The 41,837-nt window shown below is 50.1% G+C and carries 41 protein-coding genes and 2 pseudogenes (1 of these 43 cut by a window edge); 29 read left to right on the forward strand and 14 right to left on the reverse strand.

Annotated features, from left to right (window positions below; genetic code table 11):
* The 14 genes from FRY98_RS25690 to FRY98_RS25755 form a co-directional block, all read left to right on the forward strand.
* Nucleotides 1-141, forward strand: the 3' portion of a protein-coding gene (locus tag FRY98_RS25690) for a VOC family protein (protein WP_148457573.1). The gene continues 273 nt to the left of window position 1, outside the view; 141 of the gene's 414 nt are visible here — the last part of the coding sequence; its start codon lies beyond the left edge, outside the window; the stop codon is at nucleotides 139-141.
* Nucleotides 142-658: 517 nt separating this feature from the next.
* Nucleotides 659-1,144: a DinB family protein gene (locus FRY98_RS25695; RefSeq protein WP_148457574.1), complete on the forward strand. Its 486-nt coding sequence runs from the start codon at nucleotides 659-661 to the stop codon at nucleotides 1,142-1,144.
* Between the two features lie 74 nt (nucleotides 1,145-1,218).
* A complete protein-coding gene (locus FRY98_RS25700; RefSeq protein ID WP_148457575.1) occupies nucleotides 1,219-3,048 on the forward strand; it encodes a UbiD family decarboxylase in 1,830 nt (609 codons plus the stop codon).
* Between the two features lie 49 nt (nucleotides 3,049-3,097).
* Nucleotides 3,098-3,400 (forward strand): ArsR/SmtB family transcription factor, encoded by a 303-nt coding sequence (locus tag FRY98_RS25705; protein WP_148457576.1) that lies wholly within the window; start codon nucleotides 3,098-3,100, stop codon nucleotides 3,398-3,400.
* A 160-nt stretch (nucleotides 3,401-3,560) separates the two neighbouring features.
* A complete protein-coding gene (locus tag FRY98_RS25710; RefSeq protein WP_148457577.1) occupies nucleotides 3,561-4,739 on the forward strand; it encodes an MFS transporter in 1,179 nt (392 codons plus the stop codon).
* 322 nt (nucleotides 4,740-5,061) lie between these two features.
* On the forward strand, nucleotides 5,062-6,015 hold the full coding sequence (locus FRY98_RS25715) for a macrolide 2'-phosphotransferase (RefSeq protein ID WP_148457578.1): 954 nt from the start codon (nucleotides 5,062-5,064) through the stop codon (nucleotides 6,013-6,015).
* 34 nt (nucleotides 6,016-6,049) lie between these two features.
* Entirely contained in the window at nucleotides 6,050-6,580 is a 531-nt protein-coding gene (locus tag FRY98_RS25720; RefSeq protein WP_246565385.1) for a DinB family protein, read from the forward strand.
* A 129-nt stretch (nucleotides 6,581-6,709) separates the two neighbouring features.
* The gene (locus FRY98_RS25725) at nucleotides 6,710-7,726 is read left to right on the forward strand and encodes a UDP-N-acetylmuramate dehydrogenase (protein ID WP_148457579.1); all 1,017 of its coding nucleotides are present in this window, start codon (nucleotides 6,710-6,712) and stop codon (nucleotides 7,724-7,726) included.
* Nucleotides 7,727-8,177: 451 nt separating this feature from the next.
* A complete protein-coding gene (locus FRY98_RS25730; RefSeq protein ID WP_148457580.1) occupies nucleotides 8,178-9,350 on the forward strand; it encodes a bis-aminopropyl spermidine synthase family protein in 1,173 nt (390 codons plus the stop codon).
* 96 nt (nucleotides 9,351-9,446) lie between these two features.
* On the forward strand, nucleotides 9,447-9,872 hold the full coding sequence (locus tag FRY98_RS25735) for a DMT family transporter (protein WP_148457581.1): 426 nt from the start codon (nucleotides 9,447-9,449) through the stop codon (nucleotides 9,870-9,872).
* A gap of 24 nt (nucleotides 9,873-9,896) precedes the next feature.
* Nucleotides 9,897-10,601 carry a Crp/Fnr family transcriptional regulator gene (locus tag FRY98_RS25740; protein ID WP_148457582.1) on the forward strand — a complete coding sequence of 235 codons (705 nt, stop codon included), beginning with the start codon at nucleotides 9,897-9,899 and terminating at the stop codon, nucleotides 10,599-10,601.
* Between the two features lie 13 nt (nucleotides 10,602-10,614).
* Entirely contained in the window at nucleotides 10,615-11,091 is a 477-nt protein-coding gene (locus tag FRY98_RS25745; protein ID WP_148457583.1) for a DMT family transporter, read from the forward strand.
* Between the two features lie 101 nt (nucleotides 11,092-11,192).
* Nucleotides 11,193-11,741 carry a GNAT family N-acetyltransferase gene (locus FRY98_RS25750; protein WP_148457584.1) on the forward strand — a complete coding sequence of 183 codons (549 nt, stop codon included), beginning with the start codon at nucleotides 11,193-11,195 and terminating at the stop codon, nucleotides 11,739-11,741.
* Nucleotides 11,742-11,809: 68 nt separating this feature from the next.
* Nucleotides 11,810-12,274 carry a DMT family transporter gene (locus tag FRY98_RS25755; protein ID WP_170287193.1) on the forward strand — a complete coding sequence of 155 codons (465 nt, stop codon included), beginning with the start codon at nucleotides 11,810-11,812 and terminating at the stop codon, nucleotides 12,272-12,274.
* A gap of 133 nt (nucleotides 12,275-12,407) precedes the next feature.
* Here FRY98_RS25755 and nudK read toward each other — a convergent pair whose 3' ends face one another.
* Nucleotides 12,408-13,379 (reverse strand): GDP-mannose pyrophosphatase NudK, encoded by a 972-nt coding sequence (gene nudK, locus FRY98_RS25760; protein WP_148457586.1) that lies wholly within the window; start codon nucleotides 13,377-13,379, stop codon nucleotides 12,408-12,410.
* 132 nt (nucleotides 13,380-13,511) lie between these two features.
* On the opposite strand from nudK, the gene FRY98_RS25765 reads away from it, so the two are divergent.
* Together FRY98_RS25765 and FRY98_RS25770 are read left to right on the forward strand one after the other, a co-directional pair.
* The gene (locus tag FRY98_RS25765; protein WP_148457587.1) at nucleotides 13,512-14,393 is read left to right on the forward strand and encodes an AraC family transcriptional regulator; all 882 of its coding nucleotides are present in this window, start codon (nucleotides 13,512-13,514) and stop codon (nucleotides 14,391-14,393) included.
* Nucleotides 14,394-14,694: 301 nt separating this feature from the next.
* Nucleotides 14,695-15,957: an Nramp family divalent metal transporter gene (locus FRY98_RS25770; protein ID WP_148457970.1), complete on the forward strand. Its 1,263-nt coding sequence runs from the start codon at nucleotides 14,695-14,697 to the stop codon at nucleotides 15,955-15,957.
* A 329-nt stretch (nucleotides 15,958-16,286) separates the two neighbouring features.
* On the opposite strand, the gene FRY98_RS25775 is transcribed toward FRY98_RS25770, so the two are convergent.
* The 6 genes from FRY98_RS25775 to FRY98_RS25800 form a co-directional block, all read right to left on the reverse strand.
* Complete coding sequence (locus FRY98_RS25775) at nucleotides 16,287-17,738, reverse strand: 4-hydroxyphenylacetate 3-hydroxylase family protein (RefSeq protein ID WP_148457588.1); 1,452 nt, start codon at nucleotides 17,736-17,738, stop codon at nucleotides 16,287-16,289.
* Nucleotides 17,739-17,883: 145 nt separating this feature from the next.
* A complete protein-coding gene (locus tag FRY98_RS25780) occupies nucleotides 17,884-19,077 on the reverse strand; it encodes an MFS transporter (RefSeq protein ID WP_148457589.1) in 1,194 nt (397 codons plus the stop codon).
* Between the two features lie 88 nt (nucleotides 19,078-19,165).
* Nucleotides 19,166-19,456 (reverse strand): ArsR/SmtB family transcription factor, encoded by a 291-nt coding sequence (locus tag FRY98_RS25785; protein WP_148457590.1) that lies wholly within the window; start codon nucleotides 19,454-19,456, stop codon nucleotides 19,166-19,168.
* A 119-nt stretch (nucleotides 19,457-19,575) separates the two neighbouring features.
* Nucleotides 19,576-20,016, reverse strand: a complete 441-nt coding sequence (locus FRY98_RS25790; protein ID WP_148457591.1) for a MarR family winged helix-turn-helix transcriptional regulator — start codon at nucleotides 20,014-20,016, stop codon at nucleotides 19,576-19,578.
* A 122-nt stretch (nucleotides 20,017-20,138) separates the two neighbouring features.
* Complete coding sequence (gene comA, locus FRY98_RS25795; RefSeq protein WP_148457592.1) at nucleotides 20,139-21,005, reverse strand: phosphosulfolactate synthase; 867 nt, start codon at nucleotides 21,003-21,005, stop codon at nucleotides 20,139-20,141.
* A 105-nt stretch (nucleotides 21,006-21,110) separates the two neighbouring features.
* Nucleotides 21,111-22,415, reverse strand: a complete 1,305-nt coding sequence (locus FRY98_RS25800; protein ID WP_148457593.1) for an MFS transporter — start codon at nucleotides 22,413-22,415, stop codon at nucleotides 21,111-21,113.
* Nucleotides 22,416-22,591: 176 nt separating this feature from the next.
* On the opposite strand from FRY98_RS25800, the gene FRY98_RS25805 reads away from it, so the two are divergent.
* On the forward strand, nucleotides 22,592-23,293 hold the full coding sequence (locus FRY98_RS25805) for a 2-phosphosulfolactate phosphatase (RefSeq protein WP_148457594.1): 702 nt from the start codon (nucleotides 22,592-22,594) through the stop codon (nucleotides 23,291-23,293).
* Nucleotides 23,294-23,354: 61 nt separating this feature from the next.
* On the forward strand, nucleotides 23,355-23,846 hold the full coding sequence (locus FRY98_RS25810; protein ID WP_148457595.1) for a GNAT family N-acetyltransferase: 492 nt from the start codon (nucleotides 23,355-23,357) through the stop codon (nucleotides 23,844-23,846).
* Between the two features lie 25 nt (nucleotides 23,847-23,871).
* On the opposite strand, the gene FRY98_RS25815 is transcribed toward FRY98_RS25810, so the two are convergent.
* The 3 genes from FRY98_RS25815 to FRY98_RS25825 all read right to left on the reverse strand — a co-directional run bounded on the left by FRY98_RS25815 (nucleotide 23,872) and on the right by FRY98_RS25825 (nucleotide 26,109).
* Entirely contained in the window at nucleotides 23,872-24,360 is a 489-nt protein-coding gene (locus tag FRY98_RS25815; protein WP_148457596.1) for a serine/threonine protein phosphatase, read from the reverse strand.
* Nucleotide 24,361: 1 nt separating this feature from the next.
* Nucleotides 24,362-25,201: an alpha/beta fold hydrolase gene (locus FRY98_RS25820; protein WP_249043537.1), complete on the reverse strand. Its 840-nt coding sequence runs from the start codon at nucleotides 25,199-25,201 to the stop codon at nucleotides 24,362-24,364.
* A 119-nt stretch (nucleotides 25,202-25,320) separates the two neighbouring features.
* A complete protein-coding gene (locus FRY98_RS25825; RefSeq protein WP_148457598.1) occupies nucleotides 25,321-26,109 on the reverse strand; it encodes a glycine-rich domain-containing protein in 789 nt (262 codons plus the stop codon).
* A gap of 335 nt (nucleotides 26,110-26,444) precedes the next feature.
* Here FRY98_RS25825 and FRY98_RS25830 point away from each other — a divergent pair, with 335 nt between their 5' ends.
* The 5 genes and pseudogenes from FRY98_RS25830 to FRY98_RS25850 all read left to right on the forward strand — a co-directional run bounded on the left by FRY98_RS25830 (nucleotide 26,445) and on the right by FRY98_RS25850 (nucleotide 30,028).
* Complete coding sequence (locus FRY98_RS25830; protein WP_276508731.1) at nucleotides 26,445-26,987, forward strand: P-loop nucleotide/nucleoside kinase family protein; 543 nt, start codon at nucleotides 26,445-26,447, stop codon at nucleotides 26,985-26,987.
* Nucleotides 26,988-27,137: 150 nt separating this feature from the next.
* Nucleotides 27,138-27,992 (forward strand): annotated as a pseudogene (locus FRY98_RS25835) (aminoglycoside 6-adenylyltransferase); the annotation flags it as partial.
* A gap of 21 nt (nucleotides 27,993-28,013) precedes the next feature.
* On the forward strand, nucleotides 28,014-28,799 hold the full coding sequence (locus tag FRY98_RS25840) for an ANT(4')-I family aminoglycoside nucleotidyltransferase (RefSeq protein ID WP_276508734.1): 786 nt from the start codon (nucleotides 28,014-28,016) through the stop codon (nucleotides 28,797-28,799).
* A 1-nt stretch (nucleotide 28,800) separates the two neighbouring features.
* Complete coding sequence (locus FRY98_RS25845; protein WP_148457599.1) at nucleotides 28,801-29,343, forward strand: GNAT family N-acetyltransferase; 543 nt, start codon at nucleotides 28,801-28,803, stop codon at nucleotides 29,341-29,343.
* A 289-nt stretch (nucleotides 29,344-29,632) separates the two neighbouring features.
* A complete protein-coding gene (locus FRY98_RS25850; RefSeq protein ID WP_148457600.1) occupies nucleotides 29,633-30,028 on the forward strand; it encodes a class I SAM-dependent methyltransferase in 396 nt (131 codons plus the stop codon).
* 303 nt (nucleotides 30,029-30,331) lie between these two features.
* Here the strand turns inward: FRY98_RS25850 and FRY98_RS25855 are convergent, their stop codons facing one another.
* Nucleotides 30,332-31,030, reverse strand: a complete 699-nt coding sequence (locus FRY98_RS25855; protein WP_148457601.1) for a peptidylprolyl isomerase — start codon at nucleotides 31,028-31,030, stop codon at nucleotides 30,332-30,334.
* Nucleotides 31,031-31,286: 256 nt separating this feature from the next.
* On the opposite strand from FRY98_RS25855, the gene FRY98_RS25860 reads away from it, so the two are divergent.
* Both FRY98_RS25860 and FRY98_RS25865 read left to right on the forward strand, forming a co-directional pair.
* A complete protein-coding gene (locus FRY98_RS25860) occupies nucleotides 31,287-32,783 on the forward strand; it encodes an alkaline phosphatase family protein (protein ID WP_338114625.1) in 1,497 nt (498 codons plus the stop codon).
* A 192-nt stretch (nucleotides 32,784-32,975) separates the two neighbouring features.
* Nucleotides 32,976-33,449, forward strand: coding sequence for a DUF6376 family protein (locus FRY98_RS25865; protein ID WP_148457603.1), 474 nt, complete (start codon nucleotides 32,976-32,978; stop codon nucleotides 33,447-33,449).
* Nucleotides 33,450-33,516: 67 nt separating this feature from the next.
* Here FRY98_RS25865 and FRY98_RS25870 read toward each other — a convergent pair whose 3' ends face one another.
* Together FRY98_RS25870 and FRY98_RS25875 are read right to left on the reverse strand one after the other, a co-directional pair.
* On the reverse strand, nucleotides 33,517-34,887 hold the full coding sequence (locus FRY98_RS25870; RefSeq protein ID WP_148457604.1) for a sugar phosphate nucleotidyltransferase: 1,371 nt from the start codon (nucleotides 34,885-34,887) through the stop codon (nucleotides 33,517-33,519).
* A 14-nt stretch (nucleotides 34,888-34,901) separates the two neighbouring features.
* The gene (locus tag FRY98_RS25875) at nucleotides 34,902-35,717 is read right to left on the reverse strand and encodes a DUF6492 family protein (RefSeq protein WP_148457605.1); all 816 of its coding nucleotides are present in this window, start codon (nucleotides 35,715-35,717) and stop codon (nucleotides 34,902-34,904) included.
* A gap of 204 nt (nucleotides 35,718-35,921) precedes the next feature.
* Here FRY98_RS25875 and FRY98_RS25880 point away from each other — a divergent pair, with 204 nt between their 5' ends.
* The 4 genes from FRY98_RS25880 (at nucleotide 35,922) to FRY98_RS25895 (ending at nucleotide 40,561) form a co-directional block, all read left to right on the forward strand.
* Nucleotides 35,922-36,683: a YheC/YheD family protein gene (locus tag FRY98_RS25880; protein WP_148457606.1), complete on the forward strand. Its 762-nt coding sequence runs from the start codon at nucleotides 35,922-35,924 to the stop codon at nucleotides 36,681-36,683.
* A gap of 301 nt (nucleotides 36,684-36,984) precedes the next feature.
* Nucleotides 36,985-37,620 carry a TetR/AcrR family transcriptional regulator gene (locus tag FRY98_RS25885; protein ID WP_148457607.1) on the forward strand — a complete coding sequence of 212 codons (636 nt, stop codon included), beginning with the start codon at nucleotides 36,985-36,987 and terminating at the stop codon, nucleotides 37,618-37,620.
* Nucleotides 37,621-37,622: 2 nt separating this feature from the next.
* On the forward strand, nucleotides 37,623-38,321 hold the full coding sequence (locus FRY98_RS25890; protein WP_148457608.1) for an ABC transporter ATP-binding protein: 699 nt from the start codon (nucleotides 37,623-37,625) through the stop codon (nucleotides 38,319-38,321).
* On the forward strand, nucleotides 38,321-40,561 hold the full coding sequence (locus FRY98_RS25895; RefSeq protein WP_148457609.1) for an ABC transporter permease: 2,241 nt from the start codon (nucleotides 38,321-38,323) through the stop codon (nucleotides 40,559-40,561). The genes FRY98_RS25890 and FRY98_RS25895 overlap by 1 nt, the downstream gene beginning before the upstream one ends.
* Nucleotides 40,562-41,187: 626 nt before the next feature.
* On the opposite strand, the pseudogene tnpA reads toward FRY98_RS25895, so the two are convergent.
* Nucleotides 41,188-41,660, reverse strand: a pseudogene (gene tnpA, locus FRY98_RS25900) (IS200/IS605 family transposase).
* Between the last annotated feature and the right edge of the window lie 177 nt (nucleotides 41,661-41,837).

Raw genomic sequence — 41,837 nt, forward strand, 5'->3', positions numbered from 1 at the left:
GTCAACCGCGCCATGGCGGCAGGTGCTTCCAAATATAACGACCCGCAGGACCACGGTTTTATGTATGGCTGGAGTTTTCAGGATTTGGACGGGCATCTTTGGGAAGTTTTGTATATGGATCCGAGCAACCTTGAGCAGTAGTTTATTATTAACATCATGTATTGTTAATGTCATGAATTATTGATATACGATAAATTAAACAGGGACTATTTAGGTTGAACTATTGATTTGCACATTAGACAGCGGTGTAGAGCGTTCTTTACACTCTTGGATGTGGAACTAAATGTTTGGTTTGAATTAAAGGGATTTCTTCCCGTTAATTTGGCACATATGCGTCTGCAGAGGCGAATTAACTGGAAAACCTCCCGTTAATTCGCCTGAAATTGTGTATTTCGGCAATAGGGCCGCGAAATAGATGGAGTTTTTCCTGCTAAATCCGATCGAGGGGGCCAAGAGGGGTACATTAACAGGATATTTTCCCGTTAATGGTGTAGACTCCGACGGCGGGACCTTATATCCACATTTGTGGATGTTGGCAACGCTTTTTCCGAAACCCTGTCACATCCTTGCCTAACGACAATTTTATTTAATTCAACTTATTATAGACAGAATTTTGTCTTTCAGCGCGTTATATTTCTTGAGATGAGGGACTCTACCTATGAGTGATTATATTTTTAGCCAGTTGAATTTTGTGCGGAACAATACGCTCCAGCTGGCGAGTACGGTGGATGAACGGAAATCGGAGATTCTCCTGGACGGTTTTGGCAACCATATTAAATGGAACCTTGGCCATATTTACTTTGTACAGGAGAAATTCGCCTTCCATTTCAATGGGGAGGGGATGCATCTTCCGCCTGGCTTCGGGGAGTTATACGCCTCCGGCACTCGTCCAGAACATGGAGCTGACGGGGGATTCGCGCTTGCGGAAATCCTCGGTTTGCTGGGCGGGCAAATGACGCGGATCGAATCCGCGTTGTCCGCTCGGCTCCAAGAAGAAGTTAAACAGCCTTACACGACTTCCAAAGGTCTTCATTTATCCAAGGTGAATGAGTTCTTGAGCTTTTGTTTGTACCATGAAGGCATGCATTTCGAAAAAATCAAAATCATCCTCCGTCTGATCGAACGGGAAGACAGCCGAAACTAGTAAACGGCGGTTGAACCTTGCGGGATTCTCGATTATGCTGATAGTAACATCGACTAGAATGGAGTAATCCCGTTATGTATCGCAATATGGAAGAGTGTATCTTGGATTTGGAGAAGCATGGACATTTAATTCGGGTTCGCGAGGAAGTGGACCCTTACCTTGAGATGGCGGCAATCCACCTGCGGGTTTATGAGGCAGGCGGACCCGCCTTGTTGTTTGAGCGCGTTAAAGGCACAAAGTTCCGGGCCGTTTCCAATCTTTTCGGCACCTTGGAGCGCAGCAAATTCATTTTCCGCAAAACCTGGACTAATACGCAGAATATTATCGCTCTGAAGAGCAACCCACTGGCAGCGTTGAAAACGCCGTTTAAAAGTATCGGCACCGGTTGGGCGGCACTTAAAGCCTTGCCCATGAAGGGGGGAAGCCGTCCGGTAACCGCGCAAGAAATCCGGATTTCGGACCTGCCGCTCATTCATCATTGGCCGATGGACGGCGGAGCCTTCGTAACCCTGCCACAGGTGTTTACGGAAGATCCCTCCAAACCGGGGATCATGAATTCGAATTTGGGGATGTACCGGGTCCAGCTTAGCGGGAACTCGTACGAGCCGGACCGCGAAGTGGGAGTTCACTACCAAATTCACCGGGGAATCGGCATCCATCAAGATAAAGCGAACAAACTTGGGCAACCGCTTAAAGTGAGCATTTTCGTCGGAGGCCCTCCCGCACACACGCTATCGGCCGTCATGCCATTGCCGGAAGGGCTAAGCGAGCTTACGGTAGCTGGGATGTTAAGCGGGCGCCGATTCCGCTACAGCTACGTGGACGGCTATTGCATCAGCAATGAGGCCGATTTCGTGATCACCGGCGAGATCCACCCCGGCGAAACCAAGCCGGAGGGACCGTTCGGCGATCACTTGGGGTATTATAGCCTGGTCCATCCGTTTCCGGTGATGAAGGTGCATAAAGTATACGCCAGAACCAACGCGATTTGGCCGTTCACCGTAGTCGGCCGTCCGCCGCAGGAGGATACCGCTTTCGGCGAGTTGATCCACGAGTTGACCGGAGATGCGGTACGTCAGGAAATCCCGGGCGTCAAAGAAGTACACGCCGTGGATGCGGCGGGGGTCCATCCGCTGCTGTTTGCCATAGGAAGCGAGCGGTACACGCCTTATCAAAATATTAAACGTCCGGCCGAACTGCTTACGATCGCCAACCGGATTCTGGGTACCGGCCAGTTGAGCCTGGCGAAGTATTTGTTTATTACCGCCGAAGACGGGATGCCGCTCGACACCCACCGGGAAGTGGAGTTTCTGACCTACATCCTGGAGCGAATCGATTTGCATCGGGACATTCATTTCCAGACCCAGACAACGATCGACACGCTCGACTATTCCGGAACCGGCCTGAATAGCGGCAGCAAAGTGGTATTTGCGGCTTACGGAGACAAGAAGCGGGAACTGTGCAGGGAAGTGCCGGATTCGCTGAAACGGGTCAGGGGCTTTGAAAATCCCCGGCTTATTATGCCGGGAGTTGTGGCGATTCAAGGCCCGCAATTCGGGAGTTACCCCGAGGCCCAGAAACAGCTGGAGGCATTGACGAAGGCGGTATCCGAGCAGGGAGCGCTACCTGCTTGTCCGATGATCATCCTATGTGATGACAGTTCTATCGTAAGCGCCGATCTGAGAAACTTCCTTTGGGTGACTTTTACGCGAAGCAACCCGTCCCATGATATTTATGGCGTCAACAGCTACTATGACAACAAGCATTGGGGCTGCGACAACGTCATTATTGACGCGCGCTCCAAACCGCACCAAGCCCCGCCGCTTGTACAGGATGCCGACGTGGACAAGAATATTGACCGGTTGTTTGCAAAAGGCGGAAGCCTTAGCGGGATTAAAATTTAATTGCTGATTGAATATTGACATATCGCAAATCATCGATATAATGATAATCATGAAACCAATTGAAGTATTTAAAGCGTTGTCGAATGAGTCGAGACTGCAAATTCTGCACTGGCTGAAACAACCCGATCTTCACTTTACACCTCATGAAGGCATTGACATGAACAAAATTGGTGTTTGCGTATCTCAAATCACCGACAAATTGAATATGACGCAATCCACGGCATCCCAGTATCTGACGATTTTGCAGCGAGCCGGGCTGATCAAGACACAAAGGATCGGCAAGTTCACTTATTATCGGAGGGACGAGGCTGCGATCGCGGAAATTGCGGAATATTTAAAGCAGGAAATCTAAAATCACGGATCCTGAGCTGAGAGTAAGGGCTCGGGATTCGTTTCGTCAGATAATTCGACAATTCGCGATATGACTGTTTAATATTCAACATATCGATATATCGCGAATTGTTTTAATATAGATGAATTACGAGCAAAGTAGCGGAATAGGAGTGAACATCTTGCAAAATACTTGGAAAATTTATGTGCTCGCTATCGTTAGTTTCTTGGTCGGGACTTCGGAATATGTCATTTCCGGGATACTGGATAAAATCGCCGAGGATCTGGGAATTACTATTGCGGCGACCGGCCAGCTTATCACGATTTTTTCGCTGGTCTATGGGCTGGGGACCCCCATCGTCATGGGTTTAACCTCTCGAATGGACCGCAAGAAGTTAATTCTCTACGGATTAGGTTTGTTCGTTGCGGCGAACGCTCTGGCTTTTTTGCTTCCAGGCTATGGTTTGTTTGTGCTGGCCCGTGTAATCATGGCGCTAGGAGCTGGGACCGTGGTCGTCACCGCTCTCAATATCGCGGCCAAAATAGCGCCGGCCGGAAAGCAGGGGAGCGCTATCGCTACCGTCATCATGGGCTTTACGGCTTCGCTTATCGTCGGAGTGCCTTTGGGCCGGATTGTTACCGGCATGTGGGGGTGGAAGGCTGTTTTCGGCGGGATTGCCGTGATGGGCGTCCTCGCCATGATCGTACTCTTTCGAACCTTGAAACCGATTGAGGGGGATAAACCGGTCCCCCTGATGCAGCAGTTATCTCTCTTGAAGAAACGACATGTCGCGCTGGGACTGTCGATCACCTTTTTATGGCTGGGCGGGTACTCCATCGCTTATACCTATCTCTCTCCTTATTTGCTCGAGGTTTCGGGAATGGGGGAAAAGCTGCTAAGTCCTTTGCTGCTTGCTTTCGGCCTGGCCAGCCTGGCGGGATCCAAATTCGGAGGATACAGCACGGACCGTTGGGGCGTTAAGGTCACTTTGACCGGCGGGATGCTGCTGCATATTCTGATGTTGGTCCTTTTGTCGGTGGTAGCCGGGACCATAACCGGTATATTCCTCTTACTGATTCTTTGGTCTTTTTCGGCCTGGTCAACCGGTCCGACCCAGCAATATCATATGGCGACGATGGAGCCGGAATCCTCCGGGGTCCTCCTCGGCTTAAACCAGTCGATGATGCAACTGGCTATGGCTGCCGGAGCCGGAATCGGCGGTTTGGCGATCAAGTATATTTCTCTGGCATCGGTAACGTGGATCGGCGCACTTAGCGTTCTTTTCGCCATTATAGTCGGCTTGGGGAGCTTTCGGGCGATTTCCAAATCCAAAGCAAACATGAATACGGCGAAAGGATAAATTTGGATTGCTTCGGGCTCTAAGGTGTGATATGATTACGCCACTTGATATAAAGGAGGCTTTCGTGTGATAGATTATTCCCGATTGAGACGGCCATGATTTTGTTGTGGAGCTGTTTTCGTTCTGCCTGTGCGCAGGAAATCGGGAGAGGTATGTCTATCCGCGGGTGTCTTCATCAACTTGTGTTGTTAAGGTGCATGTGATCGAGTGTGTCTGTTTGCCCTTAACCAACTTGGTTTTGCGAAGCCATTCCTTTTTCGATATCCGCACAGGCAGACGACTGCCTGTGTTTTTTATTTTGAAGATGAGGAGTGGCGGAGTTATGACACAATCAAACTTGAATGGTAACGGAAATGAGCACGGCAATAAGCTTGTGGAGAATCAATTGATTTCGGATGCTCGGCGGTTTGGATTAAATCTGGACCCGAAGAGTCTGGAGCTCAATGAAACGGGAATGGACTTCCTGGTCGGTTTTGTCAAAGACGCGAATGATAACCAAACTTGGGTGCTTCGCAAGCCCAGAAGGAAGGATGTCTGGGAGAGGGCGGTAAACGAACGAAACGTGTTAGGCCTGCTTCATAACCAGCTGTCTGTGGCAGTCCCCGACTGGCGGATTTTCGATCCGGAGTTGATCGCCTATCCGCTGCTTCCGGGATTCCCCGTCGCGGTCGTTGATGCCGCCGCCGGTGGGTATTCCTGGGCTTTTGAACAGGATCGGCTGGAGGATGCATTTTTCGATTCCCTTGCCGCTGCGCTTGCCGACCTTCACGGGACGGATCGGGACGCCGCGGCAGCAGCCGGTTTACGGGTAAAGTCCCCGCAGGAAGCGAGACAAGGCTATGCCGATCACATCCGGGAAATCTCCGAACACTTTACTATTCCCGAATCCCTGAGTACCCGATGGAATCGTTGGTTGGCCACGGATCATTATTGGCCGGACTTCTCGGTCCTGATCCATGGTGACTTGCATCCGCCTCATATTTTGGTCGATGACAAACAGCGAGTCACCGGCCTGATTGACTGGACCGAAGCGGAAGTAGCCGATCCGGGAAAGGATTTCACCATTTATTATGCGCTGTTCGGGCGCGAAGGACTTGAGGATTTACTGGAGCGTTATGAACGCTCCGGGGGCCGGACTTGGCCTCGCATGTCTGAACATATCGCCGAGCAGTGGGCGGCGTACCCCGCATTGGTCGCGAAATTTGCGCTAACGACGGGGAAGGAGCAGGATATGGAAATGGCCAGAGGGATGCTGGCAACCTGGAAAGCCGATTAAACCAAATTCAAAGAAATCAGGAGGAATTCCTATATTGAATCAAGAGCGCAAGTCATTGGTGATTACCCCCGTTCCGGTCATCGAGCCGGAAATCGGCCGTTGGTTGTGGGGAATGGAGGATGTAAGAAGAACGATAAAGACGAGGCTGGCGGAAGCAAGCCAGGCGGTCCTGGATACCCGGCTGGAAGGGGCTGCTTCGATCGGTTCCCTCCTGTATCATATCGCTCTCATCGAAGCGGATTGGCTTTATGAAGAAGTGCTTTGTTCCCCTTGGAATCCCGACATCAAAGCTTTGTTTCCGGTCGACTGCCGGGAAGACAACGACGATTTGTCTCATGTGGAAGGCGAAAGCATCGAAAGGCATTTTGAAAGGCTCGACCGCGTGCGTAACGCTTTTTTGGCGGTGTTTCGGGAAATGAGTCTGGAAGACTGGCGGCGCCCCCGAGTCTTGGAACCGTATGATGTCACCCCCGAGTGGGTGGTCTACCATTTGATTGAACATGAAGCTCATCACCGCGGGCAGATCTTTTCGCTGCACGGCAGATTGCTGAAGTCGCTCTCCTGAGGCTGGAAAATAGGTACCCCCCGTTTGTTGCATCTTTCTATAAGAGCACACATAATATACATAAACGTATATGATGTGTGCTTTTTGTTTGACACCGACAGCATGAGCATGAGGAAGGAGCTTACATACATGTCTACCCTGGACCTGGCCTCTCTTCTCAAGGACCAGCCTTTATCCCGATATTCCACGTATGAAATCGGAGGAACCGCCGCATTTTTGGCTCTGCCGCAGACCGACGACGACATCCGCGCCGTTTTGGAGGCGGCGCAATCCCATGGTTTGAACCCCGTTTTCTTCGGGATGGGGTCCAACTTGTTGTTTCCCGATAGACCGAGCCAGGAAACTTTATTTATCTCGACGAGATCCCACCGTGAACTTTCGATGAGCGGAGAGCGCATATACGTCTCGGCGGGGACGCCGATGTCCTTGCTGGCGCTTGTCGGCGCCGAAATCGGAACCGAAGATTTCGATTTCTGCTATCTGCTACCGGGGACATTGGGGGGCGGAATCTACATGAACGCGAAGTATTTCGAACACCATATCAGCGATTTTTTGGATACCGTTTACTATGTGGATTTGGATGACCTGCGCCAAGGGATTCAATCGATTGCCGCGGAGCAATGTGAATTCAGTTACAAACGTTCGATTTTTCAGCAGAAGAATTGGTTCATTACCGGAGCGCATTTAAAGTTTAAGCGCTGCCCGGCCAACCCGGATGCTTTAGAGCCCTTTTTGGTCCATATGGATCGGGAAAAGACGGCCATTTCCAGCCTGCCGGAATTTTATGATTTTTACGCTGGTGCGCTGGATCGTCTGGAGGCCCGGCTAGGGCGGACGCTAAGCAAGATGCGGGGAGTCATTGAAGACCGCACGGGAAAACATCATTTTGACTACCCTTCCTGCGGTTCCGTGTTCAAAAACAATTATGATATCGGCGAACCGATCGGCAGGCTGGCGGACCGTCTCCAACTCAAGGGATTGCAGTACGGGAACGCCATGATCTCTCCCGTTCACGGCAATGTGATTCAGAATAGGGGAGGCGCCAAAGCGGAAGAAATCCTGTATCTGATTCATAAAGTGCAGGATGCCTTTAGCAAGCATTACGGATTTGTGCCGGAGCCCGAGGTGGTGGTTGTGCCGTCGTGATCCGTTTGAAGGCCTTCATGCCTTGTGGTTGACAGGGCAGATCGGCTATATTATCATGTAACTATCTTCCAATAAGGAGAAGTTTTTATGTCCGGAGTCGTTCTTAACTAAGATAATTCCATAAATAAGCTTCATTTGTCCCGTCTTTCTGACGACTGATCAGAAGGGTTTGTTTTCATGCGGGCAATGACGGCTTATGGATTTAGTTAAGAACAGCGGATACCCTCCGAATTTGGAGTCGTCTTGATATGCCTAACACATATCCGTGCTGAGTTCAGCGCGGATTTTTTGTTTAGGGGCTATTGGGGCAGCGCAAAAAAGAGCGGGAGTGAACGTGTGTTCATGGACCGCTCTTTTTTATATTTTGAACCGGGAGTGATCGGAATGAAACAAATTGTACGCCAAATAAAACCGGAAGTTGAAGGAGGATATAGAAAAAGGGAGCGATGGGATGAAAAACTTAATTGAACATGTATATGAGCAAATTCAGCTTCAGGAAGGGACGGCCGCGTTGGAGAGGGTTCTGGTGGAATGCTACTTAACCCCGGGGATATCGACTAAAGCCTTAGCGGTAAAATGCGGCTTGCCCGTCCCTTTAACGGCGGCAGTCAAAAGAGAATTTATCCGGGCCGGCGCTTTGACGCAGGATCGCGGTGTCCGCTGCACCCCGGAGGGAGAAGCCTGGGTTGATAGGCAATGGGGATATAGCGGGATCGATAAAGCCCTTTACCATCAACTTATTGCCGAAGATTCTTCAGAATGGAAAAAAGAGGTTCAAAGCCTGCTTACCGAGCTAGAGCATGGCTATGCATTAAGGCCACAGGCAAACGTCCAACTGGACCAGGCCAAATGTACGCCGGAAACCAGTTTGAAGAGAGCGGTCCTGTCTCTCCGGGAGCAAGCTCTTATCGGTAAAAAAATTCTCTGTGTTGGCGATGACGATTTGGTCAGCGTTTCGGCCGGTTTTTTGTTGAAACGGCTTTTTCCGGATTCCGACCACCGGGCCACCGAAATCGAGGTCGTGGATATCGATTCAAGATTTTTAAGCTATATCGAGGAGTTGGCGGCTGCTTATCATTTACCCATACGCTGCAGACTGTGGGATTTGCGCGAACCTCTGCCTGACGATATGCTGGGCGAGTATCATAGTATATTTACGGATCCGCCCTATACCCTGCAGGGAATGTCATTGTTTCTTTCCCGGGGACTTAGCGCCCTTCGTCAAGAAAGCGGGCTGTCGATCTTTTTGTCCTTCGCCCATAAACCACCCGGCTTTACCTTGTCGATGCAGCGGGCGTTTGTAAACATGGGGCTGACCGTCTGTGCGAACTATCCCCATTTCAATATCTATGAAGGGGCCGGGTCGATCGCCAACCGAAGCCAGATGTTCGTGCTGCGCACAACCGATCAGAGTGCGCCGGAAATAACGGGCAGCTTCCAGGAGGAGATGTATACCGGGGAAGTGAACCGAACCCTGCGCATTTATCAATGCAAGCGCTGCAAGACACAGGTGAGGGTTGGGCAGCGAGGGGAGGCAGCCACGATCGAACAGCTCAAACATAGGGGATGTCCGCGATGCACCGGCTTTACCTTCGAGCTCATCCGCAAGGTGAAACAGAGCTGAAAACGGTCCTTGCATTTGAGGACATATGTCCTTCCCAAATACTTAAAGATCCCTTTTAATAGGGAATATCAATAAGGATTGGGGAGAGAAATGAAGATGAAAGGACTGTTGTTTGCTTTTATGGCCGGGTTCTTCATAACCTTGCAGGGGGTGGCCAATTCCCGGATCAGCGAAGGGATCGGCACCTGGCAGGCGGCGACGATCACGCAATTTACCGGCTTTGCGGCGGCGTTGTTGATTCTTCTGTTTGTGAAGGAGAAGAGATGGCGGGGATTCAAAGAGGTCAAGCCCATTTATTTAACCAGCGGCGCTTTGGCCGCGATCATCATCTCGAGCAACATGACGGCGATCCACCATGTGGGGGTTACGCTGACCGTCGCGGCTGTTTTGATCGCCCAGCTTAGCTTGACTTTTTTAGTCGATATTAACGGCTGGTTCGGCGTGATTAAGCAGAAAATGCGTCTCCCGCAGTTTATCGGGATCGCCTTGATGGTGATCGGCATTATCATATTGAAATTTTAAGCAGAACGCCGGGAGTGGTGAGCCATGAAAGAAATCAAAGATCCGATCCTATTGGAAACTTATCTTCGGGAATACGGACTGGAACCTGTTTTGTACGAAAAAATCAGACCTTACTGCGCTTTGTACGAATATAACCGCGGGGATCTGATCTGTTCCCAGGGCGAAAGTCCGGAAATTTTATATATTCTCGTCAAGGGCAAGCTTAAAGTGTTTACGACCAATGCCGAAGGGAAAACGTTGGTGATCTCTTTTAAAACCGCGCTTGAGCTCGTCGGGGATATTGAATACGTTCAAGAGACGGATATATTGAACACGGTGGAGGCGGTGACCGGAGTTCATATGATCGCCGTGCCTTACCGGATCCTTAGGAGGTACGGTCAGGAGCATGCGCCTTTGCTGCAGTTTTTGCTGAAAGTGATCACGAGGAAATTTTACCTCAAATCCAACTCCATCAGCCTTAACATGATGTATCCCGTAGATGTGCGTTTGGCCAGCTACCTGGTCGCCGCTTTTTCCGACGAGTCACATAATCCTGTTTCCGGACTGCTCAGCACGGCGGAACTAAAAGATGTGGCTAATTTGATCGGGGTCAGCTACCGGCATTTGAATCGCATTATTTTGCAATTTTGCTCCAACGGGCTCCTTGAGCGGAAAAAGGGCGGGCTCTTGGTGAAAAACCTGGATGGCTTGGGCAAAATGGCGATCCGGAATATCTACGAATATCAATAAGGGAGGCTTCTTTATGTTGATTGGATTGTTGCTAGCGCTTCTGGCCGGCTCTTTGGTCGGTCTGCAAAATATATTTAACAGCAGGGTCAATGAACGGGCGGGTACTTGGCCGACCACCACTTTGGTGTTGGGACTCGGATTCCTGGCCTCTTTCCTGATCGGACTGGCGATTGAGGGAAAAAGGCTGTTCCATCTGGAGCATATGGAGCCCTGGTTCTGGTTCAGCGGCATTGTTGGAGTCGGTGTCGTGGTATGTATGGTCAACGGCATGAAATGGCTCGGTCCCACTTATACCATCTCGATCGTGATGTGCTCCCAACTTTTTTTCGCCTTGTTATGGGATTCTTTCGGATTTCTGGGTCTGGAAGTCGTCCCTTTTACGATGAAGCAGCTCGTGGGCGTGCTGGTCATCGGAAGCGGGATCCTGCTGTTCAAGTTTGGAGGAGCACGAGAGATACGGGCGGCGGTAGCTTCGAGAGAAGAAGCTTAAATAAGACGGAACCAAAAGTATCCGAAAGGATACTATACGACGGGAGTTGCGATTTGCTAAGCTAGTTAAGATAACCGCAGTTATGGAATTGGGGGAGTAGTATGAGCGTTTATCTACGTGAGTTTTTTGTGGAAACCGAGGCGGAGGAGCTGGTTTCTTTTCTAGCGGGGAAAACCTGGCCGTTTCACGGGGCGGCCACGATGGCGGAAGCGACCGTGCGGGAGCAGATCGCGCGAGGCCGGTATCACTCCGATGAAGAGAAAAAGACGTTTTGGGCGATGGATGAGCAGGAACAACGAGTCGGTTTGGTCCGGGTCTTTGATCTCGGGGATCCCACGCCCATGTTCGACCTCCGCATTGCCGAGAGCCACAGGGGCCGCGGAATCGGCCTGCAGGCTTTGCGTAAACTGGTGGAATTCGTCTTCACCACTTACGAGGACAAACTCCGGCTGGAAGGACATACACGGGTCGACAATTTGGCCATGCGCAAGGTTTTTCATAAGGCCGGTTTTGTGAAAGAAGCGGTTCACCGCCAGTCGTGGCCGTCCGAGGACGGCGCCATTTATGATTCCATTGGCTACGCCATCCTCCGTGAGGATTGGCTAAACAACAAGACTACGCCAATTTGTTGGGACGACTTCCCATACTAAGAAGACCAGGAGGAGGGATCCTTCATGAACGATCGGCAATCGGCGGGATGGCTTTCTGGGGGGACCTATTGGCTCTGACCAGCGCCTTCATGGGAACGGTCTATTACTTTATCGGTCAGCACAGCCGACAATCCCTTTCTTCCATGACTTATACGCTGGCGTTATATGCGTTCTGTACGGGCTTCAGCGCCCTATATGTCCTGAGTAAAGGTTATGCCTTGACCGGATACCCGGCTGCGGATTGGTTGAGATTTATCGGAACCGCCATCATCCCGACTTTGCTGGGACAGTCGGTCGTCAATTGGCTACTGAAATGGCTGAAAGCTACGACCGTCTCGGTCGGGATGCTATCCGAAACCTTTGCGGCTGTCGTATTCGGATACCTGCTCTTTGATGAGAAGGTCTCGATCTTCCAGCTTGCCGGCGGCGGGTTCATTATTTTTGGAATCGTGATCTATCTGCGAAACGAACGCAAAGAAACCGAGAAGCAGTTATCCCGCAAGCCGGATTCTTTCAGGGAAGTCGCCGAATAGGAGAGGGATGGAGGACGAAGCCGGTGGTGAACCGACTTCGTTCTCCCGAATGATCGCCGGCAAATGCAATGGACCATGCTTCCCGGGGAAATCTTCATGGTTAGCGGATGGGTTAGACTCAACAAAGGCCGTTTTAACGAGCCGGAGGGATATCTTTCAGCTCGTAATAGACGGCCTTCCCTTTGCGTCTGGCCGTGTTGACCATTTCATCGGCACCTAGCGACGGACCGCCGACCCGCAAAACGGCATCAATATGATCGAGCAGGCGAACCGCCGAGGGATGAAATATTCGATTAAACACTTCGTCACCGATGCGGGCCGATCCCGCCGTTTCTATGAGCGGCAGCGCGTACCACTCGCCGAGGACGGGCAAATGCCCCATTTCATAAATTTTGGAGGCGAACGCCTGCATTAAACGGACGTTGCGCTGAATGAGCGCGGGGTCGTCATTCGTCCCTGAGCGGTAAGGGCCCGCGATCAAAATATGCAATGAAGGCTTGGGGAATTCCGGTTCCGAAAACTTCGGCTGAATCAACCCCTTCGCTTCGGCATATTGCAGAAGCATGATCGTCTTGGCATCCCGTATGTCTCCGGACGCCACCATGTCCAGCGCTTCGCCGAAGGGTAATTCAAGCACTTCGATATTTTCTTGCTCGTGAGCCAGTCCGCCGCCGTCGCCGGCACGCATATCGTCGGAGTACTCGGCAATATAAAGATGCAAAATTTCGGTAACGGAACCGGGCGACATGTAAGCCTCGAAAACTTTATGCACTTGGGAAACCCGATACCCGGTTTCTTCTTCGGTTTCCCGGATGATCGCCGTTTCGGGACTTTCCTCATCCAGCAGGCCGGCGCAGACTTCAATCAGCATTCCGGTTTCATTTCCGTTGACGTAGGTCGGCATCCGGAACTGGCGGGTCAGGATTACCGTTCCTTTCGCCCGGTTATACAGGAGGATGGCGGCCCCATTCCCGCGGTCATAAGCCTCCCGGGACTGTGTGGTCCAGCTTCCGTCTTGATTTTGGGTTTCAAAGGTGATTTTCTTCAGCACATACCAATTGTCGGATAATACCTGTTCGTCGATGAGCCGTACTTTGGGATTCATAGTGTTCCTCCTTCAGGAGATTTTATCTCGTTCCGCTGCTATCTATCCTAGCAGGCGACAAAGGGATGAACAATCTTAATATATTGAACGGAATTATCGTAAAATTGACCTCAACTATAAGGCAGGTGACGCATGATGCTATCGCCTTCATCCTTCTATTTCCGGACGGCGGACGAAAAGCCGTTTCCATTCGCCACCTTATCTTCGATCGGGTGGGATCGCAAAGCGACGGATAAATACGACTTTGACGTTTTCCGTCGTGCGGACCGGGGGCATTTCATTTTTCAATTTACACTTTCCGGGGAAGGTAGGGTCGTCTTGAATGGGAAAGAGCAGCAATTGCCTGCCGGAACGGGCTTTTTGGTTAAAGTGCCCAGTGAAGCCCGTTATTTCTATGAGGCCTCGGCAAAGGAACCTTGGGAGTTCATATGGATGAACGTAAAGGGGGAGGATGCCCACAGGTTTGCGGACCGGTTATGCGGAGAGGCGGGGGCCTCGTTCAAACTTCAGCCGGAATCGTCTCCGCTGCGCTTGTTTTGGAGCCTGTACCGGGAAATCGCCGTCGGGAACTTGCGCAACCATTATCGGATATCGACCAAGGTGTACGAGTGGATCGTAGCTATGCAAGCCAACGAATCCGAATTGGAACGAGAGCCGGAACGGGTCAAGCCCGCTTTTTTGGCCGCCGAGGACTTTATCAAACGGCATTTTTCCGAATCATTAACTCTGGAAGATATTGCGAATCATGCGGGCGTGTCCAAGCATTATCTATGCCGCTTATTTCAAAAAAACCTCGGCTATTCACCCATGGAATTCGTCAGACGCAGACGGATTGAGCAGGCGGCGGCCGCCCTCCGGGTTACGGATCAGGCGGTCCACCGAATCGCGGCGGAATGCGGTTTTGAAACCCAAAGCTATTTCGGAAAAGTGTTCCGCGATTACTTCGGGATGTCCCCGCTCGAATACCGGAAGCAAGAGCTGGAATATCCGTATAAGACCGTGATTATTGATTAAAATCAGAGGCGGCCCTAATGCTTTTGTCTTAAATACAAGGAATGAAGGTGTCCCCTGGACTAGACATGCATCTTTGGATGGATGTCTAGTCCAGGGGATTTTTTATATGGAGAATTCTGCCTGGATGCGTTTGCCGGTTTCACGGCATTTTCAAAAATAATGTTTACATTTTTCAATAGGAGGAATATACTTATGATATAAAGTTGCATTAAGGAAACTTTACTGGTTGAAGACAACTTTGACCTTTGCATAAGGAGGGATCGACATGATGGAACAAGGTGTCGTACATGAACAAACGAAAATGGATCATAAAGGAACGGCCTTGCCCGCAGCGGCAAAAGCCGCTTTAAACGGTGAAGCGAAGGGGATAAAGCGACTGCTGCCGTTTTTGGGTCCGGCCTTCATTGCAGCGGTCGCCTATCTCGATCCCGGCAATTTCGCCACCAATATTACCGCAGGCTCCAAATACGGATATTTACTTCTATGGGTCATCGCGGCCTCGAATCTCATGGCGGTTCTGATTCAAACATTATCGGCGAAGCTGGGCATCGCCACCGGCAAAAATTTACCGGAGGTTGCACACGACCGCTTTCCGAAAAGCGTATCTATCTTCTTGTGGATTCAAAGCGAACTGGTCATCATTGCGACCGATTTGGCCGAGTTTATCGGGGCGGCTCTCGGCTTGTACTTGCTATTCGGCATTCCGATGCTGCCGGCCGCCATTATCACCGCCATCGGCTCCTTTGCCATCCTGGAGCTGCAGCGGAGGGGATATCGCTCGCTTGAGGCCGGAATCGCCGCAATGGTGCTGATCGTCGTATTGGCTTTTGCCTTCCAGGTGATCGTCGCCAAGCCGGATTTCGCCGCGGTTGCCACCGGCATTGTCACCCCCCGGTTTGACGGAATCGACAGCGTCCTGCTCGCTGCGGGCATCCTTGGCGCTACCGTCATGCCGCACGCGATTTATCTGCATTCTTCCCTGACGCAAAATCGCATTGTCGGCAGAAACGAGGCGGAGAAGAAGAAGATTTTCAAGCTGGAATTCATTGATATCATCCTGGCCATGATTATTGCCGGTGCCGTCAATATGGCGATGGTTGTCGTTTCCGCCGGGCTGTTCTTCAAGAATGGAATGGTGGTCGAGGATCTGGACGTGGCTTTCCGGCAATTTGGACAATTGTCCGGGCCGGTCACCGCTATCTCGTTCGGTCTGGGTCTGCTTATCGCCGGTCTGTCGAGCTCTTCGGTGGGAACGATGGCCGGTGACGTGGTCATGCAGGGATTCATCAACAAACGGATTAATTTATATCTCCGGCGCGCGATCACAATGGTACCGCCGCTCGCGATCATTGTTTCGGGTGTGAACCCGACGGACGCTCTGGTGATGAGCCAAGTGGTTCTGTCCTTCGGCATCGCCTTCGCTCTTATTCCGCTTATCCTGTTTACCGCCAACCGCGACATCATGGGCGGGCTCGTCAACCGGCGCATCACTACGATACTGGGTTGGATGATTTCCGCGCTGGTCGTCGGACTCAATTTATTCCTCATCGTGCAGATGCTGTGAATGAGGCTTGAAATCGCATCACAGTGTATTATTCTCAATGAAATGGGCAGGTCAACGTTGGTTCCCTAGGGTTTGCGGCGTATTCATTATTCGACAATATGGTTGTGGGTTATATGCTGCCGCTAGGATATTATATGCTAAATTTATTCTCGGGGCCCGAGTTGGGCAACTTCTATTTATTTTCATTGGCCAACGGGAGTTTAAGCGAGAAGTACTGGCTGTTTGGCGGAGGGGTAACACTGTTTGCATTTGGGATAGTTTACGGAAGCTTAGTGAGAAGGATTAGATAAAAGCGGCAAGAAAGCGGCTCACGTAGAGCCGCTTTCTTGTTATAAGTCTCTTCCGATCAACTGATGGACCAGCGCTTTATAGTCCTCCTGTCTTTCGCAGCTTTGATACATACGGTTGGCGGTCGTCTTGGCGTTGCCGAAGAAAAAGCGCTCGAACTGGCTTTGTCTGCCGCCGAAGGGACCCGCCCCCAGTTCCCAGGCCAACCTGAATAGGGAGATCCGCTCTTTGGCCGATGACGATACCCCCTTCAAATAAACCTCCAAATATTGCTTCGGAGCGGATGACAAGTCGGCTTCTAAGGGGTTCATGATCAGATTGCTGGCGCTAAGCTGTTGTATCGTATGGATCATTTCTTCATAATATTCGGGAAACTGAAGATTAGCCGCGATTAAAGGGGGATTCCCGGGAACATAGTAACCGTTAGGGGTCGTATCACCCGTTGTTTCGGAGGCCAGCCTCAAAGCGCGAAGGTTCTCGAGCATCGTCATTACTCTGGCGATCCGGCTCGTTGTCGACAACTCCGCTGCCGCGTTTTGCTCTTCGGCCAGGGAGAGTATCAAACCCAACAAAAACTCGGTTTTGGCGATATATCTGGAGAGGATTTGATGTCCCGCGTAAGCATGGAAATTTCCCTCCTGAAATAAACGGTTGAACAACCTTTCATCCCCGTAAAAAAACACCCGATCATGCGAGACGAGCACCCGGTCCAACACAACGAACGTGTCCATTTCCTCGAATCTGCTGCTAAGCGGGTGGTCAAAGGCGGAGTCGCGGGCATAGCTCTCGCGGCAAATGAACGTGATCCCTTCCAAATCGTTCGGGACCGCAAAGGCAAAAGCGCTGGGATTCCCGTCCTCCGACAGCGAAAAGGAAGGGGAAGGGAAAACCAGGATTTCTTCACAGGTGGGGCCCTGGGTGGCCATGATGAAGGCACCGCTAACGACAATTCCTTTATCGTTCGTTTCGATGACTTTAGCCGCAATGGATCCCTCGGTGTCCGCGGGTTCGGACCATTTGGATGCTAGGGGCTGTACAAAGGCATGCGACAGCGTAATATCGTTTTCCCGGCAGTAAGCGTAATAATCTCTTAAATTCCGGGCAAAATCCGGCGAGCTTTGCTCGAGAACGGAAGCGGCCGTATAAAAGGCCATTAATGCCGTGTTCATATAGTCGGGGGAACGGCCGAGAAACCCGTGATGCCGCCCCGACCAAATCTCCGTCACCTGCCTTCTGCGAACCAGATCGTCCGCGTTGACCGGCGGCAGATAGGAGAGACCGACGCGTTCGCCGGTTAGCGGGGAAAGATAGGTCATCCGTTCGATATATTCCCCGTCGCATTGCAGGTCATACAAGTCGGCCTGCGTGCGGATTAGCCCGCGAAAGGCGGGATGTTCGGACAGGGGGCCGGATACTCGTTCACCCTGATACCAAAGGTTGATGCGCTGCCGGTCTATCCGTTCGATATACTGCCTACCGTTTTTAACAGGCATGGTCATAATCTCCTTTACGAAGATGATTAATGCGTCGCTTATCGCCGCGGAATGATCTCCCTATATATATTGCAGGGGAAATGTAAATGGTGAATCGGACGCATCATTTTCCAAAATCGAGTGTCCGGTCCTGTCGATTCTTTTGTCAGGAAGAATGCCCTTGCGTAGCATGATGCTGAACTGAAACGTCCCGTTTTCCGGCCTTTAGCCATAAACCGAGCGAAAGGATAAAGCAAGCCATAGTAAAGGCGGCCACGGCCATAAATTGTCTCGTTCTTCCGTAAAGAAGGCCCGCGATGTATGCGCCAGCGGTCGTTGCTCCGTACATGGCGGCATTGCTTAAAGCGGCGATCGTGCCTCGGGCTTGATGTGCGAGCGATTGGAGTTCGGTTATCATCACTGGAAAGAGGGTGCCCATGAGAAGGAAAATGGCAAACAACCCGGCTTTCACAAAAGACGGAGAGGAGGTATTGGAGATGCCGAGATATAACAGGCCCGCCGCGCCTAAAGCAACCACCAACACCTTGTTTTTCCCGAACCGGTTGACGGTCCGGCTGCCCAAGAAACTGCCGATTAGATTGCCGAGTCCCAAAAACATCATAACTTGCCCCGTTCCCGCTACGCCCAACGAATACGCGTCGGCCAGCCAACTTCCGAGAAAGCTGAAAGCCGCAAAGTTGCCAAGCTGAAAAGCAAAGTAGGCGATGAACGAAATTTTCCCGTTTCTAGCCGTAAAGACACTCCTGTAATTTTGAAGAATAGAGAGGCCGGGCGATCGCCGAGGCGTCTGTTCCGGCGGGAGATCGGGCACCACGAAACGAATCGGTATCGCGAGCAATAAAGCAAAAACGCCCAAGAGAAAGAAAGGCAGCGACCAGGTGCGATCCGCCATAAAAGTCCCCAACGGGACCCCTAGAGTTTGAGAAACGGCGAGCCCACCCGTGACGATCCCCATAGCTCGCAAAATTTGGTTAGGACGAACAAGCGAAGGGATGGAAGCCCATATTTGCGGGGTAACGATAGCCGCCGAAATGCCGGAAAGAGCGCGGAACAGCAGCATCACGGCAAAGCTAGGGGCTATTCCGCATAAAAAAGTCGATATCCCGAAGCCGATCATCCCGTATAACATCACTTTTTTTCGGTTCCATCCATCCGATAGCGGCCCGATTACCAGGGCGAATAAAGCGTATCCGAGCGCGTAAGCACCAACCATCCATCCGGAACTCGCTACCGAAACGCCGTACGTTTCCCGCAAAACCGGGAGTAACGGAGAGATGAGAAAGGTATCCGTACCGATAAGAAACATGAGCAAGAAATAAAGAACGATAATAGGGTTCATGAAGCCATCTCCTTTGCAGCAACGATGCAGTCTGTAGTTATGTAGTACAACAACTATTGAACTAATAGACAAAAAGAATGTCCTTGCGTCACAAGGACTCAAGGAACCCTGGAAGGAAAGCGGCAAATGCGGCTTTGTTGATTTTCGTATAGCGGGTTTGCGCGTCTTTTCTTACGGTAATCAGTCCGGCTTCCCGAAGTGTACGAAAATGGTAAGATGCGTTCGATTTCGAGATGGCGCAAATTTCGCCTACCTCCCCGCAGGCCATCTCCTTATCCTTGTTGTACAATGTCCGGATAATTTCAATCCGGGTGGGATCAGCCAAAGCCTTAAAAATTTTGACCAGAGTGTCATCCGATTTCGTTAGTTCAATAGTCATAAAACTAAGATACAAAAAATCAAACGAGATTGCAAGTGATTTAAGTTAACCGCATGGAGTTGACGAAACCTCCGTAAATAAATTTGTAATTTGCAAATTTAGGGTGAAATAGCAGTCCTCTACGGACTGCAGCATAAGCTGGATTTTCCCATAGCTTCATTCAGCAGGCGGATGGAGCGCAGGATCGTTTCCTTTTCAAACTCGGTCAGGTGCGAGAAGATTTCCTCGAACGTCCGGGCCATCTGAGCATCGATGGAGGCTGCGACGGAGTTCCCTTCCGCGGTCAAAGACAGATTGTAAACCCGGCGGTCCGTCACATCCGGATTTTTCTTCAACAAATTCATTTTGACTAGCGATTGAACCTGTCTGCTGAAGGTGGTGATATCCGTATCCAGCGCATCTGCGATCTCCTGCATGGACGGCTTGTGCCGGCGGTTTACTTCGTACAGGATATGGCTTTGAACCAAAGAAACCTCGGTGCCGCCGGCCTTGCAGCAATTTTTGTTCAACGATCCAAAGTGGCGGGTCATCGTTTGTAACAGTTCACGCGTATTCTCCATACTTTCATCTCCTCTAGACCTCTAGTTATATCGCATTTAATTGCATAATGCAAATATGGCATCACGACAAAAAAAGACTATGATCTTCCCGAAAGGGATCACCATAGTCTTTCTTGTTCCCGTTAAATCACATATACGTATTCCTTGAGTTCCTTCTTCTTCAAACCGAATTCAAACGTATCCTGGCGAAGTCCCCGCCGCATCGTCTCCAGCGAAAGCACTTCGGTTGGAGGAATATTGCCCAAGTGCACGCCGGGACCGAATTTACGCAAAAACAGAACCTGCTGATGCTTCAGAGGCGCTTCCCACATCAGGCGGTTCAGATCCGGCACGAATTTCAGCACATCGTCCAGCAGATTCGTCCGACATTCGCCCTTTTCGTCGAAAACGCCCACCCCTGTACCGGATTCGCGCGCCTCCACCGTTAACAGTTCGGCACCGGCGTCCAGGTCCGTTTCCATGGTTTCGGCGAGCGAGGCGGCATCGATCAGAGATCCCGACAATTTTTTGCCGTATTCCGTGAACACGATCAATCCCCGCTGTTTCCCTTCCTTGATCAGTTCGGTGCGCTTCTGCCGCGGAAGATCGATCGTGCCGTCGGATACCTCAATCCCGTTAAAGCCCAAATTACAGACGGTATTGAAAAAAGCGGGCACCACATCCTGCTGTACGGCCGTCTCCAAAAGCGTTCCTCCCGGCATGACGACAATGCCGTGCCGTTTGGCCAGGTCGATTTTATATAGCAGCAGTTCGGTGCTGTACAGAGGGGCCGTGCCGAAGCCGAGTTTAATGCAGCTGATGTAGGAAGAGGCCGTTTCGATCATGTCCGTAAACGAGTGCCTGCCGAGCCCCTTATCGATGACCATCGTCTGTCCGCGTCCCGTCCCTGCGGCCCTGCTTTCTGGATCCGGTTCCGCCGCGGCATCTAGGCGAAATCCGCTCGGATCGCACAGTTCGGAGGGCCAAACTCCACGCAAGGAATTTTTCATCTGAACTCTCCTCAATTCTTTAGACTTTTCATGTCATCAGGTGACATTGATATCTTATGCGTAGAGTCCCTGACAGGTGCCCAAAGCCGAGAGCTGGCGAAAGCGTCACTCCGCCAATTTGGCGGGAGGTCTGATTAAGAAGAACACCAGCCCCAACGTGATGAAGGACAAGGCCGAAACGGAGATAAACACGAGCCGATCCGATTGATCCATCATCCAGCCGAACAAAGGCGGGCCGAATGCCACGCCCAAAAAGCGCAGACTATTGTAAAGCGAGGTGATCATGCCGCGTTCGCTTTTTTGCACGGCGCCCGTAATCATCGTATTTAAACAGGGAAGAAGGAGCCCTGTCCCGATACTGCTTAACGTGAGCAGCCCGATAAATACATAAATGTTGGTAAAGAAAAAGATCGTGGCGGCTAGCGAAACGCTCATCATCACCAGACCGATATTTATGAGCCAGCGAATCAAGGTTCCCTTTTTCTTGATCAAGCTGCCTGTCGTGTAGGAAGTGATGACCATGCCCAGCAGCGGGATGGCCAGGATGAGGCCTTTCATGACGCCATCGATTTTATAGGGCGGATCTTCGAGCGTATTCGACAAATAAAACAGGACGCCGAATAGGATAAAAAGCCCCAGCGACCCGGCGAAGAAGGAGGTGATGAGCCAGCGGCCTTTTTCCTTGAAAATTTCCCCGAGTTTGCCGATATAGCTTTTCAGATCCTGCTTCTTCTCATGCTTCGGCTCCTTGATCATAAAAAGAACGGCCAGCAGCGAGAGGGCGCAAAACACCGGAAAGGCAAAGAAGGAGGCATACCAAACGATCAGCACGAGCAAGGAGCCGATAATCGGGCTGAGCACCTTTCCCACGCCGTTGGAGGCTTCAATTAAGCCAAGCGCTTGGCTTTCCGTTCCCCCTTTGTACATATCGCCTACCAGCGCCATGGCAATCGGCGCCGTTCCGGCGGCGGCCATTCCCTGAATGGCCCGGGCGATAATGATCACCGTATAGGAGTCCCAGATCGCGCCGAACCCCGCAAGCAGCCCGGCTCCGCCGTATACAATCAGCGCCGGAATGATGATCACTTTCCGTCCGAACCGGTCCGACAGGTAACCGATCACGGGGATAAAAATACCGGCGGCCAGCGAAAAGATGGAGATAATCAAACTGCTCTGGAATTTGTTGATGCCAAGCTCTCTTTGCATTTGGGGCAGAACCGGAACCAGCATCGAGTTGCCGAAGACTAGGACAATCGGGATGGTGGCAATGGCGATAAATTCCCAAATACGGCCTTTGCCGCCGCCGTTTGTTTTCTTTTTCTCCGTTTTTTCGGACGATTCCGACTCGCGCTCCAGATCGATATCGCTCTCAAAGGTAATATTCAGCTTACGGGATTTCGTTTTAGCCATAGGTTTGATCTCCTCTGAACGGAAATGTACTAAATGTTAGACTATCCCGCTTTGAGCTTCATTATTTGCGTTTTCGAAAAAGGTTCCCTTTGGTTCGAAAGACAATATGGGGCACTTCCCGAAGCTCGGGCCCATATACTGGGATGGGAAGCAATATATCGGCAGAGGAGATGTCCATGCAAATCAACATAGTTCAGGGTCATGATCCGGATCCCGGGCCTACTTTCGCGAATGTGGTCATTGATACGATCCGTGCCTTTACGGTGGCGCATTTTGCTTTTTTGAGCGGCGTGAGGTCGATCTACCTGGCGGAATCGGTGGAACAAGCGTTATCCTTCCGCAAACATCATCCCGATTGTTTGCTCGCCGGGGAAATTCAAGGGCTTCCGATCAACGGGTTTGATCTGGACAATTCTCCGGCGCGAATCGACCGGACCCCGCTAAATGGAAGACGGCTTATCCAAAAAACAACGAACGGCGTAAAAGCGGCCTTGAATGCGCTGAATTCGGAATACGTGCTGGTTACCGGTTTGTCCAATGCCAGAAGTACGGCCAATTTTCTAAAAAGAGTGCTGCAGCAACATTCGCCGCAAGCTCCCGTAGTTCAGTTGATCGCCTCCCATCCGAGCGGAGATGACGATCTGGCATGCGCCCAATACATTCAAGGCATCCTAAATTCGTCGGGAGGCCCTGACTTGGAAGCCACGGTCCGCAGAATACGGGAGTCGGAGGCGGCCCAAAAATTTTTGGACCCGGGGAGACCGGAGTTCCCTTTGGAGGATCTGACCTATTGCACAGCCGAACTCAATACCTCCTTTGTAATGCGTGTCCGCCACAGAGAAGGTCTGGCCTGGATTGAGCGGCAACCGATTTCATGATAAAATAGATTTCATTTCTTTATCCGCGTTTATCGCGGTTTTTTTGTGGAGGGAGCTAAGATTGTTGATCAGAGAGCTGGAGGAACAAGATAATGCCGCTATCGAAAAGATTATACGGAGCTGCCTGATCGAATTCGGCGGGAATCGCTCGGGACTGGCTTGGGAAGACGAGAGCTTGCGTGATCTGTACCGATATTATAAGCCCGAAGGCAGGGCATATTGGGTGATCGAGAAGGACGGGCAGGTGGCAGGGGGCTGCGGAATCGCTCCGTTTGCCGGTTCCCGTGAGGTCTGCGAACTGCAGAAAATGTATCTGGACAAGCCGCTTCGCGGCACCGGAATCGCGGGATTACTACTGGATACGGCACTGCAATTCGCTAAATTGCATTATTCTCAATGCTATCTGGAAACGCTGCGGACGATGACAGCAGCTAATCGTTTTTATACGAAGCACGGTTTTGAACCCTTGGACACCCCGCTGGCAGGCTCGGAACACTTTGCTTGCGATGCCTGGTATATCAAGGATTTGTATGATTCAAGCGATAACGAATAAAAGCAGAAGGAATCCCCTAAAGGGGTCATTCCCTCTGCTTTTTTCGAGTGTCCGCCATCTTCTCCAGATCCGCCAATTCTTTTCGTTTCGCTGCAATGGATCGCTCCAACCGGTTAAGCTCGTCCGTTGCTTTCCGGGCCTCCGATTCGGCAGTCTGAATATGCCGCTCATACTCCATCCTCCGCCGTAGAGGAATCAAGACACAATCGTAATAAGTCTTTCCCTCGGAAACCCTTTTACTTGCATTAAACAGGACGGGCACATCTGCACCTTGGTTAGATTTCAAGGATAAGTACATTTCTTCGACAAGACCGTTAAGACGGATCAGCGGCATAAAATAAATTTGAAAAAAGACCCGGCTCGATCGCGTCAGCAGGAAATCGAATCGGGTGCCGCGGAGCCCGTTGACTTTAAAGTCAAGCAGCCGACAAAAGGTGGTGTTCGCTTCCAGAACAAGGAGTTCTTCCGTCAGTTCCAGATAGCCGCAAGGAGCCAAGTCCAGCCGTTCATCCATGTTAACGGGGAAGCTCCATACCGGAAGAAACATGAGATAAATAAGATGAGATCAGACGTATCGTTTCTTCCGGATGACTGACATGCGGGCAATGGCCGCGTGCGTCCATAAGTTGCAATTCGCTCCCGGGAATTTGACGGTGAACGAAGGCTCCGACTTCGAGCGGCGCTATGACATCCTCGTCGGATTGAAGAATAAGGGCGGGGACTCTGACTTGGGAGAGCTCGGCCCGATAATCCGAAAGGAAGGTAGCTTTGGCAAACCGGCGGGCGATGTCAGGATCCGTGGAACAAAAGCTCTCCTCCAACTCCCGGGAAAGTTCCGGACGTTCCGCATTCCCCATGATGATAGGAGCGAGGTAATTGGCCCAGCCCATAAAATTTTGGTCCATGATTTCGAACAATTGATGAAGTTCCTCCAGTTCAAACCCTCCGATGTAATCGGGGAGGTCGTTTATGTAGCAGGGGGAGGGACCCACCAAGATGAGGCGGTCAAAATATTCCGGTTTGCGGATCGCCGCCAACAAGCCGATCATGGCACCCACCGAGTGCCCGACCAAAATGGCGTTGCTCCATTCATGGGCTTCGCATATCTCAAGCACATCCTGGGCGTACCCGTACAAATCGGCGTATCGTTCAGGATCATACGCGGTCTTGTCCGACTTGCCGGATCCGACAAAGTCGAATAACACGACCCGATAATCCTTTTCAAACGTTGGTGCGACAAACCGCCACATGTGCTGGTCGCAGCCGAATCCGTGGGCAAAAATAAGCGGCTGTGAGCCGCTGCCTGCAATGTTGACGTTGTTTCGTGCTGTTATATACTCCAATTGTGCGTTCAATAGTAAGCCTCCTTTACCCGGATTCTTTAACATTATACCCATCTTGTCGAAATAAGAATAATTTTAAATATTTTTCTGATAAAAAGTTTATCTATTTAAAAAATACCGTTTAAGGAACTTCAACTGCTGCACCCGCCGCCGCAGCTGCTGCAGGAAGATCCGCCGCTGTCGGAGGATCCCCCACCATCTGATCCGCAGGAGCCCGCATGATGGTCCGTTCCATGGCCGGAATCACTGTGGTGGTCTCGCAGGTCATCGCTACCCGAGCTGCAGCCCGAACCGCTGCAACTGGATCCGGACGAATCCTTCTTGATTGCTTTTTCCTGGGCCAGATAATCCGAGAAATTATTCGGGTCGGTCATGGAGAAGAAGACAACGGAAGTGAGCAATACTTCCGAATTTTTAAAATTAACGGGCTTGCGAACATTTTCCGCCAGTTCTTCGTCGACCCTTTCCATCCGATATTGGAGCGCCTCTTTTACGGATTGAATCGCTTCACGAGCTTCGGGCAACCGGTCGTAAGTCCATGCATTAAATCGGCCGCCTTGAGCGGGCGGGTCGGAAGCGTTTCGGTATGCCTCTAGCTCTTCGCGCGGAAGCGGGTGGCGGAAGAAGCGCCCCCAAAACCGTTCACTGTAAGGGCTCCAGCCGAAAAGCTCCACATAGACGAAATCGAACCATGCCCGCTCTCCGGGAATCGGAACGGAAGCTGCCGGATTAGGGGTATGGTGCAGCATGCGGCCGAGATATTTGTCGGAGAAAGCCTGATAGTCTCTCGTATACATAAGCATTTCATGCCAAACTTCATCCACCGCTTTACTGAACATCGGTACGCGATCCAAAACCGCGCACATCACGTAAAAGCGCTGCAGTTCAAGCCATCGCCATTCATATTCACGTTCGGTCATTCCGGGGTGTTCGTTTAGAACACGCTGCTTTACGGACGCTTTGTAAGAAGGAGGAATCGACTTCTCCAAGCAGCTCACGAGCGGCCACACTTCACTGTTCGATTCTGCGACCGGTGGAGGCGGAGGGGCTTTGCGCAAACTTTCTTCAGAAGAGCGAGTTGAACTTTTTTTCCTGGATTGGGATAATAAGATAATCACAACGACGACAGCTAGGACCAGGACCCCGATGAAGATAACCATGCCATCTTCCTTTCTCATTAAGGGTTTATTCAGAATTATGTCAAATTTAAACTACACTTGCAAAACAATAAAAGGGAAAAGGAGGGAGGAGAACCTTGTCCACACCTGCGATCTACCTGATTACGGGCATCATGGCCAGCGGAAAATCGACGGTCGCCCAACTCCTGGCCGAACAATGGGAGCACTCGGTTCATCTTCGGGGCGATATTTTTCGTAAGATGATCGTTAATCATCGGGCCGAAATGACTCCTGAAGCGGAAGGAACGGAGGCGGAAAATCAGCTTCGGTTGAGATACCGATTGGCCGCGCAAGCCGCCGATACCTATGTTCAAGCCGGATTTACAGTGGTCGTACAGGATGTTGTCATCGGCCCCATGCTGAGCGAATTTGTGGCTTACGTCCGCAGCCGGCCGCTTTACGTCATTGTCCTTTGCCCCGATCCAGAGGTTGTCGCCAGAAGAGAGGAGCAACGCTCGAAAAAGGGATATGGTTCTTGGACGGTAGAGGCGTTGAACTCGGTCTTACGGAAGGAAACTCCGCAAATCGGCCTCTGGCTGGACACTTCCCGCCTCAGCCCCGAGGAGACGGTTACGGAAATTAGAGCCCGGGCGGAATCCGAAGCTTTGGTCTTGCCTTAAACTCGTATTAACATACTTTAAGAGGAGGAATTATGATGATTTTATTGGAGCCTTTTTATTAACTCCGTCTTTCGGTTATCCGCGGACCTCCTATTTTGGTAGATGGGAACTTACAAGAAAGAAAGGGTATAAACCAAAGGAGGGATTCGGATGCGCTCCGAACGGGAAATGTTTGACTTAATCTTAGATGTAGCCAAGAGTGACGAACGTATTAAAGCCGTTGTCATGAACGGTTCACGCACGAACTCGCACGTAACGCGCGATCTTTTTCAAGACTATGACATTGTATATTTGGTGGATAACGTAACTTCTTTTATTGACGATCCCGAATGGATCGATGTTTTTGGAGAGCGGCTGATTCTCCAAACTCCGGAAACGATGACGTTGGTACCGCCTCAGGGCGGGGGGCGGTTCGCCTATCTTATGCTGTTCGCCGATGGCAACCGGATCGATCTGACCCTCGTTCCTATGGAAGAGAAGGAGCTTTTTCTCCAGGAAGATAAGTTGACGCGGATTCTCCTGGACAAAGAAGGTATACTCCCCGATCTTCCTCCGCCTACGGATGAAGACTACCTTATTAAAAAGCCCACGGCCGCTTTGTTTGGCGACTGCTGCAACGAATTTTGGTGGGTATCGACCTACGTGGCTAAAGGGTTATGGCGCAAGGAGGTTTTATACGCCTATGACCATATGAACATCGTCCGGAACATGCTTCTGCAAATGTTGATATGGAAAGTAGGGTTTGAGACCGGGTTCTCTTGCAGCGTGGGAAAAAACGCGAAATTCCTGTCACGGTATGTGGATCAAGACACGTGGAGGCAGCTTCTTCTCACTTTCCCGGGAGGATCCGTCGAGCAGATCTGGCGGGCGCTTGACGCGATGACAGAACTGTTTGAACAGACGGCACAACAGGTAGCGGCAGCCCTTGAAGCGGTATATCCCCTGGAAGAGTACAGGAAAGTAAAAAACTACTTGAGTGACGTTCACCGGCTTGCCCCGAATGCCACGGTTTTTCAACCCTCCCGTTTGGAGGAAGAGGGCTTACGGACGGAGAATGGGCCGTTCCCGATGAGCCGTGAATCCCGGTTGGAAATCGCGGAGGAGATTAAGGAGCGGGTTTTGGAGACACACGGGGAACGCGTTAAAGCGATCGGGATATATGGTTCCATGGGACGGGGAAGCGACGGACCATACTCCGATTTGGAGGTCCGCTGCGTGCTGAATAGCGCTGGAGAGGAATACAACCATGAATGGTCGGCCGGAGCGTGGAAAGCGGAAGTCAATTTCGTCAGTGAGGATATCCTCCTCGAGGATGTCTGTACGATCGAAGGGGATTGGCCGCTTACGCATGGGCAGTTTTTATCCGTATTGCCGCTTTACGATCCGGACGGTTTCTTTGCGAATTTGAAGCAAACCGCCATCTCTCAGGATGAGGCCAAATTTCGCCATGCCCTTCAGGCGCTTATGGTTGAGGAGATGTTCGAATACGCCGGGAAGTGGCGAAATGCCGGTGCCCGGGGGACGGAATCTTTTCTTCCTGCCCTGGCTGTGAAAACGGCGGAGGCGGGAGCCATGCTGATAGGTCTGCATCACCGGACTTGTTATTCGACCGGAGCGCGGGTTCTGTCCGAAGCGCTGGAATTGCCGAATCGTCCGGAAGGATTTGATCGTCTATGTCAACTTGTGATGACCGGTCAATTATCCGAATCCGAGAGCGTCCTGGAGGCGTTGGAGGTTTTTTGGGAAGGGGTGAACGGGTGGGCCGCACGGAACGGGTATACGATGACCGAGCCGCGGCGAATCCCCTTTTAAAATGGCGATCATCATCAAGCAACTGAGCGAATCCGACCTCGGGCTTCACGTTCATATTCGCAATGAATTTATCGTGGACTCCGTCTTTCAATTGACCATACAAGACAATTTGATCCGATATGAAATTATCCCCGTACCTGCCTATACGAAGCGTTACCCGGAAGAGCCGGAAGACCGTCTTCACATGGCGGATTATATGAACGATCCCGATAAATTGCTGGTTATTGCCCGTACCGAGCAAGCGATCATCGGCCTGGCGGCAGCGAGCACGAATTGGAACCGGCTTGCGTTGTTGGAGGAGCTGAGTGTGGATACCGACTATCGGCGGCACGGCCTGGGCAGAAGCTTATTAGATCGGGTCAAGGAATGGGCGAAAGCCCGGGGATTGGCCGGGATAACGCTGGAGACGCAGCATAACAATGTGCAAGCCTGCAAGTTCTATGAACGATATGGCTTCAAGATCGGCGGATTTGACCGGTATGTCTACAAAACCTTCGAATCTTCCAAAGATGAAATTGCGCTTTACTGGTATCTTATGTTTTAGCTAGCCGGATAGGAAAAGGAGCAGAGGACGATGGTCCGCATCTGCTCCTTTTTTCGAAGTGCTTCGTTTATAGCTCCGGAGTTAGCCTACGCTTTCAAACCGTCCGATACTTCCTCCCCTTCAAAGTTAAGTATAAGACCATTTAAGTTTGATAGCTTCAATTCAGCATACAATCAGTATGTATGTAAACGTGCAGCCTATAAATTTATAGGAAATAAGGATTGGATGATTTTTCCCTACCCTAGTAAGCTTGTGTCACCAAGGGAATAGCGGATGGAGGTTGAATTCTATGAAAGCTAATCATGTCCAGGATCGCACAGCGTTATCGGGGAAATTAATAAGTGTCTTAAATTCGCGTTCTTTGGAACGCACACATCCGAGATTGGCAGGGATGCTATTGCCTGGACTCTCCGTTTTGGACGTTGGCTGCGGCACCGGTGCGATCACCCGAGGCATTGCCGAAGCTGTAGGGCCCTCAGGCCATGTTGTCGGCATGGATGCCAATCCGCAGTTGATCGAACAAGCCCGTCAAATGCATGGCTCCGTTCCAAACTTGACTTTCCAAGTAGGCGATATTTATCACCTTGATTACAAGGAAGCTTTCGATCTCGTCACATGCGCCAGATTGCTTGTTTGGCTCTCCGACCCAATGGGGGCCTTAATGAGCATGATGGAGGAGACATAACGGTAGCAGCCGCTTCTTCTGCAAAATCATGAATAATTCGAACAATTAATCCGGTGAATTAATGAGATGAATTAATGTCGGGTTTTGTCGAAGGGGGCTGATTTCTGATATTTAGTGGAGAGCGTATTTTGTATTATTAATGATATTAAATAACCAACATAACTCCCTATCTTGCTTAGTAATTCATCATATTAACTAACCCAGCAACCGATTTGCTTATTCGGCTCATTGGGAGACATGGTAATGCAACAGGCCACGCCATTCCTTTCGGAATGCGAGGCCTGTTTTTCGTCCATTAACGACTTACTTTTCGGTAATTTTAATTTCTTTGATTTGCACTTTTTCTGTCGGAGAGCTTGGTTCCCCGGAATAGGGATTCGCTTCGACAGGGGTGGCGGCAATCGCGTCGACCACATCCATACCTTCCGTCACCTTGCCGAAGATCGTGTAATTCGGCGTCTGGTTTAAATTGCGGCTATCGTCACCGGTACAGATAAAAAACTGACTTCCGTTCGTATCGGGTCCGGCGTTGGCCATGGCGACAATCCCGGGCTCGTACGTAAAGTTTGTTTTTTCATCTTCAAATTGGTAGCCGGGACCGCCCGCTCCGGTTCCTTCCGGGTCTCCGGTCTGGATCATAAACGTCTGAATGATTCGGTGGAAGACTACGTCGTTGTAAAAACCTTGCCGGGCCAGAAAGACGAAATTGTTCACGGTTTTCGGGGCGTCCTTGGCAAAAAGTTCAATTTTGAAGTTACCCTTTGATGTCGTAAATTCAGCCTCGTAGGATTTGCCGGTGTCGATTTCCATCGCTGGCGGGGTATCCCAGCTTAATTTCTTTTCCGGTTCCTGCGGCTCAGCAGCCGGTGACGCTGGCTCTGTTGTTCCTTGCGATTGCTCCGCCGATTCACCCGTTTTCTCACTGTATTTACTGCAGCCGCTAAATAGGATTGCAGCAAATAGCAGTATAAAGACGGGCATCACTACAAACTTTTTTCTCATCTTTGCTTCATCACTCCTTTTGCAAACCTTGATCTATCATACTGATTTTCCGACAAAAAATCCAGCCAGGTGAGGGGATAAATCACCGGGAAGGCGGGGAGGTTAGGGAATAACCTTATTCGTTTGGAAGATGTTACGAAAGCGGGTGATCCTCATGTCAATGCTAAACAAAATAGGGTTAATACTGACGATGATCTTGCTTTGTCTGGTTGCCAGCGGGTGTCTTAAGCAAGGTCAGACAACCAGGGAACCGGATTTGATCCGAGTTAAATCGCTGAAAGGGCGCGAGTCGAAAAAGGTCATACTCATTGTCGCCGATTCTCTGATGCCTCAAGCCATCGAGAACGGGGTGGCAAACCAAAAGCTTCCGGCGTTTCAGTACCTGATTCAGCATGGCCAGTACTATAACAATATGGTCAGTTCTTTTCCCACCATGTCCGTAACGATCGACAGCTCACTGCTTACCGGGGCTTATCCGGATGGCCACCGGATTCCCGGATTAACCTGGTATTCCACCGAAGATCAGGAGTTGATCAATTATGGAACGGGCCCGTTGGAAGTCGTCAGGCTAGGGATAGATCCGGTTTTGACGAATGCCGTCATCCACTTGAACGGAAGCCATTTAAATCCCCAGTTGCCTACGATATATGAGGAATTGGCCCGTCTAGGAAGGAGAACCGGCAGTATAAACGGGCTGATTTACCGGGGAACCGAGAGTCATACATTATCTCCGCCCGCCTGGATGCATGCCCCTACCTCACTGCCCAAGTCCATTAAAGTTAAGGGACCGGACTTTCTAGCTTTAGGGAGCTTGGCCGATCCGCTTAAAGGGATTGCTAAATTGCCGGACGGTTTAACCCGGCGTATGGGGCTGAATAATGATTTTTCTGTGGCAACGGCCAATTATTTGATCAGGAACCGCAAGCTGCCTGATTTTCTGTATGTGTATTTGCCCGACCTGGATAAGCAAATACATAAGCAAGGCCCTTCCCCGGAGGTAAAAGGCGTCCAGGAGTTGGATCGACAGCTTCAATCTCTGTTGGACAGCTTCGGTTCGCCGAAGGAAGCCCTGCAACAGGCCGTGTTCATTGTGATTGGCGACAGCGGAATGACGCCGATCCTGCCAAAACAAGATCAATCCGTCATTGATTTACGTTCTCTTTTTAAAGGGTATAATGTGCTGCAGCCGGGGGATCAGGTTTCGGAAAAGACGGAGGCGGTTCTCGCGGTCAATGAAACGATGGCTTATGTGTATGATCTTAAATCGGATAAGCTTGACACATTTGCCGGCATCCTACATGCGGATCCACGGATCGACTTCGTTTCGTGGAAGGAAGGAGACTGGATCCATGTCGTTCAGGGCGGTGGGACAACCATGCTTCGATTTAAAAAAGATGGCCCTCTGACCGACCTTTATCGGCAAAACTGGTCCGTTGATCAAGATACTTCCATCCTGGACTTAACCATAGACACCGCCCAACGCAAATTAGACTACGGCCGTTATCCGGATGTACTGCGTAGGCTATACGGGGCCTTACATTCCCACCCCGGAAATTTCCTGGTTGTCACCGCCAAACCCGGTTACGAACTGGCGGACACCAGTTCGCCGACACATCCGGGAGGGGGAGGGCACGGATCTTTCGGTAAGGAAGAGTCGCTGGTTCCCCTGATCATAAGCGGTACGGAAAAACGGCCGCAGCATTTACGGATCGTCGATCTCAAAGATTTTCTGCTCCAAGTGGTAACCCAGTGAAGAAAATATAACATAAATAAAATTATGTAAACTATTCTACGGGCGATTAATTCCTTAATCGCCTACTCGTGGTATACGTCTGCAAATTCGAATATAATAGGGTAGAAAAAAAGCTATAGTAACGCTAGTTTTACAGGTTCAGAATCGGGGTAAAAGCATTAAAAGACTGCCTATAGAAGGGGGACTTACTGATTGAAAAGACTATGGAACCGAAGGCCGCTCTTGACCAGGTTGCCCACACTTCTTTTATCCGTATTCTTCTTATCGGCGTGTGCGGCCATTGAGAGCGTGAACCAGTCATTAAATTATGTGAATGACGCTACGGGATATATTGAGCAGGTCTCCACGGCGGGGACGGAACTTCAGCAGATGGCCAGGAATGCGGTCAACAACCCCGATATCACGGCCCAATTTCAGGACAAATTGGATCAGCTTCAAACGAAGGCCAACGAATTCAAACAACTGGATCCGCCGGCTATTGGCGAGGCCGTTCATGAGAAGTTACTTTCCTATAACGAGCAGTTGATTACTTCGGTCACTCAATTTAAAGAAACGTTGGCTGCGCAAGGCTTTACTCTTGAGAACTGGGAACAAACCGGGATCCCCAGCCTCATTGAAAATATTAATAATATTAAACAGCAGTTGGGCGAGCTTGGTGGAGGATAAGTGATTGAAGAAAAATCCTGCTCCGGTCTTATAAGAGAAATCGGGGCAGGATCACTTTTCGTCCGATCTAATCCGGTTTTTGTGCCCGTTCAACAATATCCTTCCAGTCGTATCCTTCCAATGGCATATCGTCTACATTCAACGTTTCCCCGCAACGCACTTCCAAAATCTCCATACCCGTTTCGGTCCCTATGGCATAACTTCCTTGGGAAGTGATGGAGAATTGGTCGCCCGCCTTTACCTCAAATGCCTGGCCGTCAAGAATCACTTGGCCGCTTCCGGAAAGTACAGTCCAGGCCTTAAATCCTGTCCGATGACAGCGCAAACCGATATGATTGCCGGGGAAAAGCGTCAGCTTCACGGTAAGAACGTCAGTGCTTCCTCCGCCGGGAAACCTGTCGATCACCCGGTAGTTGCCCCACTTTGTTTCCTCATACATCGGCTCCATTGGAGCATCACCCAATTGAGCCTTAATTTCATTGGAGGATGTTTTGTCGGCGATCAAAATGCCATCCGGACTTGCGGCTGCGATGATCCCGGGAACTCCGAGTACATGAATCGGATAGGGGAGTTCGTTGACGATATGGGAGCCCGGGGAATGGCCAGAGATGCTTCCATTGCCGCATACGTTGGCATCCAGCAGTTGGGATAAAGCCTCCCAGCTTCCGATATCTCGCCACACTCCCGTGTAAGGCAAGACAACGGCATTTTTCGTTTGCTCCGCGACTTGTTTGTCGAAGCTCCTCTCCGGCAGCTGTTCGTAAATACGAAGCAAATCGTCAAAATGGGCCGGCATCCCGGCGTTCTCCATGCTGGCCAGCATAAAAGACGTTTTAAAAGCATATACCCCGCAGTTCCACAACGCTTTCCGCCCCAAAAGGGTTTCGGCTAAGCCGGAATCCGGCTTCTCCAAAAATTCAGCCACGGGAATAAACCCGCTACGGTCACGATTTCCCGGCAAGATGTATCCGTACTGATCCGAAGCATGCGTAGGCGTGGTTCCGATTAAGGCAATATCGGATTTTGCGGCCTTCAGGAGATCCGGAAGCAGCTTAAAAGTTGCGAAAAAATCGTCTCCGGCGAAGACGTCCGCCGGCGCAATACAGATAATATCGTCCGCCCGGACCTTCAGACGGGATTGCAGGTATACTGTGGCCAATGCGGCGGCCGTAAAAGTCCCTCGCTTGAAAGGTTCGCCTATGATCGGAATCAAACCTTTGGTATGCCGGGACGCCAGGCCGGCCTGATTTTGCTGGGAAACTAGAAGCGTGGAACGCAGCAAGTCGGTTTGATCCAATTGACGGCACACCCTGCCAAGCATGGATTCTCTGCCTCCTTCGGGGGAAGGAAGCAGTTCCACAAACAATTTGGACCGCTGCTCATTGGAGAGAGGCCAGAGCCTTTTGCCGGCACCGCCGCACAGCAGTATTAGATGCATGATGCGCTTCCTCCTTAAGCCCGGGAGACCTTGCTGTATATTTTTCGTTTATGAAAAGAGAGGGAGCGGTATTTGAGGGCCTGCCTGCGGATTTGTTTTTCGTTTAAAGAAGAAGCGTTCGAACTCAGGCTTTTGTTCCTGGCGCTTTTAAGCAGCACACTGCCCGGAGCCAGCGCATACAGATAGTTGGCGTAAGTTTCGTACTCGGAGAAACCGAACTGCTTCTTCTTGTTGATACAGTGGATAATCGCCCGATACCACGGCATCCGATGCTTGGCTTCGATTTTCTTCTTCAGCGAAGCGAGCTTCGTTTTTTCGAACAGCATATAATGGGTGACAAAAGATCGGGGTCTGAGCGCTTTCACCCCGAGCAGTTTTCGGTAGGTATTGAAGTACTCCGGCTGGCTCCAATCCCGGCAGTAAAAAACCGTTTTACCGCCGGCCAAGAAAGAATGGGGCGTGATCAATACAGTGTCCGCATCTATGACTAAAAAGTGATTGGCTTTAACAATTCGATCTCCGTTCATTTTGAGCAGTTGTTGATATAACCAACCTGACCGATTCCAGCGGGATGACTGATAATGGATGTCTTGTTTGGTGATGGGAAGTACGGATCTTTCATTCACAAACACGCACTTCTTATTGGCACAGAGGTTTCTGATCCTCTGGCTGGCGGGGGAAACGATATAAATTTGCCCGATGGGGTGCTGTACGTAACGGCGTAGATGATCAATGGCATAAGGGAGGGTCCCCAAATCTTTTTCAATGGCAGGTATCAGAATATCGATGACGGGCCCGTGCTTCATCCGCATTCCGGTGCGCTCCGGCATTTCCTCAACTCCTTGCGTCAAATATCCTATCGAGTTCATGGTATGTGAAATTGAAAAAATTGGTCAGGGCATAGGTATGAATCTTATTTTATTGGAAAAAAGGCCCTTGAATCATGACTTGTTCGGCGGATCCGCATAAGATGGAATGACCTTGGGAGAACGACGAGGATGAATGACTAATTTAAAAGACGGGAGAGGTGTGGCGTGGGGCATGATAAGCTTCAACCTTTAAGAAGCAAAGGGTTAAAGACGAAAGTGCTGCTCAAAAACGAATCCATTCGGCGTTTTGTCCCCGATACGCAGAAATTCACCAAAGAGAATTTACGGAGTATGATCAACCGGTACGAAATGGTTTACGTTAAACCGGACCGCGGCACTTACGGTAAGGGCGTAATAAAAGCCGAAATGGAGAATTCCCGTTATTTTGCCTATCAAATCAATCAAAAGCGCCTGACATTCAACCATTTTGACGCGTTCTATACGAGTCTTGCCCGGTTGATTCAAAAACGAAGCTACCTGATCCAAAAAGGCATCCATCTGTTGAAGCACAATAACCGCCGATTCGATATTCGGGTGATGGTCCAATTAAGTCCGGACAATCAATGGGAAGCTACCGGAGTCATCGGCCGGCTCGGTCACCCGAAGAAAATCGTAACCAATTATCACAGCGGCGGGAAACCGATGGACGTCCATACACTGCTGAAATCTCATGTTTCCGCCTCACGGCGCGAGGCGTTAATCCAGGAAATGAAGGGGTTGGGTCTGCGAATTGCCCGGCACATGAAGAAATCCTACCCGTATTTGAGGCAGATCGGCGTTGATATCGGCCTCGATCGGAGTCTAACCCCCTGGATTATCGAAGTGAACGTCAAACCTGACCCGTATATTTTTAATCAATTACCGGATAAGAAGATGTATCGTAAGGTAATTAGATACTATCGTTTGGGGATGAAGAAACAAAAGTAGCGGTAAGCGTATATGGGTAAAACAAAAAAACTCCTGTCCTTAACTGGATCATGGAGTTTTTTGGGTGCGGATGCAATTAAACCAAACAATAGAAACCTGGTTTCGAATGCAACCGGATAATTTGAAGTGGAGAACGTTAGCGTTCGTCCTCTAGGCAGGCTGCCCAATCGGCAGCCTTTTTTGTATTCTGCTGAAACATGGCCGGTAATAGAAATATCACTTGTAACGAAGTCCATTGACATCATGACTTTTCGGTCATATTATATGACTATTAAGTCATAATGAATGCGGAGGAATTACATTGCCTAAAAGAACCTTTAACCGACTGGACGACGACAAAAAAGAAAGAGTCATGCGAGCGGCCATTGAAGAATTTCAGGCCCATGGCTTCGAACAGGCAAAAATAGAAGTGATCGCCCAAAATGCGGGAGTAGCCAAGGGCAGCATCTATCAATACTTTGACGATAAAAAGGATTTGTTTTTATATTCTGTCACATGGGGGCTGAATTATTTTATGAAGGCGATCGACAGACAAACCCCATTGAAGGATATGGATGTTTATGATTACTTTCTATCTGGAAACCGTGAACGGTTTGAGCTGTTGAAGAAAGAGCCTCTGCTTGTTGCGTTTTCCATGGATATCGTCTCGGGCAAATACGGCAGCCTGACGAAGGAAGCCAATAGCGAATTAAACAGGGTCGGTGAGGAATATGAGCTAAAGCTGATTGCCAACGGCAAAAAAAGAGGAACGATCCGCAACGACCTGGACGACAGCATTCTATTGCTGTTTTTTCAGGGGGTAACGGAAAAATTTACTGCTACCATTATAGCAAAGGCCAAGGAGTTTGAGGGCGAGCTTACGGAAGAACAATTTAACGAGATGGAGAGCCTTTTGAAAAGCATGGTCGCCTTATTAAAACAAGGAATGGAGAGATAACTATGTTTATTGCGGTAAAGAATTTGAAAAAGAGCTACACTACGGGCAAAAGCAAAACCGAGATATTGAAAGGGGTAAGTCTTGGGCTTGAAAAAGGGCAGACAGGCGTCATACTCGGCCCGTCCGGCTCGGGAAAATCAACGCTGATGAACATTATTGGCGGCGTGGACCTTGCGGACAGCGGCAGTATCCGTGTCGACGGCTTGGAGCTTGCTGCGCTTAACGACGATCAGCTGACGGATTACCGCAGGGATTCGGTCGGCTTTATATTTCAGTTTTACAATCTCGTACCGAATCTTACCGTCATGGAAAATATCGAAGTGGTAGCCAATATTTCAAAAGCTCCGCTGGATATGGATACGGTGCTGAAAGCGGTTGGCCTGGAAACGAAAAAAAGGAATTTCCCAAGGGAGCTATCCGGAGGCGAGCAGCAGCGTGTCGCGATAGCCCGCGCCATTGTCAAGAACCCGAAGCTGCTTTTGTGCGACGAACCGACCGGTGCGCTGGATTATGAGACGTCCCGCAGTGTGCTTTCTCTTTTGCAGAGAATAAACCGCGATTTGGGAACGACCATCCTGATGATTACCCACAACACAGCTATCGGCGATATGGCGAATGTGGTCTACAAGGTGCGCAGCGGAGAGATTGTGGAAACGATCCGGCATGAAGAAACAACAGCAGCAGAAAGGATTGAGTGGTGATGACACTGCTAAAAAAAGTAACAAGGACCATGCTGGAACATAAATCCAGGTATATCGGGTCTATGCTTTTACTGATGATCAGCAGTATGATGTTTGTCATGTTAAATATGACATCAGCCAATTTGATTTATACGTTCAAGACGTTTTCCGAACGGAACGTTTTGTCCGACGCGGAGTTTTCCACCGATACCGCCATTGACGCGGCCGCTCTCAGCCGGCAATTTGCCGCGAAGCTTGAAATTGGCGGCACGGTGGACAGCGAAGTGAAGCCCGGTCAAACGCTGCGGGTGTTTCCGATGATGAACACCGTCAATATTCCCGCCGTCCAAGAGGGGAGCGTACCGGGCCGTTCGGAAATCATGCTCGACCGTCTGTTTGCCGAAACAAACGGTTACCAAATCGGCGACACCATCCATGTCGCAAACAAAAATTATACCGTTTCGGGCTATACGCTGCTGCCTCATTTTATTTATGTTATCCCATCGAAAGATACGATGATGAACGACCCTAAAACCTTCGGCGTCGGTGTTGTCGGCAAAGCGGATTTTGATTCCATGCAGGATCGGAATAAGGTTTACGCCATCCGTTTCGACGAGAGGGGAAATATTAAATCCCAGGAAGCGGCACTAAAAAACGCGCTGCGTTCGCAGGGTATCCGCATAACGAACTGGCAAAGCACAGAAAAGAAAGTCAATGTATCCTACGTTCCTATGAAGGCAAGCATACAATCCACGATGAGTGCAGTTGTGCCGCTTGCCATGCTTGCGCTCACCTGTGTTTTGCTCGGAATGCTGATGTGGCGGATGATCAGGAGCGAATCCGTCATTATTGGGACATTGTACGCGCAAGGCTATAGAAAACGGGAATTACGCCGCCATTATTTGATGTTCCCGCTAATGGTGTCGGTTATCGGCTCAGTGGTCGGCTCCATATTGGGGTTATTGTTGGTGGCCCCCGTATTCAACTTTATGCTGACGGCCTTCCCTATGCCGGTTTATGAAACGATATTCAATCCTTGGCTGATGATTGTCGCCATACTGCTTCCGGTTATCATTCTTTGCAGCGTCACATGGGGCGTTATCGGCAAAGTTTTAAAAACGCCTCCGGCCATCCTTATGAAAGGCGGAGAAACCAAAAGAAAAACGAATTTCATAGAACGGAACCTGCGGCTTGACCGTGTGAAATTCAATACAAAGTTCCAGATCAGGGAGCAGGTTCGCAGCTTATCGAGAAGCTTATTGCTGTTGTTTGGGGTCGTTGTCGCCACAATGCTTATATTATACGGTTTTGCGATGAAAAGCTCGGTTGACTATATGCTCAATAAAGGCGTGAAGGAGATGTACAACCTGAAATATGAGTATGTTTTCAAATCGGAGAAAACCGGAGCTGCGCCCGCAGGAGGCGAACCGTTCGGCGCGGCGTATGTGAGCCTTATAAATAATGATGAAATCAGCTTTTATATGACCGGCGTTCTGCCAGACACCGGGAAGATCATTCTGAAAGATGGCTCCGGGCAAGTACTTAAACCGGATTCCAACATTATCACGGCGCCGCTGGCGAAAAAGCTTAGTGTGAGTACAGGCGACAGCGTGACCGTGTTCGATGTGGAGAACGGGAAGGAGCATACGTTTATCATTGAAAAAGTGGCGGATACGTACGCCGGCGAATTTTTGTTTATGCCGCTCGACCGATTTAATAAAGAATTTGGCTTGCCTGTGGATGCTTACATCGGTATTTGGAGCGACATGCCGATGAACTTTTCTCAGGGCGAGCTCCAGAATACCAAATCCATCGATGCCATAATTGCAGGCTTCGGCAGCTTGATCAATCAGATGGCGCCAATGATTTACGGCTTAATCTTTGCTGCATTTATCGTCGGTCTGATTATCATCTATATTGTAACCGGTATGATGGTTGACGAAAGCCGGGCCAGCATATCGCTAATGAAGGTGTTCGGATACAAAAAGAAAGAAATCAATACATTGATATTGGGCAGCAATACATTCATTGTTGCGGCAGGCTTTCTGCTCGGTATTCCCGCTTTGCTGGGAAGCATAGGCGCGCTTTATCAATCGCTCACAGAGTCATTGCAGCTCGTAATGCCGGTCAAACTTAATTTCTTCTATATGGTGCTCGGTTTTGTTATTGTAATGATTACGTTTGAGTTTGCAAAGCGGATGTGCAGAAAAAAAGTAGCCCGTATCCCGATGAGCGAAGCGTTGAAGGCGGGAGCGGAGTAAGATAAAGGCTTTTGCTGGGGAGCAAGGCGTATTACAAGAGCACTCGGTACTCGTCGTCATCATCGGACAGAGCCATTTGAAACGCTTCTGCGACGCGCCGTAGCCGTTGCGTTTTATCTCCAAACCTGCGGGGCAGACTGGGATTCCTTTAGGCGAGATGCGAATGTCGCTGCCCGTTTCCAGAGGTTTTGTACCACGTACGTTGAGATCAATGAACGGCTCGATGTGCTGATGCACGATCATAGATCGCGCCGGCATCAGCACATCGAGCAGCCGACCCAAAGCGAATCATATACATGTTCACAAAACTCGTATTTTGTACATATGTAATAGATAATTTGCCATGAAACAAATCTTGACCATTCCTTTCATTATTGAGCCTGAACATCTCAATTTTATGGGAATGGTCTTGTTGGTCAAACCCTAGATCCCTCCACGCGGTTTTTTGTTTCGCGCGTTTCACGCACTCAACTGGCTAAAGCCGTAATCATAACCACCCGTCCAACGGGTGGTTTGCTCTTGGGGTATAACCCCCTGTTGCCAAACTGCGCCTAAAGACGCTAGCCTGACAATAAAATTGTTCAGGCTCAGTGTTTTTGTCACTTTCACTTACCAGTTAAACTGGTTTACTTCTTTTTGCTACTGTTTCTGCTGAATGGATCTTCATACTCTTTTACGCTCAGTTTATCAATTGCTTGGTCATGTGCTTCCTGCTCACGTATATATTTAGCGACGGTGGCCTCATTTAAGCCCACAGTGCTGACGTAGTACCCCTCCGCCCAAAATTTCCGATTTCCATACTTATACTTCAAGCTGGCATGCTTCTCAAATATCATTAGCGAACTCTTTCCCTTTAGATATCCCATAAACGATGATACAGAGATTTTTGGAGGTATCGCCACTAACATGTGTACATGATCTGGCATCATGTGACCTCTATGATCTCCACTCCCTTGTATTTACATAACCGCTTGAATATTTCGATTAAGTCTTTCCTCACTTGATTATAGATCTCTTTCCGTCTATACTTCGGGGTGAACACGATGTGGTATTTGCACATCCATTTCGTGTGGGCTAGACTATAGCTCTTGTTTGCCATCTAAGACCATTCCTTTCATTATTGAGCCTGAACATCTCAATTTTATGGGAATGGTCTTGTTGGTCAAACCCTAGATCCCTCCACCCGCATAGCGGGTGGTTTTTTGTTTCGCACGCTTCGCGTACTCAACTGGCTAAAGCCACTAACAAAAAAGTCGCTAAATTAGCGACTTTCTAT

The sequence above is a fragment of the Paenibacillus faecis genome (assembly GCF_008084145.1).
GTDB lineage: Bacteria > Bacillota > Bacilli > Paenibacillales > Paenibacillaceae > Fontibacillus > Fontibacillus faecis.

Excerpts from the sequence above, each read along its gene's own strand:
- FRY98_RS25695 (WP_148457574.1), top strand. The coding sequence starts at position 659 with ATGAGTGATTATATTTTTAGCCAGTTGAATTTTGTGCGGAACAATACG.
- FRY98_RS25700 (WP_148457575.1), top strand. The coding sequence starts at position 1,219 with ATGTATCGCAATATGGAAGAGTGTATCTTGGATTTGGAGAAGCATGGA.
- FRY98_RS25705 (WP_148457576.1), top strand. The coding sequence starts at position 3,098 with ATGAAACCAATTGAAGTATTTAAAGCGTTGTCGAATGAGTCGAGACTG.
- FRY98_RS25715 (WP_148457578.1), top strand. The coding sequence starts at position 5,062 with ATGACACAATCAAACTTGAATGGTAACGGAAATGAGCACGGCAATAAG.
- FRY98_RS25725 (WP_148457579.1), top strand. The coding sequence starts at position 6,710 with ATGTCTACCCTGGACCTGGCCTCTCTTCTCAAGGACCAGCCTTTATCC.
- FRY98_RS25730 (WP_148457580.1), top strand. The coding sequence starts at position 8,178 with ATGAAAAACTTAATTGAACATGTATATGAGCAAATTCAGCTTCAGGAA.
- FRY98_RS25735 (WP_148457581.1), top strand. The coding sequence starts at position 9,447 with ATGAAAGGACTGTTGTTTGCTTTTATGGCCGGGTTCTTCATAACCTTG.
- FRY98_RS25740 (WP_148457582.1), top strand. The coding sequence starts at position 9,897 with ATGAAAGAAATCAAAGATCCGATCCTATTGGAAACTTATCTTCGGGAA.
- FRY98_RS25745 (WP_148457583.1), top strand. The coding sequence starts at position 10,615 with ATGTTGATTGGATTGTTGCTAGCGCTTCTGGCCGGCTCTTTGGTCGGT.
- FRY98_RS25750 (WP_148457584.1), top strand. The coding sequence starts at position 11,193 with ATGAGCGTTTATCTACGTGAGTTTTTTGTGGAAACCGAGGCGGAGGAG.
- nudK (WP_148457586.1), bottom strand. The coding sequence starts at position 13,379 with ATGAATCCCAAAGTACGGCTCATCGACGAACAGGTATTATCCGACAAT.
- FRY98_RS25765 (WP_148457587.1), top strand. The coding sequence starts at position 13,512 with ATGATGCTATCGCCTTCATCCTTCTATTTCCGGACGGCGGACGAAAAG.
- FRY98_RS25770 (WP_148457970.1), top strand. The coding sequence starts at position 14,695 with ATGGATCATAAAGGAACGGCCTTGCCCGCAGCGGCAAAAGCCGCTTTA.
- FRY98_RS25775 (WP_148457588.1), bottom strand. The coding sequence starts at position 17,738 with ATGCCTGTTAAAAACGGTAGGCAGTATATCGAACGGATAGACCGGCAG.
- FRY98_RS25780 (WP_148457589.1), bottom strand. The coding sequence starts at position 19,077 with ATGAACCCTATTATCGTTCTTTATTTCTTGCTCATGTTTCTTATCGGT.
- FRY98_RS25785 (WP_148457590.1), bottom strand. The coding sequence starts at position 19,456 with ATGACTATTGAACTAACGAAATCGGATGACACTCTGGTCAAAATTTTT.
- FRY98_RS25790 (WP_148457591.1), bottom strand. The coding sequence starts at position 20,016 with ATGGAGAATACGCGTGAACTGTTACAAACGATGACCCGCCACTTTGGA.
- comA (WP_148457592.1), bottom strand. The coding sequence starts at position 21,005 with ATGAAAAATTCCTTGCGTGGAGTTTGGCCCTCCGAACTGTGCGATCCG.
- FRY98_RS25800 (WP_148457593.1), bottom strand. The coding sequence starts at position 22,415 with ATGGCTAAAACGAAATCCCGTAAGCTGAATATTACCTTTGAGAGCGAT.
- FRY98_RS25805 (WP_148457594.1), top strand. The coding sequence starts at position 22,592 with ATGCAAATCAACATAGTTCAGGGTCATGATCCGGATCCCGGGCCTACT.
- FRY98_RS25815 (WP_148457596.1), bottom strand. The coding sequence starts at position 24,360 with ATGGATGAACGGCTGGACTTGGCTCCTTGCGGCTATCTGGAACTGACG.
- FRY98_RS25825 (WP_148457598.1), bottom strand. The coding sequence starts at position 26,109 with ATGACCGAACGTGAATATGAATGGCGATGGCTTGAACTGCAGCGCTTT.
- FRY98_RS25845 (WP_148457599.1), top strand. The coding sequence starts at position 28,801 with ATGGCGATCATCATCAAGCAACTGAGCGAATCCGACCTCGGGCTTCAC.
- FRY98_RS25850 (WP_148457600.1), top strand. The coding sequence starts at position 29,633 with ATGAAAGCTAATCATGTCCAGGATCGCACAGCGTTATCGGGGAAATTA.
- FRY98_RS25855 (WP_148457601.1), bottom strand. The coding sequence starts at position 31,030 with ATGAGAAAAAAGTTTGTAGTGATGCCCGTCTTTATACTGCTATTTGCT.
- FRY98_RS25870 (WP_148457604.1), bottom strand. The coding sequence starts at position 34,887 with ATGCATCTAATACTGCTGTGCGGCGGTGCCGGCAAAAGGCTCTGGCCT.
- FRY98_RS25875 (WP_148457605.1), bottom strand. The coding sequence starts at position 35,717 with ATGCCGGAGCGCACCGGAATGCGGATGAAGCACGGGCCCGTCATCGAT.
- FRY98_RS25890 (WP_148457608.1), top strand. The coding sequence starts at position 37,623 with ATGTTTATTGCGGTAAAGAATTTGAAAAAGAGCTACACTACGGGCAAA.
- FRY98_RS25895 (WP_148457609.1), top strand. The coding sequence starts at position 38,321 with ATGACACTGCTAAAAAAAGTAACAAGGACCATGCTGGAACATAAATCC.